Raw genomic sequence first — 57,671 nt, 5'->3', positions numbered from 1 at the left:
AAGTCCCCTGGCATTTTCACATCAAGCGATACCGCATTTTCAATATTTTCTATAATTCCAATTGCTGAGATGAGTAATGAAGGTGGTGCAGAGATTATCACTTTCTCGCCATTTTCATCATATCCCTTGAAGTCATTGAACATACTGTCTTTTCCGGATATGAATGGTGTTTTAAATGCAGTTGCAAAGTTGTAACAAGCCTCTGCAGCTCTCTTTAGTTGCCACAATCTTTCTGGATTATAAGCATCACACCAGCAAAAATTATCGAGCAACGCTAGATGATTTATATTTCCTCCTGCAGCTACGTAGTTGCGTATGGCAGTGTCAATCGCACATGCTGCCATGTGATAAGTGTCAATTTCTCCATAACTTGAGCCAAATCCCTGCGATTTTACAACACCTTTGTTTGAAGAAAGGACTGGCCTCGAGACAACAGCTTCGCTGCACACTCTTCCCTTGCCTTGCAGTGGTTTCAGTATTGACGATCCTTGAACCTCATGGTCATATTGCACCACTATAAACTCTTTGCTGCGTATGTTTGGTCTGCTTAGCATTTCTTTTAGTTCAAAGGTGTCATGCAAGTAGCTGAGACTGGAATCCATTTCACGCTCAGCTCTACCATCGTATGGGTTTTGGCGTAAAATGTTTGCAGGCTTTACCTGCTGGATCCCAGTGTCAAGCACTGGGATGACAGGAAAGGATACAGCAGACTCCTTAGACCACGGTTTCGTCTGTAAATGCACTTTGGGATTACCGTCATGCAGAAATTCAGTTTCGATGTCCATTATTACTTCTCCTGGGGGACATTTAACAACGGCTTTGCCACTTTTGTTGAATTCTCCAATTACACAGACCTCCACATCATGTGTTTTCATGATTTGCTTAAACGCAGGAAGATTTTCTTCTGGCACTGCTAAGGTCATTCTCTCTTGTGATTCTGATATCCATATTTCCCACGGAGCCATACCATCGTTTTTAAGGAGAACCTTGCTCAAATCAACTTCAAATCCGTCTTTTCCCATTTCACCAATGGACGATGATAGACCGCCTGCTCCATTATCCGTTATTGCATTATAAAGACCAAGATCTCTTGCTTTTACGACGGCGTTGGATAATTTTTTTTGTGTTATAGGATCACCAATTTGCACAATTGTTGAAGGGCTGTTTCCCGACAATGCCTCTGAAGAAAAAGTTGCACCGTGAATTCCGTCCCTTCCAACTCTTCCACCAATAATTACGATTTTATCACCGTTTTTGGGTTCTTTTATGTGTGAAGGTGCATTATTTATATTCCGTGGAATAATTCCGATGCTTCCAACAAAAACTAATGGCTTTCCACAGAATCTATCGTCAAAGTATACCGATCCAAGTTGCGTTGGAATACCGGAGCAATTACCAGCAACATTAACACCGTGAATCACTTCTTTCATTATATATTTTGGTGGTAAGATTTTATCAGTACGCTCTTTATCTCTATAAAGTTTGCCTTTTGATTCTTTGGCAAAGCAAAAGTAATAAGTATTCATGATAGGTTCTGCACCTTTGCCAAAACCGACTACATCTCGATTAACTCCAAGCACTCCAGTCATTGCTCCACCGAACGGATCGAGAGCTGAAGGACTATTGTGAGTTTCAACTTTATCTACAATCAAGTAATCGTCATCAAAAATTATTCCTCCTGCGTTGTCGGAGAAAACTGACACGCATATGTTAGAATTTATCTCACGCGTTGCACGCTTAATATAATGAGCATATAGACCATCTTTTATTTCATCAATAGGGGAGCAAAAAATATTGTGTTTACAATGTTCAGACCAAGTCTGTGCCAGAGACTCAAGTTCAATATCATATGGATTTCTACCGAGTTTTTTAAAGTAATCCTTTATAGCTTTCATTGATGCCAGCGAGAGCCCTAAAGTGCCATTACCATCGATTCCATCTCTGCTGATTTTTTCAAGCTCTTGGTCACTTACATTGAGTTTGACAGATTTTGCTCCATTATTACCTGGTGTCATCCCAGTGCTTGACACCGGAATCCATTCTTTTTTTTCCTGGTCACGCGCTGTAATGACACCAGGTGGGGTATTTGGTTTACTGTAATACTTCCAATGGCAATTGCCGTTTTCTTTATAGACAAGTGTGCAATATTCAGTAATAGGATTGAATTCCTGTTTTATGTCATCTTCGATTGGAAAACCTCCTTGACTTAGAATCAATTTTGAACTTCTTGCCTTGATAGAAACACTTTCATCAATGTGGCCTTTGCTCATTAGATATTCTCTAACAATTTGTTTTGCCGTGTTTCCTACGTTATCGGTCATGCCAGGTAAAAAGCTTATCTCCAAGCCCCACTTTGCTTGTGATTCTATGAAATCATATTGAACTTCTTCGAGATTTTTGTTGTAAGAATAATAACAACAATCTTGTATGACTTTATTATAAAATAATTCACAAATTTCTTCGTATAATTTTAATGGTAGTTCTTTGCTTATGTAAATCGAGTAAATGTTGACTAGCCACCTGTGGCTAATTTGCTTACATTTATTTAAAACTTCTATTCTGATGTTCGTCATGCAATATTATTAAAAAATTTGATATATAATAACATAAGAAAGTGAGAGCACATTTATATTTTGCTGTACAATAATGCATCATACTAATTGTTATTTTTCATGGGAAAAGTTTTTACCATTAACGTAGATGCATCCTTTTTCGATGTTCTAGTTCAGCATATATTTTCTGAATATGAAAGAAAAGAAATTCCTCAAATAAAGATCATACTTCCATGCAAGAGGGATGTGATAGCATTGCTGGGTGCATTCAAGAGTTGCAGCGCTATAATTTTGCCAGAGATAGTTTCACTAGAGAATATTGATGAAGAAGATTTAATATTAAATCTTGATAGAGTTAAAGTTATCAACCCAACAAAAACAACACTGCTACTCATTCAATTTATATTGGAGTGGAATAAAAAAAACAATGATAATTTTCCAATCGATCTGGTTTACAGTTTGCCGTCATTGCTTCAATATACCCAAATAGAGGGTGATTATCAACTTGATGAGCACTCAAAAAAAGTAGGGAATTTCATAAATTTACTTATCAAAACTTGGAGTAAAACTTTAAAAGGTTTGGGAGTAATAGATATACTAAAGCATAAGAATGACTACATAAACAATATGATAAACTTCCTGCAGAAAGATCAGCATATGATCTTTATTGGAATTGGAAAGGGTGAAATCTACAAGTTATTGATTAAGGCTATATATGACCTGCCATTTGGAAAGATAATTCTACCTAACCTGAATTTGAAAATGAACGAAAAAGATTGGAAATCACTTGATAAAAAACACTATCAACATTGCCTGAAAGATTTACTCGATTATTTAAAAGTGGATAGAAGGGATGTTAGTTTTCTGTCAGAAGCGTGTTCTGGTGTCATCCCAGTGTCAAGCACTGGGATGACAGAAGAAAGGGCTGGGATAACAGGAAGTCCTGAGGAATATCTTGATTATATCTTCGATACAACTGCTGATCTAAGTGAAGTTGGTGGCGGATCAATTGAAAATATTGAAGTCATCACTTGTGATTCAAGGGAGGAAGAAGCACAAGTGACGTCACTAATTATAAAGAATGAAGGTTATGAAAACGTTTCTTTGTTTGTCTTTGATAAATTACTTGCAGATCGTATGGCGTGTACCATATCGGAAAACTATTCTTATATAACGCTCCTATTTTACAGCATTGAAGTTTTGACCTCAAATTGGAACAGTGTGGCACTGCTTTCGCTACTCAAACATAGTCTAGTGACTTTTGGTTACACTCAAGAAGAATACACTCGTATTTTATCTGAGTTTGAGATAGAAGTATTGCGTAGCTTTAATACAAATGGTCTTAAGGATATTATTAACGCTATTAATACTTGTAAAAAGCTAAGACATAAAGAAGATATATTAATTATTATCAGTAAGTTAAAGATTATATTTAATCCTTTACTGTATCTTGTAAATTATCCCATTTTTGATGTGGCATCAGCTCATTTGCAGTGTGTTAATGTCCTTTCTAATATCAATTTTTTAGAGCTAAATGGTGAAATAGGTAATTTTACTCGTGATTTCTTAAATGCATGTGAAGATGTAGCAATAAAATGCTCCTTAGAGTTATATAGCCAAATCCTGATATTATTTTTAAAAAGAAAATTTTTTTCTCCAGAAAATAACTTAGATAAATTCAGCTTATATCACAATAAGGTTGTAGTACTTGCTGGATTTAATGATATACCAAATTTTCAGAATCCGTTTTTGAGTGCACTGAATAGAGAAAAATTTAACCTTCCTTCTGTGCAAGAAGAGCAAGGGTACTTTTTGTATACTTTGCGCAATTTATTTGGTGCCGGCAAGGTTTATATTACGAGGCTAATTAGTGATAGAAAATCAATTCTATTACACCGTTGGGATATTCTGTTGCAAAGAACAAAATATCCTTACCGCGATTGGCTAAGAATATTAAATACACCTGAGTGTATTGTTCCATGTACTCAGCCTATGCCAAAACCTCAAGCCAAAGTCAGAGAAGAAAAAATGCAAGTGATGTCTTGCAGTGCAATAGAAAAGCTAATTCGTAATCCTTATTCGTTTTACGTTGAATATATACTGGGCCTTAAGCAATTGAGAGACTTGAATTTTAAGCCATCGATATTGGAGTTTGGCACTATGGTACACAATATTCTTGCAAGATATTTACGCAACGAAAAGTCGCTGATGAGTATTGCACGAGAAATATTCTCGTCTAATCGATTCCACTTTTCAAATATGTGGTGGGTAAGGTTGCAGAGGATAATTCAATCTTTTGTTGAGTTTGATAGGACTGGAAACAATCAAGTTGAGTTGGAGAAGAGCTTTTCCTATCCGATATTTCATATTCCAGCGCGTGACACACAACTGCGCGGATGCTGTACAACTTCCACTAAGAATAAGGGTGTCATCCCAGTGCTTGACTACTTGGATCCAGAAAATTTGATTGCAAATGAACACACCAGACAATTGTGTAATAAGAGCTGGTCAGATACTCGAATGACAGAAGAAATTTTATTGACAGCAAGATGTGATAGAGTTGAGTATCTACCAGGTGGGCAAGTAGCAATTATAGACTATAAACTTGGTTCACCACCTTCCAATGAGGAAGTTATGTCAGGATTTTTCCCGCAATTAATTTTACAAGCTTTAGCAGTGGAATACACAACAAAAAAAGAAGTCTCGGAGCTTGCTTATTGGAAACTTGATTATGATAAAATAAAGGTTATTGCTTTGAAAGATTATAGACAAAAAATGCATGAATTTCAGAATATTCTACCAGATTTCTTATCTAATTATTTAAGAGATACTACTCCCTTCATTGCCTCTCCTTATTTTGATAAATTCCTGAGATTTAACATCTACAAACAACTAGAAAGGATAGGGGAGTGGTTATAAATTATATCTCCTCTCATCCAGATCAAAATAGCTGGTTGTACAGCTGGTTTACTAAGTGCAGTAGGAGAATTACTAGATTGTGATATAGACTCATCTTTGCTAGACTCAAACAACCATAAAAAAACACTAAAAAGTGATTCAATCAATTTTAGCCATTAAAACTTGAATAGTGGCTAAAATAGCTTTAAATTGTATATTTATTTTAGGAGGGGTATATGCCATCACAAAAACAGCTAAATGCGCAGCTAATTGATGCTGCTAAAAAAGGACAGCTAGATTTTGTTCAGCAAGCTATACAGGGTGGAGCAATTATTAATACAATAATAGATGATGATTATGGGAGAACTGCTTTAATATGGGCTGCTGACAATGGTCAACTAGAGATATTACAATACTTGATAGAAGAGGGAGCAAATGTTAATGCAGAATCTCCGGGAAACATAACTGCTCTAATTCATGCTGCTGCCCATGGTCATCTTGAGGTAGTACAACTTCTAATAGCAAATGGAGCTGATTTAAATGTGAAACGTAAAGGTCAATTCTCTGCCCTAACATATGCTATTGTAAATGGCCATACGGAGATAGCAAAGCTTCTAACTAGATATCATTTAATAGCTAATCTTGATATGTCAATACCTCGCTTGCCTCTTCCTACTTGTATACCAGAGTTATCATCTTATTGGTATGACTGTAAGGATGAGCTCAATAAAATGAAGGAAGAAGATAGTGAATTATATAATTTTCTTGTAAGATAAGAGAATTAATGAACAGGTAAGAATTTGGACAGAGAGTGAGACAATACGAAATATTTCACAAGATAGATTAAATATAGAATACTCAATCTATGCTAAAGATTTAACAGGTAAAATAGAATTAGTGATATTTTTTCTTAACAACAGGGAAATAATCAATTCTTTATCGCGGTATTATAAGGTAAGAATTCAAACAATTGATCAGGTAAAAAGCTTACTTGATCGTTTCATAAGAGAGTATGTGGAACTTGAGGTAGAAATTGTTCCAGCACAATTAAACTTTAATACTCAAGAGTTACAACCCCCTACACTAAAAACATTATCATTTGCACAAATGATTAACAATCATGCAGGATTATTTTCAGCTGCTAAAAGTGGTCAATTAGAAACAGTAAGATACCTGATAGAAAAACAGAAAGAGGATATTAATGCAACAGATAACTATGGAAGAACTGCTCTAATGTGGGCTGCTGGAAGTGGCTATTTAGAGGTAGTAAAGTACCTGATAGAAACAGCAAAAGCAAATGTTAACGTGAAAGATAACTATGAGAACACTGCTCTGAATTATGCTACTAGAAACGGGCATTTAGATGTAAAAGAATATCTGAAAGGTTACATACAAAAAGAACTGCGGAAGAAATACGTCTGCATTGGCGTGAGTGGTGCAATAGGTTATGTTGCAGGTATGACAATATCATGTTCTGCGGGAGCAGCGATTGCAGTTTGTGCAGCATCAGCTACCATTAGTCTAGCGTTAGGTGCAATTTTTGGTTATACAGTTGTAGAAGTAAAAAAAGAGAAAGCAAACACAGGTATAGCTTCTGCGCTTAAAGATGTTTTCACTATTCAAGCTCTAAGTAGAATAGCCTTATAGAGAGTGAAAGTAGGTTTATTGCTTAAGGTTGCATGATTGCCTTAATAACAATAAAAAAATAATAGAAGCAAAAGATATGGCTTGAAAATTTTCTAAGGTCTTCACTAAAAATGTCTCAACTTGACACTGAAATACAATTTGATTTAATTAATTCATATATGTAGTGTCAAGCACTAGAATGAGGAAATATGGATAAAAAAGTTAGAATAGAATCAGATAGCTTAGGAGAAGTAAAAGTACCAAGTGAACATTACTGGGGAGCGCAGACTCAGCGTTCTTTGGAAAATTTCAAAATTGGTACAGAGAAAATGCCAGAGCCCCTGATTAAAGCGCTAGCAATAGTAAAACTTGCAGCAGCACGTGTTAACATGAAACAGGGTAGCATAGATAATAGAGTAGGGGATGCAATCTGCACAGCGGCACAGGAGGTAATAGACGGTAAATTTAATAATCAATTTCCGCTTGTTGTTTGGCAAACCGGTTCTGGAACGCAGACCAATATGAATGTGAATGAAGTGATCAGCAATCGTGCAATAGAAATTTTGGGCGGTGATTTAGGTAGTAAGTCTCCAGTGCATCCAAATGATCATGTAAACTGTGGTCAGTCATCAAATGACACTTTTCCAACAGCAATGCATATAGCAGTAGCAGAACAAATAGACCGCTTGCTTATTCCCAATCTTGAAGAATTATATAAAGCGCTAAATAATAAGGTTCATGAATTTAAAGATATAATAAAAGTAGGGCGTACTCATCTGCAAGATGCAACTCCTCTAACACTTGGGCAGGAATTTTCTGGCTATGCAGTTCAGATTAAAAAGGGAATAGAGAGAGTAAAGTCAACTCTAAGCAATGTATATGAACTTGCACAAGGTGGTACCGCGGTTGGCACGGGAATCAATACTAAAAAGGGTTTTGCTGAGGATTTTGCTAAAGAAGTGGCAAAAATCACTAATTTTCCATTTATTTCAGCAAAAAATAAGTTTGAAGCACTAGCAGCAAATGATGCTTTAGTTGAGCTCAGTGGAGCACTCAATACAGTAGCAGTAAGCTTGATGAAAATTGCAAATGATATAAGGCTACTTGGTTCTGGTCCAAGATGCGGGATTGGAGAAATAATGTTACCAGAAAATGAGCCTGGCTCTTCAATCATGCCGGGTAAGGTGAATCCAACTCAATGCGAAGCAGTGACTATGGTATGTGCTCAAGTTATGGGAAATCATGTTGCCGTGACAATTGGTGGCTCAAATGGTCACTTTGAATTGAACGTGTTTAAGCCGGTGATAATTTACAATGTTTTGCAGTCTATAAGACTTTTAGCTGATGCAAGTTTAAATTTTGCAGAGAAATGCGTAGTTGATATTAAAGCAAACGAAGAAAGAATAAAGGATTTACTAAATCAGTCGTTAATGCTAGTTACTATATTAAATACGCATATAGGATATGACAATGCAGCAAAAATAGCGAAGCTTGCTTATAAAGAAAATATCACTCTAAAAGAAGCAGCAGCAAAACTTCAACTGCTCACTGAGGAGGAGTTTGAAAGGATAGTGAAACCAGAGGAGATGGTAGGTTAATCTACCACCTTTTTTTGTCCCTAGTTAATTGTGGTAATATGTATGGAACTTTGCTGGTTGCTCTACATATACCTCTTCTAAATCACTTAGAGCGTGGTCATTGTGATTAAAGCCATATCTCTTAACCATCTCATCTAGCGTAACAGAGCTTAGAGAGAAACTGAACTCTGGCAATGGATTCACATTTGAGGATTGCAGACTAGTTACTCCATTTATCAAATAGTTATAATACTCTGGGGATAATTGCTCACCTTCTAGGCTATCTGATATATGCTCATTCGACGTTAAACTACTACTAACTGTCAAATTTTCTGTTACAGTATTGCGGAATTGATTATGGAATTCAGCAAAACCCAGAAATGGAATTACTGTTTGGCTACATGATTGATTCTCTTTGTCAGAAGAAAGTTCTAGTCTAGTATCAAATGTATGTTCAACAACTGTTTCCTCGAACGCAGGAGATATAAGAGAGAAATGTGCTGCTGGCAAATCATCTCTGTTTTGTACTAACGGTTCATTGGAGTTTTCAGTACTTAAGTTGTTTGAACTCTCTTTATTGCTTAAGTAAAAATTCTTTAGGACAAGCTTAGCTTTGACAGTTGATTTTGTCTCTAAATTTACTTTATAATCTTCTTTTTGTTGGGGATTCAGTTGATTAAATAGAATTTTAAATAAAGTCGATGTGGGATTAATACAATCGAGTGTATTGAAAGCAGACTCCTTATCCTTTTGGAGTAACTCCTTGAAGATTTTAAGTGCTTCACCTTCACCTTTATCTTTCCTTAGTGAATTTAGTATGCCGGACATAGCTGAAGAGCCTTGAGGCTTTTCTTTAACATGCTTTATATATTGATTTTTATGGTTAGTGCTAAGGTTATTAAATGCTTTTCTAAATTTATTTGTTTAGTGAGAGTTAATTAACTTGTTTAAATTTTTCACCACTTCGTCGCTTATACTACCATGCATTTCTTTACCACCATCAAAGTTAATATATTAATATTATATGAGATTTAATGATAAAATCAATATAAAGTATTTAAAAATTAATTATTTTTATTATAAAAACAGGAATTCTATTAATTTTTTTTCCTGATTTGTGTCTGTTTTGCTTTCTATAGTTAACCCAAATTAGGTTTGCCGAAACAAATTTTATGAACAATTTAAGTTAGAGCGTGACGCTGGAATCTAGATTTTTAGCTATGGTCAAGCCATAGGATGACAAATTGGACCCCAGACTATGCAAGAAATCTAAGGCGAATTATCTTTTATGGTCTGTATTTGTTTTTTCTACTTTCGTGACAGGAGTTACCAATGAATTATCAATTTGCTTTAAACCTTCACTTGCGCTTTGGTCTTGATTTGAAAGGAGCTCATTTTGTTGTTGCCCTTCATCATTTGGCGTACTTTTTTGAGTAGTTCCTTTTATATCCTCTACACTCTTTTTATCTTTACCAAAAAGTTCTTTGAATATTTTCTTCAGAAAACGTACCAAAAAGCCTTCTTCTTTTTGATTTTCTTTCAATTGAGCTATATTTTTCTTTTCACTTAACTGAGATTTTTTATTATTAGATTTTTTTTCTGTAGCATTCCTATCCACTGAGACTTGTTTTAACGAAATTTCAGGCTTTTTGTCGCTAGGTTTATCTTTTATAGGATCTTTGCTTACTGAAGGTTGTAACTTAGTTACTGTATCTGTTTGAACAGAAATCTTTTCTTGTTGAAAGTTTCTATCTTCTGAAACAGATCTTCCAGAAGTATTTGTTTCGCTAACTGAGTCACGAATTTTGTCTGTTTGCACAGAAATCTTTTCTTGTTTATTTTGATCAGAAATTTTGCCTTCTAATGTAGTTTGAGATTTTTTATTACTTTCAAACTCTGCAACTTTTTTACTTGTAAAAACGTCTTTTCCTTCGAATTTTTGTTTAAATCCAGCAATCTTTTTAAAATCTTCAGCTATTTTTTTGGCTGCACGATCCATTCGACCTTCAAGATTATGAATCAATTTTTTAATAATCTTCACTTCATCTTTACGCCCTTTTTGAGCTTTAAGCTCCCGGTGCAATTCAACAATAATTTTTACTTTATCTTCCAATGAAGAATTTTCTGGAAAAACATCTTTAAGTTCCCGATTCAATTCGACGATCTTTTCAAAATCTTTAGCTACTTTTTTAGCTGCACGGTTCATTCGATCTCTAAGACTACGATTTAATTTTGCAATAGTCTTGATTTTATCTCCCAGTGAAGAATTATCTGCTGCAGAAATATCTTTTAACCTTTTCCCGGGATTTTCTTTGGTTACTTGCCTTTTGTAAGCTTTAAGTTACTGGCGGAAATCATTGATAATCTTCACTTTATCTTCCAGCGACGTACCTTCTGGAAAAGCACCAGCAAAGACATCCTTGAATTTCTTCTCAATATCTTGTGTATCTTTAAGCTGTGTCATACCCAACTAAATAAAAGCTTATACTAAAATCAGTATATTAGTTAATTATGTAAAAATGGTTAAGACACAAGGAGCACCTCATTTATGCTTTTTTCATCAAAATATCATTTACTTATTAACTTAAAATACGTCACAATATAAAAATGAAAAATAGCCCGTTAGCAGTAGTATTCGATTGGGATAATACCTTAGTTGACACTCAAGATAATATTTCTAATGCCATTCAGCATACCTTGAGTTCAATGGGGTGCAGCAACAAAGTTGCTGATAGAAATTCTCATGAATCAAGAAAGAGCTACATGGTCAATTTGTTTGGTGATCAGTGGAAAAAAGCGAATCAGATATATCAAAAATACCTAGATGATGCACTGTTACAAAATATTACTCTGAACGAAGGAGTAGAGAAAATGCTGCAGACACTCAAAAGCCACAATATTTACCTAGCAATAGTGAGCAATAAGAAAAATACTAATTTACGTCAAGAAGTTGCCTATTTTAAACTAGATTCTTACTTTGAAAGAATAGTTGGCTCATGTGATACTGCAGAAGATAAGCCATCTGCAACTCCACTGCTATTTGCACTGGAGGAGAGTACGTTACCTATAAATAGAGAAAATGTGTTTTTTGTTGGTGATAGCATCACAGACATTCTATGTGCACAAAATGCAAATTGCTTACCTATTGTATACGGACAATCAATAAGAGGTTATGAAGATTTGTTATATTTTCAACATTTTAATAAACTTACAGAATTCATAGTAAAGTATTTGAAAGATAGGTGGTAATGACAGAGATCGCTAGTGTACACAGGCGCTTTTGCGCATATTTAATAGATGTAGCAATTTTATTAATTCCAACCTTACTAATTGTGTTGTCATTAGGGGATTTTCCATTAATTTTACACCTGTCATACATGTGTATAAATTGTGGCTACTTTACATATTTTATATCTTCAACAGCTCAAGCAACTCCTGGTCAACAGTTAATGAATATATATACTATCACTTTAGATAGTTCTAAAATAGGTTTGAGCTTAGCATTTGATCGCACTATCTCTCAGTTTTTTCTTCCTATGCTAAATAATTCAATTATCACCTTTATCAAACTTTTTCAAACATCAGTAAATGCTTTAAGTACACTAGAAGTGATTATAGTGATGCTTACCTTCAGTTGGTATTTAGTTGCTTGCTTCTCTCAGAGGAAACAGGCATTTCATGATGTGCTATTTGATACGATTGTTGTGAGAAAAATGAATTGATGTTGCCTTGATTGTTATGTAGATTACATTGGTATATTAGCTAAAGAAAGGTTATGAATAAAGAAATAGTAGAACATTTAAATAAATTACTTACAAATGAGCTGACTTCTGTACGCCAGTATCTTTTGCATTCTGCGATTCTTAAAAATAGCGGAATCAATAAACTTGCAGAAAAGATGAGAAAGGAGCTTAATGAAGAACTTGAGCATGCAAATAGGCTGGCAGAAAGAATTTTACTGCTTAAGGGCATGCCAAATTTTCAAGATACAAATAAAATCTCAAAGTATGAAGGAAAGTTCACAAAAGATACAATGCAGAAAATCTTAGAAGATAATTCTAACTTAGAAGAAGAAGGTATCAAGGGCATCAAAGAGGCAATTTCCGTTGCTGAAAAAGAAAAGGATTTCGTGAGTGTAATGTTATTAGAAGGACTACTGAAAAATGAGGAAGAGCACTTACATTGGATCAAAGAACAGATTGACCTTATTGAGCTTATGGGTATTGAAAATTACTTGAGAACACAAATATAGAGTGTTAAGAAAAACAGTATTTATTTTCATTATACCTTTTTTACTTCTTTTTTCACTCGGGTTATGGCAGTTATTTAGATTGAGCTGGAAGAATAATATTATCAAAAATATGGATCTTCCAGTTATTCATCTACTGCCTAGTGATAATCTTTCAAAGTTTAACTACAGAAACGTTAAAATCGACGGAATTTTAAGTGATATAGAACTATATGTTTTCGCAGGTCAACGTGGCTATCATGTGCTGTCTCCTATGTTGCTTATCAATGGACATTACATGTTAATAAATAAAGGAATAGTCAGAGAAAAAAAAGAAGAAAAAGCAAAAATTGAAAAAGTAGCTGCTGATGGCGTTTTGTATTGTGATGGTAGCAAAAATTGGTTTATCAAAAATGATATTGCTTCAAATACATGGTTTACCCTAAGTACAGAAGAGATCTCCAATGAACTAGGTATTAAGCTAGAGAAATGTATATTGTGGCAAGATAATTTTGGTGGCAAATTGACTATACAGCCAATAAAGCATCTTGAATACGCAATTACTTGGTTTGCACTTTCCTTGATTTGGCTCATTATGTGCGTATTTTACTATAGGCAAAATATATATAAGTCGTAGAGATACAGTGTGGAAAAAGAAAAGCTACAAATAGAAAAAATGCAACAAAGTGGAAGAAAATACTTATTACAAGGGTTAGTGATATGTCAGTGTTGCAAATCCGTTTATTATGGAATGAGTAATGCTAAGGGAGGAAGAAGTTACTATCGTTGTCCTGGAAAACGTTTTGGTGAATGTAACAGCAAATCAATACGCGCGGATATACTAGAAGAGGTAGTATGGGAAGAAGTTAAGATGGTAAGAGAGCACATAACGAAGGAAAAGTGTGATTTATCAGAGGCAGATTGGGAGACTAAACTTAATATAATTAGAAAATTAGTTCAACGCATTGAAATTGATGATGATAATGTACATATAGTGTTTCGATTAAAAGAACTCGCTCTCGAAAGACAAAAAGAAGATGTTCAACCTTGTACCAGAATTATAAAGAATGTAGTGCTATCAAATGCAATAGGAATGCATAAAGTTAGCAATGCCCTGGCTGCAATATCAGTTGCAGTGAAACTTGGAATTAGTGATGAAGAGATTAAAAAAGGTCTTTTGGAATTTAAAGGAGTAGCAAGGAGATTTTCTTTAATTGCCGATATTAAAGGTGTTAAGTTAATTGAGGACTATGCTCATCATCCAAATGAAATACAAGCAACCCTGGCAGCAGCACGTTTGACCACTAAAGGAAAGGTAACAGGAATTATCGAGCCGCTTCGTTTTGCTCGTGTTCGTAATTTTTTTGATGAGTTCGTACGAATTTTCATGATGTTTGATTATGTAATTCTCACTCCTGTCCATCCTCCAGAAGATAAGCCTATTCCTGGCTGTGGAATTGATGATATACAAAAAGCCTTGATCAGTAATGGGTTTAATGATGTGAAGATTATGAATGATGCTTTACTCATTTCACATTTTATTAGTAATTCGACAAGTTCAGGAGATGTAGTATTATTTATTGGTGCTGGTAGTAATATAGCTAAACTAGCGAAAGAAACTGCAAAGCTGCTGCTAGTAAAATAAACTTAAGCATTGGTGATTTATATGATAAAATTGTGTAGTAAAACTGGATCCCATTGTCTAGGCAAACAACTGTACAGACATTGCGATATGGGGATAGCTTCCATTAAGAATGGTGTCATCCCAGTGCCCAGACACTGGGATCCAGAAGACTTAACTTTAAATAAGTGGCTGTATAATAAAAACTGGATTCCAGTGTCAAGCACTGGAATGACACCATCTGCTACTCAAATTATCTGTTTATCTGTAGGTTACAATGTTCGTACACTGAAATGTTACAGCGCTGGGGTGACATTTCCCGAACGTGAACACAATTGTGAATCTAGTGGAGGTTTAGCATGATGAAAAAGACGATCAGCAGTGTATTTGCAAGAGAAATTTTAGATAGCAGGGGTTACCCAACAATTGAGGTAGAAATAGAACTATGTGATGGAGCAACAGGTAGAGCCGCTGTCCCTTCTGGGGCTTCGACCGGTAAACTAGAAGCATTGGAGCTGAGAGATCAAGATGAAAAAAGGTATTGTGGTAAAGGAGTGCTGAAAGCTGTTCAATCTGTGAGTGAAGTGATAGCAAATAAAATCATTGGCATGGATGCAGCAAACCAGAGTGCAATTGATAAAGTTTTAATTGAACTAGATGGAACAAAAAATAAATCTAAACTTGGAGCAAATGCAACTTTGGGTGTGTCTCTTGCTGTTGCAAAAGCAGCAGCAAACAGTTTCAAAACACCGTTATATAAATATTTGGGCGTAGGGGAGAAGCAGATGCCAGTTCCGCTAATTAACGTCATTAATGGTGGAGTACATGCGGATAATAAACTCGATTTTCAAGAATTTATGATTCTTCCTGTTGGTGCTGAAACTTTCAGTGAAGCAATAAGAATATCTGCAGAGGTATTTCATAACTTGCGCAGCATTCTTAAGAAAAAAGGTTATAGTACAAACGTAGGAGATGAAGGTGGTTTTGCACCAAACATTGGAAGCACTGAAGAAGCTCTTAATTTGATAATTCAGGCTGTTGAATCTGCCGGTTATTCGATGAAAAATCACTTTGCACTGGGTCTTGATGTTGCTGCATCTACTTTTTATGAAGATGGAGTTTATAAATTTGAAAACAGAGAACTCACTTCAGAGGAATTGGTTCAGTATTATTTTGACCTTGTAGGCAAATATCCAATAATTTCTATAGAAGATGCAATGAATGAAGACGACTATGAAGGTTGGAAATTACTTACTGTAAAACTTGGGAATAAAGTTCAATTGGTTGGAGATGATTTATTTGTTACAAATTGTAAACTAATAAGTAAAGGAATAGAGGAGAAAATGGCAAATGCTGTACTAATCAAGCCAAACCAGATAGGAACACTTACGGAAACTTTTGCTGCTATTGAAATGGCAAAATTAAATGGCTACAGGGCTATTATTTCACATCGCTCAGGTGAAACAGAAGACACAACGATATCCCACATATCAGTTGCGTCGAATTGTGGGCAAATAAAGACTGGCTCGCTGTCGCGTTCTGATAGGCTTGCAAAGTATAATGAATTGATGAGAATAGAAAGTTCATTAGGAGAAAATGCTAAATATTATCGTGGGTTGGCATGGATTTCATAGATGAAGTTAAATTATATTTAAAAGCAGGTGATGGTGGCGATGGCTGCGCTAGTTTTCGTCGAGAAAAATTCGTTGAATTTGGTGGCCCAAACGGTGGTAATGGGGGCAGGGGAGGAGACATAATTTTCATCAGTGATGCAAATCTCAACACTTTGCTTAATTTTCGTTGTCGAAGACATATTAAAGCGAGTAGTGGAAAAAGTGGTACGAGTAGAGATAAATCTGGCACAGCAGGAAAAGATATTATACTTAAAGTTCCAGTTGGTACACAAATAATCGATGAAGAAAGTGAGGAAATAATAGTAGATCTTGATAAACCTGACATGGAATTTCAAGTAGTGAAAGGTGGAAAAGGTGGGCTTGGAAATACTAACTTTAAATCTGCTACTAATAGGGCACCAAGACATTTTACCCATGGTCAGCCCGGTGAAGAAAGAAATATAATATTGAAGCTAAAAGTTTTATCTGATGTTGGCATTATTGGTATGCCAAATGTAGGTAAATCTAAATTTTTAACCCGCTGCTCGAATTCTGATACGAAAGTAGGCGATTATGAATTTACTACTATAAGACCACATTTAGGTGTAGCAAAAGTGGATTATAGCGAAATTGTAATAGCAGATATTCCTGGAATAATCGCTGATGCTCATCTTGGAGTTGGGCTCGGACACAAATTTTTAAAGCACATAGAAAGGTGCAAAATTTTACTGCATTTAATTGATGTAACTCACGATGACATTATTTCAGCTTATAATTGTACGCATAATGAACTGAAGCTTTACAATAGCGATCTTGTTGAAAAAGAGGAAATTGTAGTGTTAAATAAATGTGACTTATTGGAAGAAACAGAAATTCTTGAGAAGAAGAATCATTTAGCCAATTATCTTGATAGAGAAGTACTGTGCTTATCAATCGACGATGATTTACAGCCCATTCTGAGGTTATTGAGTGAGAAAATGAAAAAAAGCGACCCTAAAAAAATTGATGTGTATGATCCTTTTAAGACATAAATTTTTTATTTAACAGTTGGTCACTTAAGGTAAATCCGATTCTTTCAGTATATTAAACACTGCAATTGACCTTGATCCCATTTTTAGCTATATTCACATTTGTAGGTGTCAATTCTTGGCTTGGGTAGCTTTGAATTTTCTTTAAGAACTTCGTATTGTCAATAAAAGCAACATCATTATGAGACCACATTTTTTTATGATCGAACATTTTTTTATTTAGAACTGCTACTAATTCACTTAGTGTAAGGTTAAATCTAATACCATCATTAGGGTCAAAAAATGTAAAATCATTGTTTCCATTCTTTCTTATTAACATAGAATGACCGTGAAATTGAGTTGTTGTTCTTTTAAAAGTGCAGAACTTGATATAATTTCCGGAACCAATACTATTAATATCTTTTTCAAGTATTTCTTTTTTTATACAATAAGACCCACTACTACTATTATAATTGATTATTTTTAGTTGATTAGGATATGTTAATATATTACAAGGATAAATTCCAAATAAAAATGCCAATGTTTTTTCGATTAAAGATGAGGTTTTTAATATGTGTGAATGTACTGTGTGTGTTTCTAGCTCACTGAGAATGTTTTCATATCTACTTTTTTCTGTAAGTTCTTGTGATGAGCCTATATCAAGTAGTAAATCGTGTTCAGTAACATAATTGCAAAGTATATCACATAACCCATCGAACTCTTTTTGAATTTTTGCAGTTAGGGGATATTTATAGTTAGAGGTTACATTTATTATGTCACCTTGTGAGAATTTTATATCTACTTTCTTTGCATAGAGATTGTTTATATCAAGCACATTTCCCAATCTGTTAATGTTGTTTCTAATAGCATAATACATTGAAAAAATACCAACCACAGCAGATAATAGAGCAACAACACATAGAATAATGATTGTAGGTAACGTTAAACTTAAGGCAATCATGGGCATTACTGATGCTATGAAAGCTACACCAGCTATTGTTGAAATAACCAGAAGATTAGTATTACTTTTGTTAAAGATCTCTCTACTTTTCTTCATAAGAAGAAGATTTTAATACTAAGAACTAATTTATACTACTATATGTAGTAGTAAATATCAATAGAAATATTATTAATAAATCAAATTCTTTTATATAAGAAATAGGACTAGACGCTTAAAAAGCTTTTATCAAAAGCATTTGTGCTATAGAAACCTTATGTCTATTTTATTGCTAATTAAAATATATACAGCTGCAAAAAGAGCCAAATTTACCCTCATCGTAGAAAAGATTCAGAAAAAATGTAACGCACATACGACAGAGATTAAGCATATGTGTGCACCCATTTGCGCTGAAGAAGATACGCTACATTCTTTACTGAGTTTGATTATTTGATAAAAAAGTCTGCAGACGAAGATAGATTTTGAGCTCTAAAAATACCTCTACTGTGAGTATACTAAGATTATATAAATAGGCGAAGTAATTTTTATATTAGTTTTTTAGTTGCCAATCAATTTGGAGTTCAATAACTTGACATTTATTTAATACTATTGTATAATGGGAGTGTGTGTTTTTTATACACTATGGCAATAAAATTACCTTGTAATAGGTGTATTGGACCCGAGGGCAGTGCTCGGCGCCTCCACCATATTTTTGATACGGGGGCGAATAAGGATCGACATGCATAGTAAAGATGGTAGCTTTGCTCGGTTAGATACCACCGCTAAGAGTTCATAATTTAGATGCAAACGATAACTTTGCTGCTGAAGACAATGTTGCATTAGCTGCTTAATTTAGGCACTATAACTTCATTGCTATAAGCACGGTTTAGGGAACACCGGGTAACAGAAGTTCCCCCAAACATGTAAGGGTTATATGGATAAAACAGATTATCGGAAGTTGCTTAGTTCTAGCAAATTTCAAATTGTCAAAAAGGCTTTGAATACTATATTAGATAATGATTTTACTCCTTACTTAGAGATACTGTTTTTTACGCGATTTAACGGTGTTGTCATACCAGATTACTTGAAAGAATCATATCCTACTCAAATGCTTATTATATTACAGCACCAATTTTATGGTCTAAAAGTTCTTGAGGATAAGTTTAGCGTCAGTTTGAGCTTTAGTGGAAAACAAGAACAAGTCACTGTGCCGTTTTTTGCTATTAGTGAGTTTCATGATAAAATGTCAGGAGATACTTTAGTATTTAGAGTTGATTCTGATAAAGAGTATGAAAGTGAGAAATGTGCTGAAAAATCATCAAATGGTAGTATTATATCTATAGATCAACTTTACGATAAGTAGTTACTTCATTTTATAAATAAAAAATATTGTATCTGTTCAGGATATCGACAAGACCATAGAGTAAAAGTGAGTTTATAACAAATGGTATCATTTGAGTAGCTGACATTGGCTTTCACATAAAAAACGTTGTAAAGCGCTTTCATATTTACCAACTTAGTGCCAATCTGGATCCCAGTGTCTGGGCACTGGGATGACAACAAAGGGGCTACTTGAACAGAGGCTATTTAGGTAACAAGAGGTGACAAGAAAAGAAGCGCTGCGTACCTGAACACTTATCCTGCATGTAATAAACATGATCAAAAAGCTATTCATACAGTACACATCTCTCCGTTAATTTATCAATAAGTTTTTTATCTACTTGGAACCAAAGATTACAATATCTTATTAAATTTTAATAAAAATCTTTAAATTTTTAATATTTTATGCTATACTTAATATACTATTAAAATATTAGGTATAAGTAATGTCAACATATATAAAAGAGTACGTCAATGATATTTGTGGATCGCAAATATCAAAAATTCATCTTCTCAAAGGAGATGAGGTCAGAGTCTTTTTCAAAAACGCTAATGGAAAAACCTTTGATCGAACTTTTTCGAAAAGAGATATTGCAGAATTTTTAAACCAAACTATTGAAACTGAAGACTTTGTTATCACGCAAGATATAGAGAATGGCATTGCTTGTAATATAGAAGGAATTTATAAAGACAGCAAAGGGAAATATCACTACATAGAAATAATATCATATGCTCAGGTAAAGTCGGCTTATGAAGAGTATACACAAAAATTTAAGAGAGAAGATGGCATCATATTCAAATTAAATCGACATATTTCCACAGCCATAGGGAATATGCCAACATTGAGTGGATGGTATAAAAAAATTCTAGGCTTTAATCCTCAAAACGGATTATGTAATCCATTAAGTAACTTAATTGTTTCTATGAAGCTAGAAAGTAGAGAAGACTTTTTAAGCTTTTTTAATAGACTAAATAACGAAATAACCGAGCAAGATATTATAGATTACCTTAATGGCAAGGAAGAAAAAGAACGGCAGTTACATTTGATACTGGTTCTATCAGAGTGCTTGCCTATTTTATGTCTTTATGATGCTAAAAAGAGTAAAAGTTTTGCTTTGTCTGATAATACTTTGCTGAATAAACAAAAATTTTCCTTTGATCCTAAAACAAAAAAACAAGCTTACATTTCTCAAAAGCAACTTGAGCATGCATTAGATAATACAGAATCAGAGCATTATATAATGTTTAGCTGCCGCCGCCGTTATTATTATAAAGATGGAAAGCTCAATAAAGACGGGCATGCTATGCTAATATATAAGGGAGAAAACAATAGATACATATTTTTTGATGCTAATATTGGAGTGGTTGGTTTTTGTTCTAAAACAGGCATTGCGCAATTAGAACGAAATGATGTGCTTGATTTGATAAACCTTGCCATCTATTATTATTCAGCCAGTGGATATTTTAGAGAGCAAGTTCCAAATAGCTGTGAAACATCAATTTTGCTTCGAGATGTAACATTGGCACTGCAGGAAATTGAAGAATTTTACAGTAAAGGAAATCCAAAGCAGCAAATTGTAGACATATCAGTTGATAAACAGACTAATCAGTTATTGTTTACACCTGTGTCAGCATAAAAATTATTGTGGGGCTTGATTTTATACATATCACTACACATAATAGGTTTTAGTATAAATTAGTAATATGCATCCAATCATATACTTGCTTAACCTGTTACTTGATCTTTACAGCTTCGTTCTAATATGCTCAGTTGCTCTCGATTTGTTGATTAAATTGAATGTAGTTAACATGTATAATGAGATTGTAAGCAGCATAATGCAAACTTTAAACAGACTTACCCATCCTCCACTAAAGGTTATCAGAAGGTATATACAACCATTCAATGGATTAGATCTATCCATCATGATATTGATAATAGCAATTCACTTTGTAAAATATACAATTACTTATTACTTTAAGTAGATGTTAAAAAAACAGCTAAAATCAGCGATATACTTGTCACTCTTAATGTATATATATATATCGGTTTTTAGCTATAATTATCAAGATCCATCCTTAAATACAGCTACAGATGAGAAAGTAACAAATTTAGGTGGAATAGTAGGTTCATATTTAGCTGATATATTAGTTCAATTTTTTGGACTCGCTAGTATTACAATAGCTACAACCATAGTTTACTTTTTAATTTTCAGAGCATCATTGCTGAAAATTATCTACCTAACGTTAATCAATGTAGCAATATATGCTATATTGTCGCAACTTTCGCTTGGCATTACTGCTAGATACATGCACGGTGGAATAGTCGGTAATGCTCTAATTGACCACTGCCCATTTTACATATTCACAGTAGTAGCATCAATAGGTGTTGTAGGGTTGGTTGGTTGGAAGAGAACAGTTTATTCTTTACTTTTCCTATGCAAAAAAATAGCTTCCTTTTTTGCAAAGTTTCTGTTTTTCAGGTTACGTAAAACTACTGATTATTCAATAGCACCATTAGTAATAGAGGGAAAATATAGAACCACTAGACAACAACCAAAAGAAAGACAGAAAAAAGCTACCGAAGAGATTTTTAAACCACCTTCTAGCGAGTTTGAGTTTCCAAGCATTCACTTACTTTCTAAAGTAGAAGAATCTATGCAGAGAAAACAGTTGAATGCATTAGAGAGCAATAAGAATTTATCTCTGCTCGAACAGGTGCTGAGTGATTTTGGCGTGCAAGGAAAAATTATAAGTGTATGTTATGGACCGGTTGTGACTTTATACAAACTTGAACCACAAGCAGGTACAAAATCTGCAAGAGTAATTGGTCTTGCAGATGATATTGCACGTTCAATGAGTGCACTCTCTGCACGTATTTCAATAATTCGTGGACAAAATGCCATGGGAATAGAATTGCCAAACAAGGAGCGAGAGATTGTGATGCTGCGTGATTTACTTGAATCGCCAGAATACCAAAATGCAAACTTAAATCTTCCAATTGCGCTTGGCAAGGAAATAAGCGGAAAACCAGTTATTGCAGATCTGACTAAAATGCCCCACTTGCTTGTTGCCGGAACTACAGGGTCAGGTAAGTCGGTTGCAATTAACACGATGATTCTGTCGCTTGTTTATCGACTAAGTCCTGATGAATGCAAGATGATAATGATCGATCCAAAAATGCTTGAGCTTTCAATATATGATGCAATACCGCATCTAATAACACCAGTGGTAACAGAGCCAAAAAAAGCTGTTATTGCTCTTAAGTGGATCGTGAAAGAGATGGAAAATCGCTATCGTATGATGTCATATTTAAATGTGCGGAATGTAATAAACTATAATCAAAAAATTACAGAAGCGATGAATAGCGGAATAGAATTGGAACGTGTTGTACAGATTGGCTTTAACTCAACAACTGGTAAACCTTTGTTTGAAAAAATACCGATTAAAATGGAGACATTTCCGTATATTGTGGTGATTGTAGATGAAATGGCAGATTTAATGCTTGTTGCTGGCAAAGATATAGAATGCTCTATTCAACGTTTAGCTCAGATGGCTCGTGCTGCAGGAATACACATCATAATGGCAACACAACGCCCATCTGTAGATGTGATAACAGGTGTGATAAAAGCAAACTTTCCAACGAGAATTAGTTTTGCTGTTACTTCTAAGATAGATAGCCGTACAATACTTGGTGAACAAGGGGCTGAACAATTGCTCGGTATGGGTGATATGCTTTATATGGCCTCTGGTGGTAAGATTATTCGAGTTCACGGTCCATTTGTAAGTGATGATGAGGTGCAAAATATAGTTGATCATCTAAAAACGCAAGGTGAGCCAAACTACATGGAGGAAATCACTCAAGAAGATGAAAATTCTTTCGCGGAATCAGAAGGTGAAACAGAAGATGAAGAGAACGATCTATACAAGCAAGCAGTAGCCATCATTCAGAGGGATCAAAAGGTTTCAACTAGTTATATTCAAAGACAGCTTAGAATAGGCTATAACAGAGCTGCAAATATTGTTGAAAGAATGGAGAAAGAAGGCATTGTCAGCGCTCCGAGTTACTCAGGAAAGAGAGAGATATTGGTAGAATAACCCTTAACTTAAACCAAGGAAAGTTATTTTAAGATCAATGTATAGTGATAGTTAATTTAATAATAATTTAAACATTGGGAATGTAAAATTATAATATATTAATTAGCTAGGGGGTTAAAATGGTAAAAGGAATTTTCCGCAATTGGTTAGGTATAACAGAATTGCAAGAAAGTCAAAAGATAGATGCTGAGAAGTTTGAAAAAGTTTTTAGTGAATTAAAAAAATGGCAAGAAGCTCAAAATATTGATGCTAAACAGTTTGAAGAGGTATTTAGTGCATTAAAAGAATGGCAAGAAGCTCAAAAGATAGATGCTGAGCAATTTGAAAGAGTTTTTGGTGCATTAGAAGACAAGATTGGTACTGAGCAGTTTCAAGCTATGCAAGAGCACTTAAGCGGCTTGCAAGAAAAATTTACAGGCTTAGAAGAAAAAGTAGAAACATTTGCAGACATGGTAGGGGGACAAGAACAAGCAATACTAACTTGTGCCATAGTCAGTGCTGTTGCTGCAATAGCTGTAACTAGTTTTGTTGCATTCTGTATCTATCAGGGAGTTAAACTTGATAAAGAGAAGAAAAATGACTTGTCTCAAGGTACACCAAATGGAAAAGTTGACGCAAGCAATGTTGTTAGTCATGAAACACCACTGATTGACTTTTTGAGTTGATAATGCTCTTCTTGAAAAGGTGTTACGTAAAATTTGTAACACCTTAAACTTTCTTTAGATTTTGCAGGTTTTGGTAGTAAATTTTTTAGAAAGATGTTTGTATTATAAAGTTAGTAGAGATTCTGATTTACTTAAAGTTCGTTAATTGGTATCTTTTAAAGTACAATATTCACTATAGCATGCTTAAGATCTTTTCTAAAGTTTTATTTACATTAATACTTTTGGTTTCTAGTTTCTTAACTGTACATAATGTTGAAGCTAAGTCTAAAGTAAAGCTCAGTAAGAGATACATACCTCCTGGTAATCCTGGTGGTGCAAACTTTCATGAAGATGAGGAATTTGCTGATTCATATAAATTATATGAAAAGCGTAGGGAGATTCTCAAGAAAAAAAAGTTACAAGTGCAATCTAATGCTAACATAAATAAAGAAGATCTAATCAAAAAATTAAAAGAAAAAAAAATTGCTAGCCTTGATAACGAGCCAAACAACGTGGGAGCTTGCATAGTTGAAGATGGGGAGGATGCTATGATCAATCAGCATGGTATTAATCTTGCACGTTTAAAGGGTGCTGTATTTATAGATCAAGAGCCAGTTTCTCAGTATGAAAGTAAGCAGCATAAAAGTGAACAACAAAAAGGGAAAAAAGTTACTTCAACACGAGAAAAAAAAGTTTCCCCTATAAATGTTACTATAAAAGAAAGTCCATCAAGAAGAACGTGCTCTCATGATTCTATTACTGATCTAAATAGAACACCACAGCATAGTTTAAATGGTTCAAGTTCATTTGGCAGTGTAGTTGACACAGTAAAATAGTGTCACGATTAATAATATGCTAGATAGAGACCTGACATTGAGTGATGATGCATATGAGTCATCGCCGGTTTCCAGGCATAAAACTCATACTGTAAAAGTTGGACAAGTGAAGATAGGTGGAAATAATCCTATAGTTGTTCAATCCATGGCACTTGGTGCACATATAGATTCTGACAACATAAAAAGTAGTGCTCAGAAATATGCAAAAGAAGTAATAGAACTAGCGCATGCAGGTTCAGAATTGGTGCGAATTGCTTTGAACTCAGAGGAAGTAGCAAAAGCAATACCTTATATAGTAGAGGAAATAAATAAAGAAGGCTTTGATGGTAAGATATTAGTAGGCTGTGGACAATATGAGCTCTACAGGCTGATTCAGGATTATCCAGACAACATTAAAATTCTGGGTAAAATTAGGATAAATCCAGGTAATATAGGCTTTGGTGATAAACGTGATGAAAAATTTGAAAAAATTATAGAGTATGCAATAACGCATGATCTTCCTGTCAGAATTGGAGTAAATTGGGGTAGTCTTGATAAGTACCTTTCACAAAAATTAATGGATGAAAACTCCTTGTCTAGTAATCCAAAAACTTCTGATGTTATATTACGTAAGACGCTTGTAATGTCTGCTCTTGGTAGTGCAAAAAAAGCTGAAAAGATTGGCCTTAATGCAGAGAAAATAATCATTTCATGTAAAGTCAGTAGAGTGCAAGATTTAATTTTAGTTTATACGGCACTTGCACAATCTTCCAATTATGCGCTGCATTTGGGTTTAACCGAAGCTGGTATGGGTAACAAAGGCGTAGTAAATACCACAGCAGGGCTTACTTATTTATTGCAAAATGGTATTGGAGACACTATCCGGGCTTCTTTAACTCAGCGCCCTGGTGAATCACGCACTAATGAGGTGGTAGTATGTCAGGAAATACTGCAGTCTATAGGTTTGCGCTACTTTAACCCTCAGGTGAGTTCATGTCCTGGTTGTGGACGCACAAGTGGCGATCGTTTTCGTATATTAACTGAGGAAATAAATGACTACATAAAAACTCATATGCCGATATGGAAGAAAAAGAATCCTGGTGTAGAGTATATGAGCGTTGCTGTTATGGGATGTATAGTAAATGGTCCTGGAGAAAGCAAACATGCAAATCTGGGGATCAGCCTGCCTGGGTATGGAGAAAAACCTGTTTCAGCAGTCTACAAAGACGGCAAATATTTCAAAACTTTACAAGGTGATAATATTTTTGAAGAATTTAAGGAAATTATTAGTGATTATGTGGAGAAGCATTACACGTAACAGGTTCATGATTAATGTAAATCTAATGTTGAAAATAAGTTTTATAAGAGGGAGTTAAATTTTTCTAAAAACCAGCTAATGGAAAAATTTGCTTCTCTAGGTTATCGGGAATTACTTGATTTTATATCATAGATATTATATAATAAACTATATATATTAATTTACTAAAGAAACATTATGAGAAGAGACGAAGCTTTAAAAATATTAGGTTTTCAATCAAGCTATGCGCCTAGTGAACAAGAAATTAAATCAGCTTATAGAAAATTAGCTTTGAAATATCATCCTGATAAACATTCAGGTAAAAATGAGGTTGTGAAGAAACAAAATGAAAAAAAATTTAAGCAGCTAGGTTCTGCATATGAATTTCTCACTAAGAAAAATATAGAAGAGGTTACAAATCTAACTGACGAAAATTTAAATGAAATTAATTCGCCTGGAGATTTGAGGTTTTACTTAAGTAGGGCTCTATATAATCAGGATATAAAGTTTCTTGAAAAGCTTTTTTCCAAATTCAAAAGCAGTAAAGATGGAAGATTTGGTGATTACATCAATAAAGAACTTATTTGTATTTACTTTCCATTATCTATTGCTTTAATGCAAGCTAAAGATTCAAGAAATTATAGTATTTTGAAACTTCTTTTAGAAAATGGTGCTGATCCTAATATAAAGCTATTACATAATGAAGCTTCGTTATACTATTGTAGGGTTATCGATGACAGCAGAATTGTAGAGTTATTGTTACAATATGGTGCTGATCCTAATATGTTAGATAAAAATGGTAAAAATCCGTTGTTTAAAGCGTTTTTGTGTGATGATGATCATACTATGGAAATACTTTTGAAATATGGTGCTAATCCTAATATGTTAGATAAAAATGGTCGAGTTCCATTATATCAAGCAATCAATTGTGACAACGATAAACGCGAAAAATATGTAGAGTTGCTTCTAAAGTATGGTGCTGATCCTAATCAGAAGGTTAATGGCTCCAGAGTTATAGAGTGTGCTCCATATTTCACTAATAATGGTGTAATGAATTTGATTAAAACGCTTACTCTGCCATACGGTAACAATGATAAAGTTAAAAGGTTGATGGCTGAGTACGGTGGAGTTGATAGACGTTATCTACGTGATCAAACGATACTGACTTGTTGTTGCTTAATAGTCGCTTCTGCTACTTTTTTTAGTATAGCTTCTCCTGTGCGCTATGTACCGACAGCAATATTTGCACTTGCTGCATGTTTTTTTATTAAAAATGCTGTACATGCTGCATTTTTTGCAAAAGAACCTTCTACTGAGTTTACCGAAGCTAGAGCTTGTCCAGAGATTAGTAAAAGAGGTATAATATCTAAAGTTTTAGTACTGGGTAAAGACGAGAAAAAAGCACCCAGCAGACCTAAGTCAAAGGGAATGGACAAGAATAGAAAGCTATTCCAGTATAATGCACCCATTTGTCTAGACCATTTTTTTCAAAGTGATCCGATTTTTAAAATGAATATGTTGATAAATACGTCGACACACATTTAAAGTATTTATCAATATATTCATTTACTGTTTATGATAATAAAGATCAGCAGGAACTTTATAATGTAGAGTCTGATGTCGCCTTTTATAGTTATACCAACCAACAAAATCGTTTATTATAAGATTCAAATCTCTGATACTATTTGGTCTATAATAATATATAGCTTCTTGCTTTAAAGTTCTCCATAAACGCTCAACAAATATATTGTCGAAGCAACGTCCTTTATGATCCATACTAATTTTAATATTAGCACGCTCTAATTCCATAATAAAGTTGTAGCTAGTAAACTGCACTCCTTGATCACTATTAAAAATCTCAGGTTTACCTTGTTTTAGAGCTTCTTTGAGAGTATAAAGGCAAAATCCAGCATCGAGATATGGTGATAATGAATGAGCAATAATATAGCGACTATACAAGTCCATTATTGCCACAAAATAGACAAACTTACCTTCTACCATAATATATAGTAGCCCATACCTGATTAACTCTACAAATAATCAAATCTTTGAGTAAATAAGGATATATTTTATGCTTTTTTTCTTTAATACTTGTATTACATCTTTTTCTACAATACAGCCCACTAATCTTCATTTTTTTCATAATTCTTAAGATTTTTTTGTGATTGACTACTACTCCACTCGCTATGATTTCAGCAGTAATTTTACGATATCCATAACGGCAATCAGAAGCCAAATATACTTCTTGAATCAAATTTCACTTTCGTTATTAATTATATGCCTATAATATAGGCTAGATCTGCAAATCCCCAGTAAATCAGCCTGTTTCCTAATTGATAGATCAGAATCTTTTTCTATAAACCTTACTCTATCTTTTTTGCTTATTTCAGTAATTTTTTTTTCAAATAACTATTTTCCACTGTCAATTCTCCTATTACTTTATGTAAACTTTCTATTTCTTGCGCTAAGATTCTTTGTTTTCTCGCACTTTCACTTTCTTCAACAAATAGGTCTTTTAACCTTGCCAATACTCTATCACGCCAATCATATAGATTTGTTGATGGTATTTTATATTCACTACATATCTCAGATGTGCTTTTTTGATTTTTTATTGCTTCCAAAGCTATCTTTGCTTTTAACTCTGGTTCATATTTTTTTGTTGCCATACTTTTACCCCTTTACCTTCCTACTCGGATCAACCATTTTTTTTTGGTCTAGTTTATGGGGTGCATTATATATCTGGCTATGAGTAGAGTTATGTTAAGGAGAGAAATATGCTTGAATTCCCGGACAAGTTCTAATCATTAATGTTATACACGTTCTTTTCTTTTTCTATTCTCTCTTGTTCTTCAATACAATACATAGCAAGCGGATTAGCTTTAAGTCTTTCGACTCCTATTTCTTCTCCCGTTCCATCGCAGTAACCATAAATGCCTAATTTTATTTTTTCCAACGCCTCCTTAATTTTTTCTTTTCTATCTTTTCGGCGCTTAATTAATTCTCCATTTTCACTATCAGAATAAATACTACTATCTTCTAGATCTTGTTTCTCCAGTTCAGAGAGTATTGATTGTAACTTTAAGCTAAAGTATTCCAGTTGTTTTACGTTCATATATTCTTCATTTTCTGAAGGAACGTAATCTTCCGGTAACTTTATTTTTATTAATTTTTCCATAGCATTATCAATAAAATATATTAAAACTTATATAACTTGTAAACACAAAAAATTATACTACCCTCAAAGTAAACACTATAATTTATAATAAACATTTAAAATCCTGGTATGATTAGTTTGGTAAAAAAATTAGTAATAAATGATAATAATCTTACTTATATAGTATGTATTTTTATTATAATGTTAAGTTTATCTTCATATACACTTGAAAACAACAGTAAACAAGAAGTCATATTAACATTAACATGGATATGTGCTACATTTGTTTTGCAGATCTCTACAAATAATTTATTTACATCTGATTATCATGATGGAATATTAGAGCAAATCTTTTTACAGCCACTCTCTTCTAGGCTGATAGTTGCTTATAAAATCTTCGCTCACTGGTTGTTATTTGGGTTACCGATTTCAGTGATTTCTTTCATGTTCAGCTTTGCAATTCTAGGCAATAATATTGAACATTCAATAGCAGTTGGAGTGTCTTTATTATTTAATACGCTGATAATCATTAATATTTCAGCTACTGGAAATGCATTGATGATTGGTCGAAATAACTTAGCATCAGGAGTGTCGCAAATTCTTGTTTTGCCAATGATAATGCCAACTTTTGTATATTTCAAATTGCTAACTCAATTTGAAAATTTATCCTTGAATATTTATACACTACTAATCACCATCTTAGTTTTTGTCATTTTAATTGTTAACAGCACTATAACTACTCACATAGCATTAAAATTTGCTGTGGAGCAGGATTGAAAAAACTTACTAGTTATTTACTTGTATCTGCTTAGTTAAGGGTGTTAACTTAAGTAGAGATGGAGACATTAGACTTCTTGCATGAATTACAGCGTGTGAAACCATTATTGGATTTCAGACTGGCTGGTTATGCAAGAAATCTAATATCTATCGAAGAGTCAGAAACTTTTATAACTTACCTTTAATCAACCTAACCCATGCGTGCCAATCTCTCTCACCAAGATTGCTTTCGAAAGACAGAAGATCCTTTACGGCTTTTGAGCAAATTTCTTCACTTGGAATTGACAACTCCCTATTCATTGCTAGCGTCAGGCATTGAGTTTTACAAGCTTGTTCTAAGTGATACGTATAAAACATTGCTTCTTGTATAGTCTGACCACATGTTATAGATCCATGATTGCGCATTAACATCACAAAATTTTCTTTCAAATCAGCTATTAATCTTTTTCCTTCTGTATCATCAAGTGCCAGGGAATTATAATCATGGTAAGATACCTTATTATAAAAGTGCAGCGCCCACTGACTTATTGGGAGTAATCCATCCTTGAGAGAAGAAACTGCTACAATAGAAGGTGTATGTAGATGAAAAATTGCTTGAATATCTTTCCTTGCTTGATAAATGAAGCCATGGATTACATAGCCAGTTTTATTATATTGATATTCTTTGCCTTCAATTATATTCCCATCAAACGATACTTTCATCAATGAACTTTCATCTACTTCATAAAAACGTATACCAAACGGATAAACATAAAATGACTTTTTATCTTCAGAACGTACAGAGAGATGAGTATACGTATGATCATCTAATTTAAGATAAGATAAAATTTGATAGGCGTTAACTAGGTCTCTTTTCAACTCACTATTTGTTAATAACATAGCTCTTGACTAAAATTTTCTAAAGATTTATACGTAAAAAAAAGTTTATTACAAACTAAAAGGTGAACCTACGTTAAAATACTAAGCACTTTTACTTGCCTTAGGTGATTAGAGTTTACATTTCTAGATTACATAGTATTTTAACTATAAAAACGACTTTTTATGTAATATTTCATATGTTTTAAAGCCTTGTTTTTATGTTATTATAATTGTAGGTTTTAATATTAAAAATAATATGATAAACGTTGACATAAAAAAACAGCTAACAAAATTTTTCATATATATCACTGGTCTTCCAGGAAGTGGTAAACTTTCTACAGCAATAGTATTATCTAGTATGATAAATGCAGTAATTGTAAGTGGACTTGAATATAATCAAACTTCCAAAGAAGCTCGAGATAGAATATATAACACTACACATGTTATGTTTCAGGCAATAGAAGCCTATCCTATTGACTCAAAAAATTATATATTTGTTGATGAATTAATTAAAAATAATGATTACAACATAAGAATATATAACTCAGTAGTAGAACTTAGTAAAAAAATGAGCATAAAAATCCTTCCTATAGTACTTAGGTGCAATCCATTGATATTACAAGAGCGTACTATATCAAAAAAGCAAAGAAAAAATAGGAAGGTTACTAATATAAATAGTATTAAATTTAGGGAGGAAGATTTATTTGTACCACAAAATGCTATAGAGGTAGAAAATTCAAATATGAGTATAAAAGAAGTAGCAGAAGAAATAGTAAGTCAGATGTACAAACTTGGCCGAATTAATAGTGTTTACGCAATAGGCAACGATTTCATATACTGAGGCTCATTTAAATATAGAGCCTCAACTCCATTTAATTTTTGTTTATTTTTTAGTCTATAACGGACTAATAGCCCTGCATGGCTAGCATCCAACTTTGGTAAACTGCAATCCATATATGTAATGCAGTGCGTTTCAGGCTGGAGTTCACTTACTACAGCAGGATTTGATAGCGGTAACAAATTGAAATCAAATAACTGCGTATAAAACTTTTGATCATCTTCGATTATAGCTTTAATATTTTTTTTGCTATTTGCACAAAGTAGCGATATTGCATATGCTTGAGCTTCCAGCGCACTAACCCCATATAACGGCTTATTTGTAGCAAGATTTATACCTTGTGCAGTTGATATACCAACTCTGATTCCAGTAAAACTTCCTGGTCCAACTATCACTGCTAAATGGTCTATTTTATCGTAGCTGTAATTATGCTTACCAAACAAAGTATTCAGTATTTGAAAAAATGATTCTGCATGACTATTGTTTGCAGAATTGCGTTCTACAAAACAATTACCATCGTAATCAATTACTGCTATTGAACTACCAGCACCTACAGTATTAATTGCTAGAATGGACATCACTTAAGCTTATCATAGAGCTTTGTAAACATCATAGTGAACGCACCGTTACCCATAACATTTGCTGAAGTTATTATTGGGTCAAACACTATATACAATGCTGTAATTAATGAAAGCATCTCTGGGGAGAATTTAAGATACTTCTCAAGAATGGGCAACATTACCATAATCCCTCCCGCTGGAACTGCAACAATAGCAAATTTAAATAACAGAAAGTAGAGAAGGAAAGTCACATAGTCTGTTGCAGACAATGCACCACCAAAAGTCATTATCATTGATAGTATTATAATAAAAAAGCAATCACCTACTAAATGAAAGCTAGCGGTTATTGGCACAACAGACGATGCTATATCATGCTGCTTTACATTTTTTTTGCTTCCTTCAAGAGTAAGCGGCATAGCTATATTACTAGACATTGTGCTCATTGCAGTAATAAATGCTGGTATCATATTACCTATACTAGCTATCCAGCTTGTGATCTTGAACGAATTTGCTGCTCCATATAAGAGAAAAACATAAAGGTAGGTTGCAGATGATATAATAATAAAAATTATTGAGTAATCCTTAAATATTATGGGTAAAACCTGATCATGTTCCATTTTTAAAGCAAGACCAAGTACAAACATTGGAATAATTGGCGTCAAAAATGTCTTCAAAATAAAGAGAGTTAAATCTAACATTTTGTTCGAGAGCTCTTTGCTTTTTTTTGGTAATATTGTGGACACTAATATGCTTAACACAAATCCACAAGCAAGGGCATAAAAATTAGAAAGCAATGCAGGTATCCTAAATGACCATAAAGGAACAATTGTTTCTTCATATGTTATATCTTGTATTGAATAAGTGTTTTGTGTGATGAAATGCCCAACAGAATAAGCTATTAAACTTGAAGCTAGATTCGACAAGAAAATCGTTATAATAAGTAACAATATAAACTTTATAGCCGACTGCTTAAGATTGTTAACACTACTAAAGATTAATGCAAAAACAATAAAAGGCATTATAAATAGTAAGATCTCTTTTATACTAAGGCTTATTGAATACAAGAAGGTTTTCACTTCCATTGGAACTAGATGACCAAAGAATACAACCGAAGTGATAACAGCAAGTAAGGTTAGTAATTGCAACATATTCTAATATAGCGATACCCTATGGAAATACATATGATAAATTAGCTGCTAAGTAAAGTAAAACTGCCTAGAATATTTGCATTACCTTCTAGTACTTGAATGAGATTTCAAATTACAACGTTTCCACAAAGTATATAATTAACATCCACACCTTTGGTCAAGTTCCATTCACGCTTTATTACATTATATTCCATACCAGTCATATCTTGTAGTGTTACATTGTTCTCTCTTAGATGATTTGCAATTTCTGATGGCTTGAGAAATTTATTCCAATTATGTGTGCCTTTTGGCAGCCAGTTTAATATGTACTCTGCGCCGACTATTGCAAGACAGAAGGATTTAATAGTTCTATTTATCGTCGATATAAAAATTAGCCCTTCTGGTTTCAACAGCTCTATTGCTTTTTTCATGAAAAACTCTAAATTATCGACATGTTCAACCACTTCCATCAACAAAACCACGTCATACTTCTTGTCATTGCTTAGCTCTTCAATGCTAGTGTGTGTGTATTCTATATTTAACCCTACTTTCTTCGCATGCGACTGTGCCACTTTTATGTTTTCCTCACATACATCTATTCCTGCAACGCTAATACCAATACGCGCCATTGACTCTGACAAAATGCCACCACCACAACCAACATCGAGCAATGATAGTTCTTTTAAATCGCATTTTTTTAATTCTTTTATTTTCTCAACGATGTATGATACTCTCACAGGATTCATCATGTGCAATGGCTTGAACTTGCCATTCTCATCCCACCATTCACCTGCTATTTTAGCGAATTTTGATATTTCATCTTCATTATAAGTTTTTGTGGTTTTTTTCTTGCTAATATTGCTAAGTTTATCAAGGCGTTCTTTATGTCTACTTTCTTTTGAAAATTCTGTTTCGAGGAATTGTTTGACTATGTCTTTTGCTAATCCACTCGCAGTAAACCCTGCACCAAGACACAGTATATTCGCGTTGCCATGCTCGCGAGCTAATTTTGCGATCTCAACACTATTACATAAAGCAGCGTAGATTCCTTCAAAACGATTTGCCACAGTACTCATGCCCAAACCTGTACCGCAAATTAATATTCCATAATTTGCTTTTTTGTTTGTTATATCTTCTACAACTTCAGCAGCATAGTCAGGGTAGTCTACACTCTTTTGTTCAGCAGTGCAGCCACGGTCTATCACTGTATAATCTAAAGTTTCCAAGTAAGCCTTTATTTCTGATTTTAGTTCATAACCTGCGTGGTCTGAAGCAACTGATATCACATCTGACATATAAGAAATTGCAACTTAAGGGTATTTATATGGGTAATTTATTTTGAGCTTTTTGTCAAGCTCTCCTGATCTTTCTGAATAAATTTCGAGTCAGATATGCATAAATTCTATATAATTTTTATCCTACCACTACTCATTCGGTAAAATGGATCATATAGATATTATAAAGTCAAAATTATTGTTGTCCGACATAGTAGGAAAAAAAGTTAGGTTAATAAAAAGAGGAGATAGTTTTGTTGGACTCTGCCCATTTCATAACGAAAAAACTCCATCTTTTTCGGTCAGCAATGTTAAGGGCTTATATTACTGTTTCGGTTGCTCAGCTCATGGTGATGCGTTTGAATTTATTTCACAAACTGAGGGCTTAAGTTTTAAGGAAGCGTTGGAAAAATTGGCATCTGTTGCAGGTGTTGAGTTACCCAAAAACCTCAGCTTTGCTAAAGAAAATGACAAACTGTTTTCAGCACTGAATTTAGCTGCAAGTTGGTTCGCGCAGAAAAATCGAGGTGTTATGGCTTATTTAAGGCAGCGCAAGATCTCACTCAAAATCATAGATAAATTTAAGATAGGTTATGCACCAAGTTCTGGCTTGAAGGAATATTTGAACTCCTCTGGTATTAAAGACGAGATTTTGATCGATGTTGGGTTAATAAATAAGAATTCTCGTGATTATTTCTATGATCGGCTGATATTTCCTATACACAACATCACGGGCAAAGTTATTGGTTTTGGCGGACGTGCGCTGAACTCTGAGCAACAGCCGAAGTATCTAAACAGCCCAGAGAGTCAGCTCTTTAAGAAAAGAGAAAATTTATATGGATTAAACTTTGCTTTGAGTGAAATACGCAAAAAACAGCATCTATTTGTTGTTGAAGGATATATGGATGTAATAGCACTACATCAAGCGGGAATTAGCAATACAGTTGCTCCGCTTGGTACCGCAATTTCTGCAGAGCAGATAAAAAATCTTTGGAAACTTGCTAAAGAAATTTCTATCTGTATGGATGGCGATAGTCCTGGATGTCATGCTGCTATTCGAATTGCAGAACTTGTTCTGCCGATACTGGAGCCTGGATACACATTGAAGTTCGTGACTTTGCCAAGCAACAAGGACCCATACGATATATGCAATGAACTAGAATATAAGACGGAAGATGTACTATCCGCTTTTAACCGCTCAACAGAACTGCACTCTGAATATTTATGGCATCACATGATTGGTAGCAATTTGCAAAATTATGAAAAATTTGCTCCGGAAAAATATTCAATTCTTGAGCACAAGTTCATGAAATATGTCAATGCTATCGGTAACAGCAGTATTAGAAGGTATTATAGAGATTATTTTTACAATAAGGTCAGTGAATTAAGAAGAAACTTTAAAAAGCTGATTTTTAATAGCAAAGCAACAAAAGGTGAGTATCTTTACAATAAATCTCCAGAGCTAATTGAAGCAGAGCAAAATCAGGCCATAATTTTGCGTATAGCCGTAGAATTTCCTGAAATTTTGAACCGTCCTATATTTTTTGAGCAATTTTCTCATTTCGAATTTACTAATGAGATGAAAAAATTACAACAGTGCGTAATTAATATGGTAACTAGTGAGAGCAACTTTAATAAAGAAATTCTGCTACAGGAGTCTAGTGTTATAAAGTTTATATTTGAAAAAACTAGCGTACTAAATAGTCAATTAAGTGAGAAGAGATCGGCAGAAACTGTCTGGAATAACATAGTATTACGGAAAGAATTAAATGTATTACAAGAAGAAAAAATTAAAGCAAGGCTGGGCGGTAATTTTGACTTAGAGGAAAGGCTAATAGAACAAATAAAGCAAATAGAGGATAGTATACAAGAAATGCAAATGGAATTTATTCAAAAGTAGATGGCTTAAGATGTTCAAAATTATTAGAAAAACACTGTATTAGTATTTGCTTAAAATAGCTTATTCTAGTATATTTCTGGTTTGTTCAACTACGATAAGTGTTTTCATTTCTTCCTCTTATTATCTTTCTAGCCTTATACCTTGGAAGTGGTATTTATTTTTCTTTTATCGGACTTGGTAATCCTCTTCATCAAATTTCACCGTTAGTTTGCTTATTACCAGCATTATTTTTTGCTATTCTATTTAATAAAAACAAAATTCAGCATAGCGTTGATACTCTTATAAAAGGTATGGGGAATAAAACTACTCTTACCGTGTGTTTGATTTTTCTCCTTGCTGGGGCATTTTCTACTGTTACTCAATCGCTTGGTAGTATAAATGTTATTGCTAGCTTAACTATTTGCTTTCTTCCAGCACAATTATTACTTCCTGGAATGTTTTTAATTTCTGCGTTTATTGCAAGTGCAATAGGCACATCAATCGGAGTTATTGCACTTATAACACCAATAGCTGTGAATCTAGCACAAAATGGAGCTTTTGATTGTGCGGTGGGCGTTGGAGCTGTGATAGGTGGGTCTATGTTTGGCAGCAACCTTTCAATGATATCTGACACTACTATTGCTGCTACTTCTTCACAAGGAGCTTCAGTAAAGGATAAAATAAAACTCACTTTCAAGACAGGATCTGTTACAGGTCTTATAATACTTATTTATCTAGTAATAATTTCAAATAGTACAGAAGTTGTTTCTATCTCAAGTCTGAATTATTTATCCATAGTCAAAATTATCCCTTATATATCTTTAATAATTATGGGTTTATTTGAAATAAACACACTGGTAACATTAGCTGTTAATATGGTTGTTGCTGGAGTATTAGGAATAGCTTTTTTTGATTATTCTATTATTGATTATTCTCATGATATATGTAGGGGTTTTAATAAGATGAATGAGGTAATGATATTTATTCTTTTCAGTAGTGGATTAAGCCACTTAATGTACGAATATAGTCAGAAAAAGATAGATAAATTCACCGATGAGGTGAATCTCACAAGAAGTCAAGCTGAACTTATGATTACAGGAATATCATCTATGTTTACTATTTTAGTTTCCAGCAATGTTGTTGCTATTTTATTAACTAGTAATATTGCGAAAAGACTTGCACAAAGATATAACATTGCACCACACCGTAGTGCGTACTTATTAGAGATATTTACTTCTATCACAAAAAGTATCTTACCTTATGGTTCTCACGTATTACTAGCAAGCAGCATTGCCTCTCTGTCACCTATCATCGTACTAACAAAAGTATATTATTGTTTTGTTTTTGCAGCAGTTGCAATAAGTGAAATAGTGATTAATGGCAGACGTCATGCGGTTGTAGCTCCTCAATTACCATAAACAACTCTTCTGTAGCTTTGTGGAAATTATGCTAACTGATTATGCTGTAAAGTTGAGCAATATTAATATATAAATTAATCTGTTGTTGGAATAATTCTAAACCTTCATTTTCACAACTCATTTTTCTACAAATTTTCACTCAATTTGTTAATAAATTGACAATTATTACAATATTTGCTAAAATGTTTATATGTCAGTACCGTGCTTTCATAAAGATGTGGTATTAGTGGTATAATCAAAAATGTATAAAAATAGTGGAGAAACAAATGCCTGATTATTATGAAATATTAGGAGTAAAAAGAGATGCTACTCACGATGAGATAAAAAAAGCATATCACAAATTGGCACTTAAGCTTCATCCAGATAAATTGCATAAGGAAGCGCAAGAGTTAGATAGGTTAGAGAAAAAAAAGAAGGACGGAGAGCTACTATCACAGTCGGAAGAAGGTCAAATGGCTGAGCTTAAAGAGAAATTGGGAAAATTCAAGCAAATATCAGTAGCATACGAAATTTTATCTGATCAAACAAACAAAGCTCAGTACGATAGGGGAGAGGATGTTAGTCAACAAGCTTATAAGAGGGAGTCGTCATGGGAAAAAGAAATGAGAAAGTTTTGTGAAAAAGCAGGTGAAATAGAAAAAGGAATACATAAGTCAAACAAAAGGGTACTTAAATACATTGCAGAAATGAATCGAATAAAAAGTTTTCACGATATACGTAATATATTTTTTTATAAATGTGAAGAATTAAGAAAAGAGCGAGAAGAAAAAGTAGACAAGGTCATTGAACTAAACAGCGAGGTAGGCAAAGATGAATGGATTGAAGAATTAACCAAAAGTGTAACAAAACTAAAAAACGACAAGGGTAACTATATATCCACTATTATGAACTTGTTGGAAAAGATCAAATCAGATGAACTTGAAGAGTGCTCTTCTATAATAAGGAAAGTTGAAATTGCTGATGATGACATTACATCTCTAGTGCAAATTGCTATTGCATACGATCATGTGGAAATTTTTAAGCTCTTTGAAGAAAGGACAAAAATATCATCAAACGCCATCTTAAGATATGCTTCCGAATGCAAATCTGAAAAGTTTTTTGATTATTTTTTAAGTAGATACTTAGATAAACTAGATGTCAACTATAAAGATGAAGAAGAAAATACAGCTTTACATCATGCATTAGAATGGTTTGTTTGGGATGAATCGAAGAAATACCAAGGTTTTGTCGAGTCACTTCTTAGTAAAGGTGCAAAGCTTAATACTAAAAATCACGAAGATAAAACTCCATTTGATCTCTTGGTTAATTATGCTAAACAATTTTCTTCTAAGGAAGAAGCAATAGAAAGATTATAATGCACCCCATAAACTAGACCAAAAAAAAATGGTTGATCCGAGTAGGAAGGTAAAGGGGTAAAAGTATGGCAACAAAAAAATATGAACCAGAGTTAAAAGCAAAGATAGCTTTGGAAGCAATAAAAAATCAAAAAAGCACATCTGAGATATGTAGTGAATATAAAATACCATCAACAAATCTATATGATTGGCGTGATAGAGTATTGGCAAGGTTAAAAGACCTATTTGTTGAAGAAAGTGAAAGTGCGAGAAAACAAAGAATCTTAGCGCAAGAAATAGAAAGTTTACATAAAGTAATAGGAGAATTGACAGTGGAAAATAGTTATTTGAAAAAAAAATTACTGAAATAAGCAAAAAAGATAGAGTAAGGTTTATAGAAAAAGATTCTGATCTATCAATTAGGAAACAGGCTGATTTACTGGGGATTTGCAGATCTAGCCTATATTATAGGCATATAATTAATAACGAAAGTGAAATTTGATTCAAGAAGTATATTTGGCTTCTGATTGCCGTTATGGATATCGTAAAATTACTGCTGAAATCATAGCGAGTGGAGTAGTAGTCAATCACAAAAAAATCTTAAGAATTATGAAAAAAATGAAGATTAGTGGGCTGTATTGTAGAAAAAGATGTAATACAAGTATTAAAGAAAAAAAGCATAAAATATATCCTTATTTACTCAAAGATTTGATTATTTGTAGAGTTAATCAGGTATGGGCTACTATATATTATGGTAGAAGGTAAGTTTGTCTATTTTGTGGCAATAATGGACTTGTATAGTCGCTATATTATTGCTCATTCATTATCACCATATCTCGATGCTGGATTTTGCCTTTATACTCTCAAAGAAGCTCTAAAACAAGGTAAACCTGAGATTTTTAATAGTGATCAAGGAGTGCAGTTTACTAGCTACAACTTTATTATGGAATTAGAGCGTGCTAATATTAAAATTAGTATGGATCATAAAGGACGTTGCTTCGACAATATATTTGTTGAGAGTTTATGGAGAACTTTAAAGCAAGAAGCTATATATTATTATAGACCAAATAGTATCAGAGATTTGAATCTTATAATAAACGATTTTGTTGGTTGGTATAACTATAAAAGGCGACATCAGACTCTACATTATAAAGTTCCTGCTGATCTTTATTATCATAAACAGTAAATGAATATATTGATAAATACTTTAAATGTGTGTCGACGTATTTATCAACATATTCATTTTAAAAATCGGATCACTTTGAAAAAAATGGTCTAGACAAATGGGTGCATTATAGTATGGCTTTCCTCTCAGCTTATCAAGCCTTATATTACTCTTATATAATTTGAACAATAATTCAATTTGCCATCTTATTCGGTAAACTACTAGTATTTGCTCAGCATTAATCTTACTTTTTGGAACATTAGTTATAAATATCGACCAATTTAGTAACTTTTGGTTCCTTTGAGAAGATGTGTATCCATGTGATCTTGCTAACCTATTAGCCTTTCTTCTTCTAGCCATAGCTTGTTCTTCAGTTAGTTTTTTAAATATAATTCTTACTTTAACCCTTGTCTCTTTTCCTAACAATACCTCCTGTTCTAGAAAAGATCGATCTTCCAAATGTTCTAGTAAATCTATTTTTTGACCTGTCTCTATATCATATATGTTAGTATCGGATTTATAACGACTTATGAAATAAGCTCCTATTTCATTGATTTGTTTAAAAGAACTTGGCACAAAATAACCCAAATCAGATATTAGTAAATCGTTGTTCGATATATTGCTTAAATGGCTTCTATAACCCTGATCTGACCTTATTTCTTCAGTTATATTAAGCTGGTCTAATGTCTGATTTAGGTAGTCAAAAACTAATTGTAACTTTATTCCAGACTTAGTATTGCTTTCATAACCACTGTAGCTGGTACCATAACCTTTATACATGTCTTCCATACTGTTAGGTAAGCTAATATAGCTGCTGTCTAATAATTTAACACCTCCAAAGTGCTTCAAGATTCTGCAATCAACTTGTAAGGTATTTTTAAGTAACGTTAAAGATTCATTATACATTCTTTTCATGAATTCCACTGCTTCCTTGGTAAATCTAAAGTCCAGACCTTGTTTTGTTATATTTATCGAGTCTTCATTCAATAATTGACACACTGTCTCTATACTACAATTATCAACCCCTATATTACCCAAAACGATGGCTTTTATGAACGACGAGCCTTTTAGCTTCCTCTTTCTTTTTATGAACCCTGTTGTAGCTGAGATTTTATCTGCTTTTTCATTAAAAAATTCTTTGAGCTTTTTTGAGATGCAAACTATTCTTTTCATTGTATAAGTTCTCCGTTTTCTTTGTTAAATTTAAGAGAACTTATATCTTCTTTTTCTCTTCCTTACACTAAGTTTATTACCACAGTTCCTTAACTTGACGCGTATGCTATACTGATTCTCTCTCGCTGGAATATCTGCATAAATTTTCTTTCCTCTTGGAGCACGTCCATATTCTCGGTATAACTTATTATCAACTCCTGCTTCATCTATATATAAGATGCTGGAATGGTCTATTTTTGAGATTTTATCAATAAATTGCTCCCTATCTTCTTGATTGCGCTCTTGATATAGTGTGACTTTTTTTTAAAGTAATTTTTAGCTGTTTTAGTCTATACCAAATTGAAATTATTCCAAATCCAAGATTTTGTTTCATCTCTGCCAGAGTATGATCTGGATTCTTTGTAACATATTCTTCGAGTATTTTTGGGTCTATTTTTCGAATAAAGCTACCGTTTTTAGATGGCTTTAGGCTTTCACCAGCAGCTTTCTTTTTTAACCAGCGGTACAGAGTTGCTATTCCTATCTCCATGAGCTCTGCTATCTCAACCTTTGTCTTCCCTTTTTCTATCATCAATACTGCCTTTTCCCTTAAATCCACACTATATGCCATTATAACTTAAATACCTTATTATATCTTTATCATTTACTTTGGGAAATACTATAAACTAATTTCTGCACATTGTACTTTGATGTAAAGCCAGAAATAACTTTATTTTTATGTTCCCAAATTCGTTTAGTTAGATTTGACGTTATACCTATATACAGAGCCTTATTGTGCTTGCTTGTAAGTATAATAACTTTTCATATCTAGTAAGTAAATTTACTAGATCCCAGTGTCAAGCACTGGGATGACAGAAGAGAGAACTGGGGTAACATCGAATTGAATGACAAGAAGAGGGCAGGGCCCTCCTTGTATATTATATATAGGCTGAGTTATGATCGTGATAAACGTGATCGCTTGCGCAGTCGAACATTTTCACAAAACCATTCTCTAGATAGAGATTATATTCATGATGTTGATCTAATAACTCAAAGTTATCTTGTGTTTCTAAGCTGAAGTGACTTGAATCTGATAGCAATTCGTAATTTGGATTATCTATTTTACTAATGCTGCTTATTACTTTGCCATTACCATTTGATATAGCCAAACTATAACTATCACCATCCTTCATTATTTTGATAGATACCTTATCCTCAGGTAACACTATAAGCTTTTTTGTATCACTATCGTGAATTACAAATTTGCCATCTTTAAAGTAATACTTGTCTTCCGGCAAAGTACCAACCTTATAATTCGATGTATGCAGTTTGTTCCAAAAATCTAACACAGATTGCTTTTCTGCTCCTTCTGCCCTATCATACAAAGCTTTTACATCATTATAATCTATGGTTACATTTGCCTTATGCTTTCCTTCTACATCTCTATCATAGCTCTTTTCTATTTTCAAGATTGTGTCTTTCAACACTACCTGCTCTTTCTCCTCCACTGAAGCTGACCTTTTTGCCCTTGTTGGAATTTGTGGTTGATCAGACTGTATTTCACTATTGTCGTTTGATACAGTTCTCTCTTCAGCAACAACATTAGTAGTACTATGAACTTCTGTCTTAGTTTCACTTACTTGCCCTTTTGGACTTTCGGTTTGTTTCTCTTTTGTGAATATTCTCTGATAGTCCGTGTAGCCTCTATTAGTGTCACCGATATCACCATCACCTTGATCGAAAGTTATTTTTTTACTTCCATTCCCCATGTCCTCAATTTCAACTTGAGGAGAAACAGATGCGAGGAAATCGTTATAACTGTAGTTGTAGTCAACAGAAAAGAATATTTTCCCTTTGAAGTTATGGAAATTATTAGATAACATTCCAATTTCTTCATCAGTATCACCATCAAATAGTTTTACTTTAGTGAAATATGCTTGATCTTTTATTCTAACTATTTCACCGCTAGAGTTTCTTTGTATTTGGTAATCATTTGGGTCGTACTTTATAGCAAAAAGTTTGCCAGAGCCATATTTCTCTAAGTTTATAAGGCCCACATTTACATGTTTATGGGAATAATCTCTCTTCTCATATTCATGTGCAAATATTGGATCTATATATCTATATTCATCTGGTATGCCATTATACTCTCTCCCTTCAGAATCAGATGGTGCTAATTTATATTGTCCATCTTTTTCCACCAATTTTAGGTGAGTAACATTGCCTGGCAATTGAAACCTTACGTTTTTTCCATGATCATGAATGAACAAGTTACTTTCATTTATAACTTCACCTCTTTCATTTTTCATCTCTTCAGTGATATAGAAGCCCATATTTTTGAATGCATGTAGATTTTCGCCTCCTTGCTTTACAACCGCTTCGTATACATCGTCGTCTGTTCTATCAGTCCCTTTATCATCCAATAATGTTCCTTTTTCTACGATTACACCGCTTTCTCTTTGCTCATCAGAATATTGAGCATGCTTTGAATCCTGATGATTTAGAATTTTGGTCCCTCTAAGAAGCAGAGAATCTAAATCTTTTTGAATGTGTCCAGTGCTAGGATGCAACAATTCATTTTCATGTAAATGTGCTTCATCAAAGTATTCATCACGTTCAACTGTTCTGCCATCTATCAGAGAAGCTTTATAATGACCATTTTCTTTTGTAATAGCCATATAAGCACCACCGTCATATTGAGTATTCAAGTTGTGCAATATGTCCTCAAAAACAAAAGTTTCTTTAGTTTGACCTTCAACTTGCTTAAAAAAGCCCGATTCGCTCGACAACTCTCCAAGCTTTGTATTCCCATCATATATAGATAGTGCACCCATATCTCCGTGACCAAGAGCTTTGATAGAGAAAACTTTACCTTCTTGTAGATTAATATGAGCACCTCTGATTAGGTTTGGATCGATATTAACCATCTCTTCTAACATCTTTTCTACGTCAATGTTCTGAGTTTCTTTTACTTGTTTCAAGCCAGCGTTTATGGTTTTATCAAGCAAATCATCTTTCAGTTGTGTATATTTGTCCTGTGTAGCATTATATAATCTCTTATCTTCATTATGATAATTAGTGCTGGCTGAATTGCATTTTTCTACAAATTTCTCATAAGAGATCTCTCCTCTTTTGTATTGCTCGTATGCATCATGACGCTGTGTTTCTTCCTGTTCACGCAGGCTTTTCAACACATCATTATATTTTATATCCTTCTGCTTATCTAAGTCTTCTTTCCCATCATAGTAAGATTTTCTAAGATCTTCACCATGTTTTGATAATATCCTCAAAGCTTGCATTTTATACTCTTGACTGTTTTGATATTCATTACCTTGTTGATCAGAGTAAGTCAGCTTAACCTGCCCATCAGCAGTTTTTACTGCCTTTAAGAAATGATATTCCTTTGATATATCGAGGTTATCATTTGTTGCCCTATTAACAGCACGAGCATAATCATAAAACGACACATGTTCTACAGGAGAAAAACTTCCAACGTTTTCTCCATCTATTTTTTCTATATTTGCTTTATAGTAGGATATGTTTTTAATTTCTCCACCCACTATTTCTTGACCAGTTGCTATAAAATCTCCTTTTGTAACTTGTAGGGCATTAATTTCTTCCATAGCAGTTTCTGTATCATTCTCAGCAAGCCAACTTTTGAAGTCAGCATCATGTCCTTTTATGTCTTTCAAGAAACTTTTTGACTCATCTGAGTTACCTTGACGTAAAGCATCTAGGTAGTCTCTTAATAAACTAGGATCTTTTTCCTGTAAGTACATTATCAACGCATGACCAGTTTTATACACTAAACTGTTTTCTTCACCATTGGCTGAGTATTGTAAATTTAAAATTCCACCTAGATCCAAATTTGCGGCTTCAGTTTTATCAATGCTTGACCCTTGAGCATTGAACTTGTGATCTGAATGATGTTCAAAGTAATCTGCAATTCCCTCCATTAATACTGTAGGTAGAGATTTTCCTCCTGTAGCCAAGTAAGTTAAACCATGTGCAAATTCATGCTGAAGGTTATGAACGCCACCTTGCTGATAGACATACATCTCAGCAAAAACATCAGCTTCTCCTTTGTAGTAACATTTACCACCCTCATCTCCAAGGTAAGAACCAAAACGTTCGCTTTCGCCAAGATGAGTGTAATCAGCCTTATCATCAAACACATAAATTTTGAACGTTTGTTCTGAGCTACCAGGCTCCAACTTAAATGCATCTTTAAAATTAGTAGCTGTTTCTCTTATTTCACTTTCAATTTTAGCAACTTTACTTGCTCTTAAATCGTGAGAATAAACCTCTACTTTAATATTTAAATCTTTAACTTCTATAACATGCTTATCGTTAAAACATTCTTCTTTAGTTATATTTTTATTTACTTGTTGATTAATTGTCATAATTCTAACCTCTAATTTATTAGTCTTTACAATATCAAGCATAAAGTGACTCATCTGAAAAAAACGTAAATTCTCATATTGATATAATTTATATCTTATAAGAGCATGTCTTCAAACTATATAGGAAGCAGTGAATAATGTCATTTCAGTAAAAACTGTATGAACATTTTAGTTAATTTACATAGCGAAAGGTGTTACCCCAGTATCATAACACCGGGGTAACGATAAAGGAGAGAGTAGCTATAGTATTTCCCAAAGTAAATGATAAAGGTATAATAAAGTATTTGAGTTATAATGGCATATAGTGTGGATTTAAGAGAAAAGGCAGTATTGATGATAGAAAAAGGTAAGACAAAGGTTGAGGTAGCAGAGCTTATGGAGATAGGAAGGGAACGTTCAAAAAAGCATACGCGTCAAGTTAAGGAACTGTGGTAATAAACTTAGTGTAAGGAAGAGAAAAAGAAGATATAAGTTCTCTTAAATTTAACAAAGAAAACGGAGAACTTATACAATGAAAAGAATAGTTTGCATCTCAAAAAAGCTCAAAGAATTTTTTAATGAAAAAGCAGATAAAATCTCAGCTACAACAGGGTTCATAAAAAGAAAGAGGAAGCTAAAAGGCTCGTCGTTCATAAAAGCCATCGTTTTGGGTAATATAGGGGTTGATAATTGTAGTATAGAGACAGTGTGTCAATTATTGAATGAAGACTCGATAAATATAACAAAACAAGGTCTGGACTTTAGATTTACCAAGGAAGCAGTGGAATTCATGAAAAGAATGTATAATGAATCTTTAACGTTACTTAAAAATACCTTACAAGTTGATTGCAGAATCTTGAAGCACTTTGGAGGTGTTAAATTATTAGACAGCAGCTATATTAGCTTACCTAACAGTATGGAAGACATGTATAAAGGTTATGGTACCAGCTACAGTGGTTATGAAAGCAATACTAAGTCTGGAATAAAGTTACAATTAGTTTTTGACTACCTAAATCAGACATTAGACCAGCTTAATATAACTGAAGGAATAAGGTCAGATCAGGGTTATAGAAGCCATTTAAGCAATATATCGAACAACGATTTACTAATATCTGATTTGGGTTATTTTGTGCCAAGTTCTTTTAAACAAATCAATGAAATAGGAGCTTATTTCATAAGTCGTTATAAATCCGATACTAACATATATGATATAGAGACAGGTCAAAAAATAGATTTACTAGAACATTTGGGAGATCGATCTTTTCTAGAACAGGAGGTATTGTTAGGAAAAGAGACAAGGGTTAAAGTAAGAATTATATTTAAAAAACTAACTGAAGAACAAGCTATGGCTAGAAGAAGAAAGGCTAATAGGTTAGCAAGATCACATGGATACACATCTTCTCAAAGGAACCAAAAGTTACTAAATTGGTCGATATTTATAACTAATGTTCCAAAAAGTAAGATTAATGCTGAGCAAATACTAGTAGTTTACCGAATAAGATGGCAAATTGAATTATTGTTCAAATTATATAAGAGTAATATAAGGCTTGATAAGCTGAGAGGAAAGCCATACAGAGTATTATGTGAGCTATATGCCAAATTGTGTGCAATTCTTATATTTCATGGAATAGTGGGTTGCACAGAACTGAAAAAAAATACGGAGCTTAGCTTAACAAAGGCATTTATTGAGCTAAAAAGACGGGTTAGAGAGTTATTTTTAGCACTAAATAATAAAATTAAAGGCTTAAATATTTTTCTCAAAAAGCTTACCATAACTTGGTCGCAATTTTCATTAAAAGACAAGTACAGAAAAACTAGGGTATCCACCTTAACTTCTCTAAATTTGCTTTAACTTGACGTGTATGGTTTATTTAACACTCCCTTATTATAGAATTTACAATGTCTTCTTTTGCGTCAACAAGAGGTTTTAATTTTTGTAATAGTAAACCCAATATCTGTTTTTCCTCGCTCTTCTTTTCCTGATCCACTCCCTTGTCAGATAACTTATCAATAATAATACTGAAAGGATTCTCTTTTCCTGTTCTTTCAACTTCTACTTTAACACTAGCCCCTTTACCTAGTAAAAGCTCTACCTCTTTTGCATTGGATTTTTGACAAGCATGTATCAAGAATGCGGTTTCAGTTTTGTGTTCTTTTCCAACTTTAAACACATAATCTAAACTAAAACTATTTTGTTTCCATGCTTCAAATTCAGGTGTGCTTTTTATATCTTGCTCAAGTCCTTGTTCGATTTTATCATTTATCTCCTTCGGATCTTTGATGCCTAAAGTCAATATTTCCTGTAATTTTTTGTATATTTCTTCAAACTGTTCACGTAGCAAATTCATATTACCCTGTATAATATCTATTTCTGTATGGCAAAGCATACTACTATTTCCATAAGGTACCAAATAGCACAAAAAGTAAGGAGCTGGAGGTTAAAGAGAAAATATACTCTGAAAGATTTAGTAGGCAAAACAGGCATAAACTATCATACGCTGCTAAGATATGAGCAAGGAACATGTGGCATTCCAATTGAAAGGCTAAAAGTGATAGCAGAAGCGTTATCAATTCCTATTAGAAATCTCTTTCCAAGACAAAAAGTACTAAAAGAAGATAGTTGTTTTGACAAAGCTAAGACCCAGGAAATGTATAATTTCATAGAAAAAACAGGAGGACACAAAGCAATTTATGCATTAACCAAATCTATCCGAGCTGAAGAAGAAAGTAATATAAAAGCAGCAAGAATAAAAATTGCAAAGAATCTAGTTAAGTCAGGGTTTGCTACTGACGTTATCTATCGAGCAACAGGCTTATCAGTTGAAGAATATGCTGATAAAGAGAGAGACGAGCCAAACGGAAGACAAGAGATAAAAAAGTGGAGGATAATAATGGGGTATACTCAAGAAGAATTAGCAAAAAAGCTTAATGTGGGACCTTCGCAAATACATCATTATGAACAAGGTAGCGGTACTCTTTTAAGTGAAAGGTTATGGGAAATAGCAAGAGAATTGTCAGTAGATGCTGAAGATCTGATAAAGGAAAAAGATAATTATGAAGATGGTGAAGGAGAAAATGAATTATTAAGTTTGGCAAGAGAATATAGAAAAATTGACAATCAAGAATCACGAGATGAGCTAAATATATGGGTAGAATTTTTATTGCAAAGAAAGCAAATTTACAAAGAGAAGATTGATAAAGTAGAGAAAATGAAAGTTGCAAATAATTTACTTCAGTTAGGTTTTTCTACTGATGTTATTTCTAAAATAGTAACAACTTCTTTTAAATAAAGAATTAATTTTCAATTAGATAAAATAAGCATCTGTTAATATCTTAATTTTTTGATGAAAAAATAAGTAAAAAAGATTGAAAAATTGATTTGACTTCACTCGGAAGCTATGGCTTTATGCCAATACTGATAAAAAACAGCAGTAAATAATTAAAAACAATTTGTTATTAACGAGGAGTATATTTTATGAATAATAGTGAAAAACTTACAGAAGAAATAGAGAGAGTATTACAAAGTGGAGGAGGAAGTGCTCTATTTGATCGTGAGATAGTGTCAGTGCTTCTAGGAGCAGTTCACGACAGAAAGCAAGCACAAGATGTTACTAAAACTCTAATGGATAATTGCCCAGGAATAGGAGAAATTTTAGGACGAGAAATCGATGATTTGAAAATGATAGAAGGAATGACCGAATATGCAGCCGCAGCAATTGAATGTGTTAAAGAAGCTTACAAGAGAGCACTCAGAGAAGGATTAAAGAGAGGCCCAGTAATGGATAGCCAAGAAAAGCTGATAGAGTATGTAAGGGTAAACATAGGCTTTTCAGCAAAAGAAGCTGTCCTGATAATATACTTGGATAAACAGCACCGTATGATAAGAGATGAAGTGTATTTTGGTACAATAGATGAAGTACACCTATCTGAAAGGAAAGTGGTAAAAAAGGCATTATCAATGGAAGCAGCATCGATAATATTATCCCACAATCATCCAGGAGGAAGTTTAGAGCCATCAGAAGATGATAAGGTTATGACTAGAGAATTAGTGTCAGCATGTCAAGGAGTGGGAATTGAGTTAGAGGATCACATTATTATGACAGACAAAGGATATTGCAGTTTTAAGGAAAGAGAGCTGTTATAAACCAAATTTCAATTGCTTGAGAAGTTTGGCTACTACACAGTAGCAAAAAAACTTAATCAAGAATCTGGAGAGAGATATTGGAGAATTACAAAATATAAAAGATCTTTGTATAGCTTGTATATTAAGTTGTGATTAAAGAATAAAAGTCTTAAAGAACCTATTCTTTTATTATAAATAGTTGCAAGATATACAAGATCTTTTTATAATTTGCGTATTAAGTTAATCATAAAGCAATAAATTGCTCTATAGACTTGAATAATATGCTTAATATAGGAGGGTATATGACTACTAAAAAAACAGTATCATTTGATGATATGGATGGAAATACTTATGAATTAATCATTGATTCTAAAAAGTTACCAAAAGGACTATATAGTGCTATTAGGCGTACTGGTAAGAAAACCCAGCAGTCTGTATTTGTAGACGAGACTGATCCGAAAATATTTGATGATAAAAGTAGGTTTGAGAAGCCTGAAGGTGTGCCTTCCCCTAGCGATGTTTCTGGAAAATCAATCAATCTTGGAGAAGGACGTGAGGTTTATAACAAAAAATCTTCAAATCGTCAAAGTCTAAATCCGTTTATTCCATCCTTAAGCAAGATAGAGCCAAGTGCAAGTGAAAATGCAGAATTAAGATGGTTTAAAAGTAGAGTAGTAAAGGCAAAAAGCGTAGACGAAATGAACAAAGTGATAGATCAAGCACTAAGCGCTGGAATCAGGATAAATGCGTATAGCGAAGGACAGAAGAGTTTTGCCAATGAAGTAATATCGAAAATGCCTTCGATCAAATGCAAAGAAAATGAGAAGGAAGACATAATATGTGAATTGATGCTAAATGGAGCAATATTCAGTTACGATCTATTGCAGGATAAGGGAATAAGTGAAATGTATAACAAACTGTATCAAGAGATTCGTCCACAGATAGATGAATGGCTTAAAGAACTGAGAGAAATCGGTGAAAGTGCTATTGAAAATGAAGGAATCATAGAAGATGTGGAAATAGACAATCAGACATTTTTTATGAAATTTTCTGAAAATAGTAAGGTAAATATTGCAAGAGTATTGGAAGGTACAAGAAATTTAGGGTTAACCACAGGAGAGGTAAAATTAGGAGGTGATGTAATAGAAGTAGGAAATAGTAAGGTTGAAGTTAGAAGTGAAAAAGAAGGTGAGAGGAATTACGTTGATGTGTCTGATAATAGTGCTTTTGAGATAACATGTGTGATTCATAGAGGTTATTGCAACTAATTTGTCAGATCAAGTCTGAACTTGAAATACCTGTTAAGAGGTTTTATATTTTTGAAGTGACTTTAACTCTTGGTTATGTTTGTAATTTTGCATGACAAATGTTTCTTTTGATGAGATATAATTTTTTTGTATTTCACTTAGACAAGGAATTGTTTTTTCCAGTTCTTTATATTTTTCCCAAGGAGTCTTTCCCTGAAGAGAGCTATGAGGACGTTGTTTATTATAATATTCTTCCCAATCCCTAAGCTTGACTTGCAATTCATAATCCTTAATGTTAACGCTACTATAAAATTCATCTAAATCTGTACGCTGCGCTCTTTCTACTTTACCATTTAAATGTGGGGAAAACGGCTTAATTGGACGGAATTTTATTTTCCATTCTTTTAGACACTCTTGCACTTCGTAAGCAAAAAATTCTTGTCCTCTATCGGTCTGAATCCTTTGACAATGAAATGGAGCCCTTTCCCTTAATTGTTTTAGGAAATCCAGAGTATTTTTTGAAGTACGCCTTGAGTATAATGCGATAACTTTATAACGCGTACAATCATCTATAGCAGTATATTGATAAAGCCCCGAAGATATTTTGCAAACATCCATTTGTACACGCTCTCCTGGCACTTTGCAGTTATAACGCTTAATCTGCTTGCGATAGTGGCGCTTAATACGTAAAAGACTTACATCGTGTTTCTTCAAAACTTTGTGTATAGTAGCCAATGCAAAAGAGATATCATGTAAACGCTTTAATTCAGCTTGAATACGTCTTGCTCCTAATTTTCTAGCTTTTCTCAGATGAAGAATGAGCTGTTCATTTGACTTGTTGATTTTTTGTAAGGGTAAAGTTTTAGGCCTGCTACTAAGGTTTGACAATCCCTGTTCACCTAGCTTTTCATAACGTTTGTACCATTTTCGTAAGGTAAAGCGTGAAATGTTATAGTGTTGACATACTTTGCCTGCATGACCTAATTTTTTGTATAATTCTATCCAATTCAGACGCAACTTAACTTTGGTATCCATTTACTGATTGCCTCTTGTTGATGAATTTATTCATATTATTGTAATAAGGTATTTAAACTATCACAAGTCAAAGTTTTTATTTTATCTTACATTTTTGCTGTAATAACCTCTATGAATCACACACACAAATACTACAAATTCAATCTCACAAGTTGATGCACCGATGGATGTAAATGGTACAATAATGTTACTTGATTTATTAATTAGAAAAGTTACAGGTCAGAAGTATATTTCTACAATAGATCAGTCTATATCTCCACTAGAGGCACAGGAATATACACTCAATATTACAAAGGGATTTGAGAAAGTAGTAGAGCAAGCTGGATTAAAAAGTGGTGTATCAATGCATCGATTAAATATTGATTATATGGGAATGCAAAAAGAGATTACTAGAAAAGTCATGAGTGGTAAATTTAATGAGATTTCAGGGGTTTTAAGCTCATATATAGAGAAGGCATGTCCTAGTAGAGAAGCTGGTAAATTAAGTCCGAAGAAATTTGACAAGTTTATGATTGAATTTAATAAGGGGCTAGATATAACATTAAATCAATCAATACAACAAATATTAAATAATAGGAATAGTACATTAGAAGTTAATGATGTAAAAGAACAACAAATAAGTTTAGAGCCTCAAAGTTATTTAAGTAATGCTTCCGTTCAAGGCCATTTAAATCATGTTCATTAGTATTTTCATCGCGAATAGTATGCTTTGATTTGTACTCAGACTTATCAGGAAACAGTATACAATCTGCTATAGCAATAAAGATAATTTCCTTAAGGTCATGATATTGATCACCTTTATCAGCCTGTCTTGAATAGGCTTTAGCAGCATAGTATTGGGCACGTTTTTCAAAGCCTTTAGTTTTAGCGACCTGGTCAGGTAAGGAAGCAGTATTACTACTACTCCCTCCCTTAGAAACGCAGCATGCAGGTTTCCCCACACTACGCTTGAGCCCCTTATCTAAGTTCTTCTTTTCTCGAACCGGCTTGTCTTTCATAAATCCTCAGAATACATCAACTTTAGTGGTGACACTAACAGTAGAGAACCTTCTCTTGAAAAGGAGCTTGCTAACATTCTTGTTCGTTTCACTCTCTCATCAAAATACTTTTTCCATTTTAAGTCAAGGGGATTTGCATCCGCTCTGATTTTAACATGTCGTCTGATAGGTATATCAATCAGCTTAAGCAGTCTTAAATACCGTATCTCTTTTGGTTTGTTCTTGCATATGGGTGCAGCAAAGACCCATTGTCGTTGACCCATTACTTTGAAGTAACGATTCTTTATCCAACGTAATCCTTTACGAGGATGTCTTTTCTTTGCCCATTTCCATAAACTATGCCAAATTTCATTGTCGATCTTTCTAAACGCTTTTTTAGCACACACATGGTGATAGTAATTTCCCCATCCTCTCAGTAGAGAGTTGAGTGACTTAATTACTATAGCCTGAGTGTTCGCTATATTTGCTTTTATCAATGTACGTGCTTGATTAAGAAGTTTTTTAATACTTTCTTTCGAAGGTTTAATAATTAACTTCTTATTATATCTACGTACATTACAACCAAGAAAGTCAAACCCTGTTGTGATAGATGTAATCTTTGTCTTCTCTTCTGACAGAATTAAACCTCGCTCATGAAGAAAAGATGATACTAAAGGCTTAACTTCATTTTCCAGTACTTCATGTGTGAAACCTGAAATAATAAAGTCATCTGCATACCTGATTACATTCACTCCACTTCTGATTTTTTCTCTTCTTTTGCTACCTAATTTACCAAAGCGACTTTCTAATAACTGTTCAAGACCATCTAAGGTAAAGTTAGCTAGTATTGGAGAAATTATACCTCCTTGCGGAGTGCCAGCAGTTGTGGGATACAAGGTTTTTGACTCTAGGAAACCAGCCTTTAACCAACTATGCAGAATTTTCTTCTCCATAGGAATATGCTTCATAAGCCATTCATGGTTAATGTTGTCAAACGATCAATCACCTTAATACCCTCTTCAATAATCAAGTAACTAAGGAAATTACAGTTACAGATTCAACACATCCACTATTTGGCAGAACATTTCCAATATCTTCTGTCAGCTCAAAAGTCCACAATGTATTTGTTACTTATCGCAATTACATCATTCTACGTATTCCGTTTTCTGCTACCAACTTAGCTAGTAAGCAAAACTTTCTCACCAGCAAGTTAACGTGGTCTTCATTATACGAATTTGTTTCTCTAGCAAAGGAGTATAAATTATGCCATGTAAACCATGTCAAGTGTGGCAGAAAATGTCGCAACGTTTCAAGTCAGAAGTTTTAGAAAATATATTATTAGTGTCCAAAGAGGTTATCTATGAGTACATCAGAGCTAATTACAGCACAGCATTTAGCACGCGAAGCAATAATTTATATCAGACAATCAACACCTCATCAAGCATTGAGCAACCAAGAAAGTTTGGAGTTACAGTATGCACTAAAACAAAGAGCAATTGACCTTGGATGGAAAGCTGATAATGTTGTAATCATTGATAGTGATCTTGGTTTAACTGGTGCTAGTGCTGAAAAGCGTGAAGGGTTTAAAGAGATTGTCACTAAAGTCACTTTATCAAAGGTAGGAATTATTCTCTCCTACGATGTGACTCGCTTATCACGTAATTGTTCTGACTGGTATCCTTTACTGGATATATGTGGCTATAAACAGTGTTTAATAGCTGACCGGGATGGTGTTTATGATCCTGGTACTATTAATGGTCGGCTGTTACTTGGTCTGAAAGGGCAACTTGCTGAAATGGAGTTATCTACTATAAGAGCTAGACTAAATGCTGGACTATTAAATAAAGCAACCAGAGGTGATTTAGCCTTATCTCTCCCAGTTGGTCTTGTTCGTAACATTGATGGTTCTGTGAACAAGGATCCTAACCTTGAAGTTCAGTCTCGTATCAATCTTATTTTTGAAACTTTTCTAGAAAAACGAACAGCATCAAAGGTTTTAAGACATTTTAATGATCATCAACTAACTCTTCCTAGATATAATAATTTCAAAGAACTACAGTGGAAAAAGCCAACTGTTGCAGCAATTACCTCAATACTAAAAAACCCAGCCTATGCTGGAGCATTTGTTTATGGGCGTTCCCGTACTACATACCATAAGCCATCTTCTGCTGACAAAACAACAAAAAAATTACCAATGGAGGAATGGAAAGTTCTGATCAAAGGTAAATACTCAGCTTACATAGATTGGGAAACTTTTACAAAGATTGAGATGATGCTAAAAGATAATTATGCAGAATACGATCGCAATAAAACACGTGGTATAGCAAGACCAGGTGCAGCATTATTACATGGAATAATTTATTGTGGAGAATGTGGACATAAAATGTTGGTACAGTATAAAGGAGGAAATCGTTATTTATGCAACTATCTACGTCAGCAGTATCGTGTACCTGTATGTCAGCTTTTACCAGCTGATATTATTGATAATGAAGTAGTTCCCAAATTTTTTGCTGCACTTGGTCAAATTGAGCTTGATGCTTATACTCAGGCGATTAACTCACAATTGCAATCTGAGCAAGCAATTAATAAAGCACATTTACAACAATTAGAGCGCCTAAAGTACCAAGTTAGATTGGCAGAAAGACAATTTAATCAAGTAGACCCTGACAATCGTCTTGTAGCTGCAGAACTTGAAAGACGCTGGGAGAAAGCATTGAAAGAACTCCAACAAGCAGAAATTATGTTCGAACGTCAGCGTCCAAGTGATCCAACACCTCAATTACCTGAAGAACTGAAAACAGTATTTTTAGATGTAGGCAAAAGATTACCTGAAATTTGGTATAAATCAATTCTATCACGTCAACAACAAAAGTCCTTTCTTCGTTGTCTCATTGATAAAGTGGTAGCACACAGAATCAGACGCGATTGTCTTCAGGTACGCATTATATGGCATGGTGGCGAAACTACTACTTCTCATGTTCCCATTCCAGTAAACTCTTTTCGCGAGTTGACTAAAGCAAAAGAAATGGAACAGTCTATAATAAAGTTAAGTAAAGAAGGTAAAACAGATGCAGAAATTGCTAAGTACTTAGAAAAACAGGGACATCGCTCCCCCACAAAAAACATCGTTTTAGAAAATACAGTAAAAACTATTCGGTTAAAAAATAACATTATGCGAGCAAGGAATCAGTCACATCCGCTTAAAGTATCTGGATATCTTACCGTTCCACAAATTGCAAAAATCCTCAATGTTACTACACATTGGATTTATGATAGAATTAATAATGGTCAAATCAAAGTACGAAAAGATGACAGTAAAACCAGAGGAAAATATTTATTTGAGAATACGCCAGAGACTGTTAGAATCCTTATGGATTTTAAACATGGTAAACTCAACTATAATGCACCCATTTGTCTAGACCATTTTTTTCAAAGTGATCCGATTTTTAAAATGAATATGTTGATAAATACGTCGACACACATTTAAAGTATTTATCAATATATTCATTTACTGTTTATGATAATAAAGATCAGCAGGAACTTTATAATGTAGAGTCTGATGTCGCCTTTTATAGTTATACCAACCAACAAAATCGTTTATTATAAGATTCAAATCTCTGATACTATTTGGTCTATAATAATATATAGCTTCTTGCTTTAAAGTTCTCCATAAACTCTCAACAAATATATTGTCGAAGCAACGTCCTTTATGATCCATACTAATTTTAATATTAGCACGCTCTAATTCCATAATAAAGTTGTAGCTAGTAAACTGCACTCCTTGATCACTATTAAAAATCTCAGGTTTACCTTGTTTTAGAGCTTCTTTGAGAGTATAAAGGCAAAATCCAGCATCGAGATATGGTGATAATGAATGAGCAATAATATAGCGACTATACAAGTCCATTATTGCCACAAAATAGACAAACTTACCTTCTACCATAATATATAGTAGCCCATACCTGATTAACTCTACAAATAATCAAATCTTTGAGTAAATAAGGATATATTTTATGCTTTTTTTCTTTAATACTTGTATTACATCTTTTTCTACAATACAGCCCACTAATCTTCATTTTTT

General features: G+C 33.6%; 46 protein-coding genes, 1 other RNA gene and 7 pseudogenes (2 of these 54 running past the window's edge). 34 read left to right on the top strand and 20 right to left on the bottom strand.

The features are described 5' to 3' along the window. On the bottom strand, positions 1-2,573 hold the 5' portion of the coding sequence (locus OPS21_RS05575) for a phosphoribosylformylglycinamidine synthase subunit PurL (RefSeq protein ID WP_264337076.1). The gene continues 487 nt to the left of window position 1, outside the view; 2,573 of the gene's 3,060 nt are visible here — the first part of the coding sequence; it begins with the start codon at positions 2,571-2,573; its stop codon lies beyond the left edge, outside the window. A 99-nt stretch (positions 2,574-2,672) separates the two neighbouring features. Between OPS21_RS05575 and OPS21_RS05570 the strand changes: the two genes are divergently transcribed. The 4 genes from OPS21_RS05570 (at position 2,673) to fumC (ending at position 8,674) form a co-directional block, all read left to right on the top strand. Beyond that, positions 2,673-5,471 carry a PD-(D/E)XK nuclease family protein gene (locus tag OPS21_RS05570; RefSeq protein WP_264337077.1) on the top strand — a complete coding sequence of 933 codons (2,799 nt, stop codon included), beginning with the start codon at positions 2,673-2,675 and terminating at the stop codon, positions 5,469-5,471. A 215-nt stretch (positions 5,472-5,686) separates the two neighbouring features. Continuing rightward, a complete protein-coding gene (locus tag OPS21_RS05565) occupies positions 5,687-6,226 on the top strand; it encodes an ankyrin repeat domain-containing protein (RefSeq protein WP_264337078.1) in 540 nt (179 codons plus the stop codon). 238 nt (positions 6,227-6,464) lie between these two features. Continuing rightward, a complete protein-coding gene (locus OPS21_RS05560; RefSeq protein WP_264337079.1) occupies positions 6,465-7,097 on the top strand; it encodes an ankyrin repeat domain-containing protein in 633 nt (210 codons plus the stop codon). Positions 7,098-7,285: 188 nt separating this feature from the next. After that, complete coding sequence (gene fumC / locus OPS21_RS05555; RefSeq protein ID WP_264337080.1) at positions 7,286-8,674, top strand: class II fumarate hydratase; 1,389 nt, start codon at positions 7,286-7,288, stop codon at positions 8,672-8,674. 24 nt (positions 8,675-8,698) lie between these two features. On the opposite strand, the gene OPS21_RS05550 is transcribed toward fumC, so the two are convergent. The 3 genes from OPS21_RS05550 to OPS21_RS05540 all read right to left on the bottom strand — a co-directional run bounded on the left by OPS21_RS05550 (position 8,699) and on the right by OPS21_RS05540 (position 11,117). Beyond that, positions 8,699-9,481, bottom strand: a complete 783-nt coding sequence (locus OPS21_RS05550) for a hypothetical protein (RefSeq protein WP_264337081.1) — start codon at positions 9,479-9,481, stop codon at positions 8,699-8,701. A 451-nt stretch (positions 9,482-9,932) separates the two neighbouring features. After that, positions 9,933-10,859, bottom strand: a complete 927-nt coding sequence (locus tag OPS21_RS05545) for a hypothetical protein (protein ID WP_264337082.1) — start codon at positions 10,857-10,859, stop codon at positions 9,933-9,935. 135 nt (positions 10,860-10,994) lie between these two features. Next, the gene (locus OPS21_RS05540; protein ID WP_264337083.1) at positions 10,995-11,117 is read right to left on the bottom strand and encodes a hypothetical protein; all 123 of its coding nucleotides are present in this window, start codon (positions 11,115-11,117) and stop codon (positions 10,995-10,997) included. A 143-nt stretch (positions 11,118-11,260) separates the two neighbouring features. Between OPS21_RS05540 and OPS21_RS05535 the strand changes: the two genes are divergently transcribed. The 8 genes and pseudogenes from OPS21_RS05535 to cgtA all read left to right on the top strand — a co-directional run bounded on the left by OPS21_RS05535 (position 11,261) and on the right by cgtA (position 17,146). After that, entirely contained in the window at positions 11,261-11,902 is a 642-nt protein-coding gene (locus tag OPS21_RS05535) for an HAD family hydrolase (RefSeq protein WP_264720076.1), read from the top strand. After that, positions 11,902-12,375, top strand: a complete 474-nt coding sequence (locus tag OPS21_RS05530) for an RDD family protein (protein WP_064085312.1) — start codon at positions 11,902-11,904, stop codon at positions 12,373-12,375. Before OPS21_RS05535 ends, OPS21_RS05530 begins: the two co-directional genes overlap by 1 nt. A gap of 53 nt (positions 12,376-12,428) precedes the next feature. Continuing rightward, entirely contained in the window at positions 12,429-12,905 is a 477-nt protein-coding gene (gene bfr, locus OPS21_RS05525) for a bacterioferritin (protein WP_010406741.1), read from the top strand. Between the two features lies 1 nt (position 12,906). Next, positions 12,907-13,518 carry an SURF1 family protein gene (locus tag OPS21_RS05520; RefSeq protein ID WP_039833846.1) on the top strand — a complete coding sequence of 204 codons (612 nt, stop codon included), beginning with the start codon at positions 12,907-12,909 and terminating at the stop codon, positions 13,516-13,518. A gap of 9 nt (positions 13,519-13,527) precedes the next feature. Further along, positions 13,528-14,526 carry a recombinase zinc beta ribbon domain-containing protein gene (locus tag OPS21_RS05515; protein WP_264337085.1) on the top strand — a complete coding sequence of 333 codons (999 nt, stop codon included), beginning with the start codon at positions 13,528-13,530 and terminating at the stop codon, positions 14,524-14,526. Between the two features lie 120 nt (positions 14,527-14,646). Then, positions 14,647-14,795 (top strand): annotated as a pseudogene (locus OPS21_RS05510) (WPE palindromic element domain-containing protein); the annotation flags it as partial. Positions 14,796-14,861: 66 nt separating this feature from the next. Beyond that, positions 14,862-16,136, top strand: coding sequence for a phosphopyruvate hydratase (gene eno, locus OPS21_RS05505; protein ID WP_264337087.1), 1,275 nt, complete (start codon positions 14,862-14,864; stop codon positions 16,134-16,136). Further along, complete coding sequence (cgtA, locus tag OPS21_RS05500; RefSeq protein WP_264337088.1) at positions 16,124-17,146, top strand: Obg family GTPase CgtA; 1,023 nt, start codon at positions 16,124-16,126, stop codon at positions 17,144-17,146. The genes eno and cgtA overlap by 13 nt, the downstream gene beginning before the upstream one ends. Positions 17,147-17,198: 52 nt before the next feature. Here the strand turns inward: cgtA and OPS21_RS05495 are convergent, their stop codons facing one another. Then, positions 17,199-18,179: a hypothetical protein gene (locus tag OPS21_RS05495; RefSeq protein WP_264337089.1), complete on the bottom strand. Its 981-nt coding sequence runs from the start codon at positions 18,177-18,179 to the stop codon at positions 17,199-17,201. A gap of 465 nt (positions 18,180-18,644) precedes the next feature. On the opposite strand from OPS21_RS05495, the gene ssrA reads away from it, so the two are divergent. From ssrA to OPS21_RS05450, 9 genes are all read left to right on the top strand, one after another. After that, positions 18,645-18,977: a transfer-messenger RNA gene (gene ssrA / locus OPS21_RS05490) on the top strand. Positions 18,978-18,993: 16 nt separating this feature from the next. After that, positions 18,994-19,422, top strand: a complete 429-nt coding sequence (locus tag OPS21_RS05485) for a ClpXP protease specificity-enhancing factor SspB (protein ID WP_264337090.1) — start codon at positions 18,994-18,996, stop codon at positions 19,420-19,422. 463 nt (positions 19,423-19,885) lie between these two features. Then, positions 19,886-21,076, top strand: a complete 1,191-nt coding sequence (locus tag OPS21_RS05480; RefSeq protein ID WP_264337092.1) for a hypothetical protein — start codon at positions 19,886-19,888, stop codon at positions 21,074-21,076. A gap of 67 nt (positions 21,077-21,143) precedes the next feature. Beyond that, on the top strand, positions 21,144-21,422 hold the full coding sequence (locus OPS21_RS05475) for a YggT family protein (RefSeq protein ID WP_264337093.1): 279 nt from the start codon (positions 21,144-21,146) through the stop codon (positions 21,420-21,422). Beyond that, positions 21,423-23,534 carry a DNA translocase FtsK gene (locus OPS21_RS05470; protein WP_264337094.1) on the top strand — a complete coding sequence of 704 codons (2,112 nt, stop codon included), beginning with the start codon at positions 21,423-21,425 and terminating at the stop codon, positions 23,532-23,534. It begins immediately after the preceding gene. Positions 23,535-23,653: 119 nt separating this feature from the next. Then, positions 23,654-24,199, top strand: coding sequence for a hypothetical protein (locus tag OPS21_RS05465; RefSeq protein WP_264337095.1), 546 nt, complete (start codon positions 23,654-23,656; stop codon positions 24,197-24,199). Between the two features lie 179 nt (positions 24,200-24,378). Continuing rightward, entirely contained in the window at positions 24,379-25,014 is a 636-nt protein-coding gene (locus tag OPS21_RS05460) for a TRP75-related protein (RefSeq protein WP_264337096.1), read from the top strand. Positions 25,015-25,030: 16 nt separating this feature from the next. After that, positions 25,031-26,311, top strand: a complete 1,281-nt coding sequence (ispG, locus tag OPS21_RS05455) for a flavodoxin-dependent (E)-4-hydroxy-3-methylbut-2-enyl-diphosphate synthase (protein WP_264337097.1) — start codon at positions 25,031-25,033, stop codon at positions 26,309-26,311. 177 nt (positions 26,312-26,488) lie between these two features. Then, positions 26,489-27,835 (top strand): ankyrin repeat domain-containing protein, encoded by a 1,347-nt coding sequence (locus OPS21_RS05450; RefSeq protein WP_405197040.1) that lies wholly within the window; start codon positions 26,489-26,491, stop codon positions 27,833-27,835. Between the two features lie 21 nt (positions 27,836-27,856). On the opposite strand, the pseudogene OPS21_RS05445 reads toward OPS21_RS05450, so the two are convergent. Both OPS21_RS05445 and OPS21_RS05440 read right to left on the bottom strand, forming a co-directional pair. Further along, a pseudogene (locus OPS21_RS05445) lies at positions 27,857-28,956 on the bottom strand (IS3 family transposase). 131 nt (positions 28,957-29,087) lie between these two features. Beyond that, positions 29,088-29,465, bottom strand: a complete 378-nt coding sequence (locus tag OPS21_RS05440) for a TraR/DksA family transcriptional regulator (protein ID WP_007302671.1) — start codon at positions 29,463-29,465, stop codon at positions 29,088-29,090. A 108-nt stretch (positions 29,466-29,573) separates the two neighbouring features. Here OPS21_RS05440 and OPS21_RS05435 point away from each other — a divergent pair, with 108 nt between their 5' ends. Next, a complete protein-coding gene (locus OPS21_RS05435; RefSeq protein ID WP_007302672.1) occupies positions 29,574-30,221 on the top strand; it encodes a heme exporter protein CcmB in 648 nt (215 codons plus the stop codon). Between the two features lie 168 nt (positions 30,222-30,389). Here OPS21_RS05435 and OPS21_RS05430 read toward each other — a convergent pair whose 3' ends face one another. Next, complete coding sequence (locus tag OPS21_RS05430) at positions 30,390-31,100, bottom strand: class II aldolase/adducin family protein (RefSeq protein WP_139686912.1); 711 nt, start codon at positions 31,098-31,100, stop codon at positions 30,390-30,392. A 235-nt stretch (positions 31,101-31,335) separates the two neighbouring features. Here OPS21_RS05430 and OPS21_RS05425 point away from each other — a divergent pair, with 235 nt between their 5' ends. Continuing rightward, entirely contained in the window at positions 31,336-31,920 is a 585-nt protein-coding gene (locus OPS21_RS05425; protein ID WP_264337098.1) for an AAA family ATPase, read from the top strand. Here OPS21_RS05425 and tsaB read toward each other — a convergent pair. From tsaB to ubiG, 3 genes are all read right to left on the bottom strand, one after another. Continuing rightward, positions 31,890-32,495, bottom strand: a complete 606-nt coding sequence (gene tsaB / locus OPS21_RS05420; RefSeq protein ID WP_264331069.1) for a tRNA (adenosine(37)-N6)-threonylcarbamoyltransferase complex dimerization subunit type 1 TsaB — start codon at positions 32,493-32,495, stop codon at positions 31,890-31,892. The genes OPS21_RS05425 and tsaB overlap by 31 nt on opposite strands. Continuing rightward, entirely contained in the window at positions 32,495-33,625 is a 1,131-nt protein-coding gene (locus tag OPS21_RS05415) for a dicarboxylate/amino acid:cation symporter (RefSeq protein WP_265027593.1), read from the bottom strand. The genes tsaB and OPS21_RS05415 overlap by 1 nt, the downstream gene beginning before the upstream one ends. Positions 33,626-33,732: 107 nt before the next feature. Beyond that, positions 33,733-34,899 carry a bifunctional 2-polyprenyl-6-hydroxyphenol methylase/3-demethylubiquinol 3-O-methyltransferase UbiG gene (gene ubiG / locus OPS21_RS05410; RefSeq protein ID WP_064085277.1) on the bottom strand — a complete coding sequence of 389 codons (1,167 nt, stop codon included), beginning with the start codon at positions 34,897-34,899 and terminating at the stop codon, positions 33,733-33,735. Between the two features lie 145 nt (positions 34,900-35,044). On the opposite strand from ubiG, the gene dnaG reads away from it, so the two are divergent. From dnaG to OPS21_RS05390, 4 genes and pseudogenes are all read left to right on the top strand, one after another. Next, positions 35,045-36,778, top strand: coding sequence for a DNA primase (gene dnaG, locus OPS21_RS05405; protein ID WP_264337101.1), 1,734 nt, complete (start codon positions 35,045-35,047; stop codon positions 36,776-36,778). Positions 36,779-36,876: 98 nt separating this feature from the next. Then, positions 36,877-38,175, top strand: coding sequence for a Na+/H+ antiporter NhaC family protein (locus OPS21_RS05400; RefSeq protein WP_264337102.1), 1,299 nt, complete (start codon positions 36,877-36,879; stop codon positions 38,173-38,175). A gap of 266 nt (positions 38,176-38,441) precedes the next feature. Beyond that, positions 38,442-38,723 (top strand): annotated as a pseudogene (locus OPS21_RS08080) (DnaJ domain-containing protein); the annotation flags it as partial. Positions 38,724-39,595: 872 nt separating this feature from the next. Then, positions 39,596-40,695 (top strand): annotated as a pseudogene (locus OPS21_RS05390) (IS3 family transposase). Positions 40,696-40,806: 111 nt separating this feature from the next. Here OPS21_RS05390 and OPS21_RS05385 read toward each other — a convergent pair. The 4 genes and pseudogenes from OPS21_RS05385 to OPS21_RS05370 all read right to left on the bottom strand — a co-directional run. Further along, positions 40,807-41,847, bottom strand: a pseudogene (locus OPS21_RS05385) (IS4-like element ISWosp7 family transposase); the annotation flags it as partial. Positions 41,848-42,109: 262 nt separating this feature from the next. After that, positions 42,110-42,457, bottom strand: coding sequence for a transposase (locus OPS21_RS05380; RefSeq protein WP_264337104.1), 348 nt, complete (start codon positions 42,455-42,457; stop codon positions 42,110-42,112). Positions 42,458-42,486: 29 nt separating this feature from the next. Next, a complete protein-coding gene (locus OPS21_RS05375; RefSeq protein ID WP_406833379.1) occupies positions 42,487-42,600 on the bottom strand; it encodes a GIY-YIG nuclease family protein in 114 nt (37 codons plus the stop codon). Between the two features lie 164 nt (positions 42,601-42,764). Beyond that, positions 42,765-46,229, bottom strand: a complete 3,465-nt coding sequence (locus OPS21_RS05370; RefSeq protein WP_265027592.1) for a peptidase M2 — start codon at positions 46,227-46,229, stop codon at positions 42,765-42,767. 294 nt (positions 46,230-46,523) lie between these two features. Between OPS21_RS05370 and OPS21_RS05365 the strand changes: the two genes are divergently transcribed. Beyond that, positions 46,524-46,664: an IS630 transposase-related protein gene (locus OPS21_RS05365; protein ID WP_264337106.1), complete on the top strand. Its 141-nt coding sequence runs from the start codon at positions 46,524-46,526 to the stop codon at positions 46,662-46,664. 76 nt (positions 46,665-46,740) lie between these two features. Further along, the gene (locus tag OPS21_RS05360) at positions 46,741-48,060 is read left to right on the top strand and encodes an IS4-like element ISWosp7 family transposase (RefSeq protein WP_264336202.1); all 1,320 of its coding nucleotides are present in this window, start codon (positions 46,741-46,743) and stop codon (positions 48,058-48,060) included. A 19-nt stretch (positions 48,061-48,079) separates the two neighbouring features. On the opposite strand, the gene OPS21_RS05355 is transcribed toward OPS21_RS05360, so the two are convergent. Then, a complete protein-coding gene (locus OPS21_RS05355; protein WP_264337108.1) occupies positions 48,080-48,556 on the bottom strand; it encodes a hypothetical protein in 477 nt (158 codons plus the stop codon). Positions 48,557-48,583: 27 nt separating this feature from the next. Here OPS21_RS05355 and wmk point away from each other — a divergent pair, with 27 nt between their 5' ends. The 3 genes from wmk (at position 48,584) to OPS21_RS05340 (ending at position 51,599) form a co-directional block, all read left to right on the top strand. Continuing rightward, positions 48,584-49,498, top strand: coding sequence for a WO male-killing family protein Wmk (gene wmk, locus OPS21_RS05350; protein ID WP_264337109.1), 915 nt, complete (start codon positions 48,584-48,586; stop codon positions 49,496-49,498). 185 nt (positions 49,499-49,683) lie between these two features. Then, the gene (locus tag OPS21_RS05345; RefSeq protein WP_264337110.1) at positions 49,684-50,352 is read left to right on the top strand and encodes a JAB domain-containing protein; all 669 of its coding nucleotides are present in this window, start codon (positions 49,684-49,686) and stop codon (positions 50,350-50,352) included. A 281-nt stretch (positions 50,353-50,633) separates the two neighbouring features. Next, complete coding sequence (locus OPS21_RS05340; protein ID WP_265027591.1) at positions 50,634-51,599, top strand: hypothetical protein; 966 nt, start codon at positions 50,634-50,636, stop codon at positions 51,597-51,599. A 33-nt stretch (positions 51,600-51,632) separates the two neighbouring features. Here OPS21_RS05340 and OPS21_RS05335 read toward each other — a convergent pair whose 3' ends face one another. Next, the gene (locus OPS21_RS05335) at positions 51,633-52,613 is read right to left on the bottom strand and encodes an IS481 family transposase (RefSeq protein WP_264336561.1); all 981 of its coding nucleotides are present in this window, start codon (positions 52,611-52,613) and stop codon (positions 51,633-51,635) included. A 163-nt stretch (positions 52,614-52,776) separates the two neighbouring features. Here OPS21_RS05335 and OPS21_RS05330 point away from each other — a divergent pair, with 163 nt between their 5' ends. Beyond that, entirely contained in the window at positions 52,777-53,298 is a 522-nt protein-coding gene (locus OPS21_RS05330) for a latrotoxin-related protein (RefSeq protein WP_264337114.1), read from the top strand. Here the strand turns inward: OPS21_RS05330 and OPS21_RS05325 are convergent. After that, a pseudogene (locus OPS21_RS05325) lies at positions 53,282-53,611 on the bottom strand (PD-(D/E)XK nuclease family transposase); the annotation flags it as partial. The gene OPS21_RS05330 and the pseudogene OPS21_RS05325 overlap by 17 nt on opposite strands. After that, positions 53,608-54,558 carry a group II intron maturase-specific domain-containing protein gene (locus OPS21_RS05320; protein WP_265027590.1) on the bottom strand — a complete coding sequence of 317 codons (951 nt, stop codon included), beginning with the start codon at positions 54,556-54,558 and terminating at the stop codon, positions 53,608-53,610. The gene OPS21_RS05320 and the pseudogene OPS21_RS05325, both read right to left, overlap by 4 nt. A 392-nt stretch (positions 54,559-54,950) precedes the next feature. Between OPS21_RS05320 and OPS21_RS05315 the strand changes: the two genes are divergently transcribed. Then, positions 54,951-57,077, top strand: a complete 2,127-nt coding sequence (locus OPS21_RS05315) for a recombinase family protein (protein WP_264337115.1) — start codon at positions 54,951-54,953, stop codon at positions 57,075-57,077. Positions 57,078-57,098: 21 nt separating this feature from the next. Here the strand turns inward: OPS21_RS05315 and OPS21_RS05310 are convergent. Continuing rightward, positions 57,099-57,671, bottom strand: a pseudogene (locus tag OPS21_RS05310) (IS3 family transposase); it runs 527 nt beyond the window's last position.

Origin of the sequence: Wolbachia endosymbiont (group B) of Chorthippus parallelus, assembly GCF_947251815.1 — a bacterium.
GTDB lineage: Bacteria > Pseudomonadota > Alphaproteobacteria > Rickettsiales > Anaplasmataceae > Wolbachia.
Note: the sequence above shows the minus strand (reverse complement) of the source record. Positions and strands in the feature narration are given on the sequence as shown.

What these genes read in the sequence shown, in the direction of transcription:
- OPS21_RS05320 (WP_265027590.1), bottom strand. Translation starts at nt 54,558, where the DNA reads ATGAAGCATATTCCTATGGAGAAGAAAATTCTGCATAGTTGGTTAAAG.
- OPS21_RS05340 (WP_265027591.1), top strand. Translation starts at nt 50,634, where the DNA reads ATGACTACTAAAAAAACAGTATCATTTGATGATATGGATGGAAATACT.
- OPS21_RS05550 (WP_264337081.1), bottom strand. Translation starts at nt 9,481, where the DNA reads ATGTCCGGCATACTAAATTCACTAAGGAAAGATAAAGGTGAAGGTGAA.
- OPS21_RS05570 (WP_264337077.1), top strand. Translation starts at nt 2,673, where the DNA reads ATGGGAAAAGTTTTTACCATTAACGTAGATGCATCCTTTTTCGATGTT.
- OPS21_RS05475 (WP_264337093.1), top strand. Translation starts at nt 21,144, where the DNA reads ATGCATCCAATCATATACTTGCTTAACCTGTTACTTGATCTTTACAGC.
- OPS21_RS05370 (WP_265027592.1), bottom strand. Translation starts at nt 46,229, where the DNA reads ATGACAATTAATCAACAAGTAAATAAAAATATAACTAAAGAAGAATGT.
- OPS21_RS05345 (WP_264337110.1), top strand. Translation starts at nt 49,684, where the DNA reads ATGAATAATAGTGAAAAACTTACAGAAGAAATAGAGAGAGTATTACAA.
- OPS21_RS05330 (WP_264337114.1), top strand. Translation starts at nt 52,777, where the DNA reads ATGGATGTAAATGGTACAATAATGTTACTTGATTTATTAATTAGAAAA.
- tsaB (WP_264331069.1), bottom strand. Translation starts at nt 32,495, where the DNA reads ATGTCCATTCTAGCAATTAATACTGTAGGTGCTGGTAGTTCAATAGCA.
- OPS21_RS05480 (WP_264337092.1), top strand. Translation starts at nt 19,886, where the DNA reads ATGTCAACATATATAAAAGAGTACGTCAATGATATTTGTGGATCGCAA.
- OPS21_RS05530 (WP_064085312.1), top strand. Translation starts at nt 11,902, where the DNA reads ATGACAGAGATCGCTAGTGTACACAGGCGCTTTTGCGCATATTTAATA.
- OPS21_RS05440 (WP_007302671.1), bottom strand. Translation starts at nt 29,465, where the DNA reads ATGGAAAAATTAATAAAAATAAAGTTACCGGAAGATTACGTTCCTTCA.
- OPS21_RS05465 (WP_264337095.1), top strand. Translation starts at nt 23,654, where the DNA reads ATGGTAAAAGGAATTTTCCGCAATTGGTTAGGTATAACAGAATTGCAA.
- OPS21_RS05485 (WP_264337090.1), top strand. Translation starts at nt 18,994, where the DNA reads ATGGATAAAACAGATTATCGGAAGTTGCTTAGTTCTAGCAAATTTCAA.
- ubiG (WP_064085277.1), bottom strand. Translation starts at nt 34,899, where the DNA reads ATGTCAGATGTGATATCAGTTGCTTCAGACCACGCAGGTTATGAACTA.
- OPS21_RS05495 (WP_264337089.1), bottom strand. Translation starts at nt 18,179, where the DNA reads ATGAAGAAAAGTAGAGAGATCTTTAACAAAAGTAATACTAATCTTCTG.
- OPS21_RS05545 (WP_264337082.1), bottom strand. Translation starts at nt 10,859, where the DNA reads ATGAACCGTGCAGCTAAAAAAGTAGCTAAAGATTTTGAAAAGATCGTC.
- OPS21_RS05430 (WP_139686912.1), bottom strand. Translation starts at nt 31,100, where the DNA reads ATGTTATTAACAAATAGTGAGTTGAAAAGAGACCTAGTTAACGCCTAT.
- cgtA (WP_264337088.1), top strand. Translation starts at nt 16,124, where the DNA reads ATGGATTTCATAGATGAAGTTAAATTATATTTAAAAGCAGGTGATGGT.
- OPS21_RS05535 (WP_264720076.1), top strand. Translation starts at nt 11,261, where the DNA reads ATGAAAAATAGCCCGTTAGCAGTAGTATTCGATTGGGATAATACCTTA.
- OPS21_RS05460 (WP_264337096.1), top strand. Translation starts at nt 24,379, where the DNA reads ATGCTTAAGATCTTTTCTAAAGTTTTATTTACATTAATACTTTTGGTT.
- OPS21_RS05380 (WP_264337104.1), bottom strand. Translation starts at nt 42,457, where the DNA reads ATGGCATATAGTGTGGATTTAAGGGAAAAGGCAGTATTGATGATAGAA.
- OPS21_RS05415 (WP_265027593.1), bottom strand. Translation starts at nt 33,625, where the DNA reads ATGTTGCAATTACTAACCTTACTTGCTGTTATCACTTCGGTTGTATTC.
- eno (WP_264337087.1), top strand. Translation starts at nt 14,862, where the DNA reads ATGATGAAAAAGACGATCAGCAGTGTATTTGCAAGAGAAATTTTAGAT.
- dnaG (WP_264337101.1), top strand. Translation starts at nt 35,045, where the DNA reads ATGGATCATATAGATATTATAAAGTCAAAATTATTGTTGTCCGACATA.
- ispG (WP_264337097.1), top strand. Translation starts at nt 25,031, where the DNA reads ATGCTAGATAGAGACCTGACATTGAGTGATGATGCATATGAGTCATCG.
- OPS21_RS05315 (WP_264337115.1), top strand. Translation starts at nt 54,951, where the DNA reads ATGAGTACATCAGAGCTAATTACAGCACAGCATTTAGCACGCGAAGCA.
- OPS21_RS05425 (WP_264337098.1), top strand. Translation starts at nt 31,336, where the DNA reads ATGATAAACGTTGACATAAAAAAACAGCTAACAAAATTTTTCATATAT.
- OPS21_RS05365 (WP_264337106.1), top strand. Translation starts at nt 46,524, where the DNA reads ATGGCATATAGTGTGGATTTAAGAGAAAAGGCAGTATTGATGATAGAA.
- bfr (WP_010406741.1), top strand. Translation starts at nt 12,429, where the DNA reads ATGAATAAAGAAATAGTAGAACATTTAAATAAATTACTTACAAATGAG.
- OPS21_RS05450 (WP_405197040.1), top strand. Translation starts at nt 26,489, where the DNA reads ATGAGAAGAGACGAAGCTTTAAAAATATTAGGTTTTCAATCAAGCTAT.
- OPS21_RS05565 (WP_264337078.1), top strand. Translation starts at nt 5,687, where the DNA reads ATGCCATCACAAAAACAGCTAAATGCGCAGCTAATTGATGCTGCTAAA.
- OPS21_RS05470 (WP_264337094.1), top strand. Translation starts at nt 21,423, where the DNA reads ATGTTAAAAAAACAGCTAAAATCAGCGATATACTTGTCACTCTTAATG.
- OPS21_RS05355 (WP_264337108.1), bottom strand. Translation starts at nt 48,556, where the DNA reads ATGAATTTGCTACGTGAACAGTTTGAAGAAATATACAAAAAATTACAG.
- OPS21_RS05435 (WP_007302672.1), top strand. Translation starts at nt 29,574, where the DNA reads ATGATTAGTTTGGTAAAAAAATTAGTAATAAATGATAATAATCTTACT.
- OPS21_RS05540 (WP_264337083.1), bottom strand. Translation starts at nt 11,117, where the DNA reads ATGACACAGCTTAAAGATACACAAGATATTGAGAAGAAATTCAAGGAT.
- wmk (WP_264337109.1), top strand. Translation starts at nt 48,584, where the DNA reads ATGGCAAAGCATACTACTATTTCCATAAGGTACCAAATAGCACAAAAA.
- fumC (WP_264337080.1), top strand. Translation starts at nt 7,286, where the DNA reads ATGGATAAAAAAGTTAGAATAGAATCAGATAGCTTAGGAGAAGTAAAA.
- OPS21_RS05335 (WP_264336561.1), bottom strand. Translation starts at nt 52,613, where the DNA reads ATGGATACCAAAGTTAAGTTGCGTCTGAATTGGATAGAATTATACAAA.
- OPS21_RS05360 (WP_264336202.1), top strand. Translation starts at nt 46,741, where the DNA reads ATGAAAAGAATAGTTTGCATCTCAAAAAAGCTCAAAGAATTTTTTAAT.